The 56,254-nt window shown below is 69.3% G+C and carries 55 protein-coding genes, 1 tRNA gene and 1 pseudogene (1 of these 57 cut by a window edge); 27 read left to right on the top strand and 30 right to left on the bottom strand.

Annotated elements, in window-relative coordinates; all coding sequences use genetic code 11:
• The 7 genes from ABI385_RS15585 to glyA all read right to left on the bottom strand — a co-directional run.
• Window positions 1-349 carry the 5' portion of a F0F1 ATP synthase subunit B gene (locus tag ABI385_RS15585; protein WP_348104673.1) on the bottom strand. The gene continues 296 nt to the left of window position 1, outside the view, so 349 of the gene's 645 nt are visible here — the first part of the coding sequence; it begins with the start codon at window positions 347-349; the stop codon falls past the left edge of the window.
• A 41-nt stretch (window positions 350-390) separates the two neighbouring features.
• Window positions 391-603, bottom strand: coding sequence for an ATP synthase F0 subunit C (gene atpE, locus ABI385_RS15580; protein ID WP_070193816.1), 213 nt, complete (start codon window positions 601-603; stop codon window positions 391-393).
• 84 nt (window positions 604-687) lie between these two features.
• Window positions 688-1,470, bottom strand: coding sequence for a F0F1 ATP synthase subunit A (gene atpB / locus ABI385_RS15575; protein ID WP_348104672.1), 783 nt, complete (start codon window positions 1,468-1,470; stop codon window positions 688-690).
• A gap of 112 nt (window positions 1,471-1,582) precedes the next feature.
• The gene (locus ABI385_RS15570; RefSeq protein ID WP_348104671.1) at window positions 1,583-1,861 is read right to left on the bottom strand and encodes an AtpZ/AtpI family protein; all 279 of its coding nucleotides are present in this window, start codon (window positions 1,859-1,861) and stop codon (window positions 1,583-1,585) included.
• A gap of 27 nt (window positions 1,862-1,888) precedes the next feature.
• A complete protein-coding gene (locus ABI385_RS15565) occupies window positions 1,889-2,365 on the bottom strand; it encodes a hypothetical protein (protein WP_348104670.1) in 477 nt (158 codons plus the stop codon).
• Between the two features lie 125 nt (window positions 2,366-2,490).
• Complete coding sequence (locus tag ABI385_RS15560) at window positions 2,491-3,591, bottom strand: MraY family glycosyltransferase (RefSeq protein ID WP_348104669.1); 1,101 nt, start codon at window positions 3,589-3,591, stop codon at window positions 2,491-2,493.
• 12 nt (window positions 3,592-3,603) lie between these two features.
• The gene (gene glyA, locus ABI385_RS15555; RefSeq protein ID WP_348104698.1) at window positions 3,604-4,884 is read right to left on the bottom strand and encodes a serine hydroxymethyltransferase; all 1,281 of its coding nucleotides are present in this window, start codon (window positions 4,882-4,884) and stop codon (window positions 3,604-3,606) included.
• A gap of 104 nt (window positions 4,885-4,988) precedes the next feature.
• On the opposite strand from glyA, the gene ABI385_RS15550 reads away from it, so the two are divergent.
• Entirely contained in the window at window positions 4,989-5,954 is a 966-nt protein-coding gene (locus ABI385_RS15550; RefSeq protein ID WP_348104668.1) for a CHAP domain-containing protein, read from the top strand.
• Window positions 5,955-6,017: 63 nt separating this feature from the next.
• Here ABI385_RS15550 and ABI385_RS15545 read toward each other — a convergent pair whose 3' ends face one another.
• The 10 genes from ABI385_RS15545 to ABI385_RS15500 all read right to left on the bottom strand — a co-directional run bounded on the left by ABI385_RS15545 (window position 6,018) and on the right by ABI385_RS15500 (window position 17,487).
• On the bottom strand, window positions 6,018-6,767 hold the full coding sequence (locus tag ABI385_RS15545; protein WP_348104667.1) for an L-threonylcarbamoyladenylate synthase: 750 nt from the start codon (window positions 6,765-6,767) through the stop codon (window positions 6,018-6,020).
• Between the two features lie 160 nt (window positions 6,768-6,927).
• Window positions 6,928-7,776: a peptide chain release factor N(5)-glutamine methyltransferase gene (prmC, locus tag ABI385_RS15540; RefSeq protein WP_348104666.1), complete on the bottom strand. Its 849-nt coding sequence runs from the start codon at window positions 7,774-7,776 to the stop codon at window positions 6,928-6,930.
• Window positions 7,777-7,785: 9 nt separating this feature from the next.
• Window positions 7,786-8,871 carry a peptide chain release factor 1 gene (prfA, locus tag ABI385_RS15535; RefSeq protein WP_348104697.1) on the bottom strand — a complete coding sequence of 362 codons (1,086 nt, stop codon included), beginning with the start codon at window positions 8,869-8,871 and terminating at the stop codon, window positions 7,786-7,788.
• A 110-nt stretch (window positions 8,872-8,981) separates the two neighbouring features.
• Complete coding sequence (gene rpmE / locus ABI385_RS15530) at window positions 8,982-9,206, bottom strand: 50S ribosomal protein L31 (RefSeq protein WP_348104665.1); 225 nt, start codon at window positions 9,204-9,206, stop codon at window positions 8,982-8,984.
• 221 nt (window positions 9,207-9,427) lie between these two features.
• Complete coding sequence (gene rho / locus ABI385_RS15525) at window positions 9,428-11,545, bottom strand: transcription termination factor Rho (RefSeq protein WP_348104696.1); 2,118 nt, start codon at window positions 11,543-11,545, stop codon at window positions 9,428-9,430.
• A 356-nt stretch (window positions 11,546-11,901) separates the two neighbouring features.
• Complete coding sequence (gene thrB, locus ABI385_RS15520; RefSeq protein WP_348104664.1) at window positions 11,902-12,903, bottom strand: homoserine kinase; 1,002 nt, start codon at window positions 12,901-12,903, stop codon at window positions 11,902-11,904.
• A 20-nt stretch (window positions 12,904-12,923) separates the two neighbouring features.
• Complete coding sequence (thrC, locus tag ABI385_RS15515) at window positions 12,924-14,009, bottom strand: threonine synthase (protein WP_348104663.1); 1,086 nt, start codon at window positions 14,007-14,009, stop codon at window positions 12,924-12,926.
• A gap of 1 nt (window position 14,010) precedes the next feature.
• Window positions 14,011-15,426, bottom strand: a complete 1,416-nt coding sequence (locus ABI385_RS15510) for a homoserine dehydrogenase (protein WP_348104662.1) — start codon at window positions 15,424-15,426, stop codon at window positions 14,011-14,013.
• Window positions 15,427-15,526: 100 nt separating this feature from the next.
• Entirely contained in the window at window positions 15,527-16,948 is a 1,422-nt protein-coding gene (gene lysA, locus ABI385_RS15505) for a diaminopimelate decarboxylase (protein ID WP_348104661.1), read from the bottom strand.
• A 20-nt stretch (window positions 16,949-16,968) separates the two neighbouring features.
• Entirely contained in the window at window positions 16,969-17,487 is a 519-nt protein-coding gene (locus ABI385_RS15500) for a response regulator (RefSeq protein WP_348104660.1), read from the bottom strand.
• 110 nt (window positions 17,488-17,597) lie between these two features.
• On the opposite strand from ABI385_RS15500, the gene ABI385_RS15495 reads away from it, so the two are divergent.
• The 4 genes and pseudogenes from ABI385_RS15495 (at window position 17,598) to ABI385_RS15480 (ending at window position 19,781) form a co-directional block, all read left to right on the top strand.
• Window positions 17,598-17,672, top strand: a tRNA-Arg gene (locus tag ABI385_RS15495).
• 71 nt (window positions 17,673-17,743) lie between these two features.
• Window positions 17,744-18,123, top strand: a pseudogene (locus ABI385_RS15490) (IS630 family transposase); the annotation flags it as partial.
• A gap of 56 nt (window positions 18,124-18,179) precedes the next feature.
• Entirely contained in the window at window positions 18,180-18,566 is a 387-nt protein-coding gene (locus tag ABI385_RS15485) for a cupin domain-containing protein (protein ID WP_348104659.1), read from the top strand.
• 309 nt (window positions 18,567-18,875) lie between these two features.
• A complete protein-coding gene (locus tag ABI385_RS15480; RefSeq protein WP_348104658.1) occupies window positions 18,876-19,781 on the top strand; it encodes a haloalkane dehalogenase in 906 nt (301 codons plus the stop codon).
• A 347-nt stretch (window positions 19,782-20,128) separates the two neighbouring features.
• Here ABI385_RS15480 and ABI385_RS15475 read toward each other — a convergent pair whose 3' ends face one another.
• The 3 genes from ABI385_RS15475 to ABI385_RS15465 all read right to left on the bottom strand — a co-directional run bounded on the left by ABI385_RS15475 (window position 20,129) and on the right by ABI385_RS15465 (window position 21,785).
• Window positions 20,129-20,803, bottom strand: coding sequence for a DUF5995 family protein (locus tag ABI385_RS15475; protein ID WP_348104657.1), 675 nt, complete (start codon window positions 20,801-20,803; stop codon window positions 20,129-20,131).
• Between the two features lie 105 nt (window positions 20,804-20,908).
• Window positions 20,909-21,394: an SRPBCC domain-containing protein gene (locus tag ABI385_RS15470; protein WP_348104656.1), complete on the bottom strand. Its 486-nt coding sequence runs from the start codon at window positions 21,392-21,394 to the stop codon at window positions 20,909-20,911.
• 1 nt (window position 21,395) lies between these two features.
• Window positions 21,396-21,785 carry an ArsR/SmtB family transcription factor gene (locus ABI385_RS15465; RefSeq protein WP_407068292.1) on the bottom strand — a complete coding sequence of 130 codons (390 nt, stop codon included), beginning with the start codon at window positions 21,783-21,785 and terminating at the stop codon, window positions 21,396-21,398.
• A gap of 138 nt (window positions 21,786-21,923) precedes the next feature.
• Between ABI385_RS15465 and ABI385_RS15460 the strand changes: the two genes are divergently transcribed.
• The 4 genes from ABI385_RS15460 to ABI385_RS15445 all read left to right on the top strand — a co-directional run bounded on the left by ABI385_RS15460 (window position 21,924) and on the right by ABI385_RS15445 (window position 25,416).
• Complete coding sequence (locus ABI385_RS15460) at window positions 21,924-22,415, top strand: phosphatase PAP2 family protein (protein WP_348104654.1); 492 nt, start codon at window positions 21,924-21,926, stop codon at window positions 22,413-22,415.
• A gap of 323 nt (window positions 22,416-22,738) precedes the next feature.
• On the top strand, window positions 22,739-23,359 hold the full coding sequence (locus ABI385_RS15455; protein ID WP_348104653.1) for a polysaccharide deacetylase family protein: 621 nt from the start codon (window positions 22,739-22,741) through the stop codon (window positions 23,357-23,359).
• Complete coding sequence (locus ABI385_RS15450) at window positions 23,356-24,621, top strand: YncE family protein (protein WP_348104652.1); 1,266 nt, start codon at window positions 23,356-23,358, stop codon at window positions 24,619-24,621. The genes ABI385_RS15455 and ABI385_RS15450 overlap by 4 nt, the downstream gene beginning before the upstream one ends.
• A gap of 84 nt (window positions 24,622-24,705) precedes the next feature.
• Window positions 24,706-25,416, top strand: coding sequence for a phosphatase PAP2 family protein (locus ABI385_RS15445; protein WP_348104651.1), 711 nt, complete (start codon window positions 24,706-24,708; stop codon window positions 25,414-25,416).
• Between the two features lie 23 nt (window positions 25,417-25,439).
• On the opposite strand, the gene ABI385_RS15440 is transcribed toward ABI385_RS15445, so the two are convergent.
• On the bottom strand, window positions 25,440-26,207 hold the full coding sequence (locus tag ABI385_RS15440) for an ABC transporter permease (RefSeq protein ID WP_348104650.1): 768 nt from the start codon (window positions 26,205-26,207) through the stop codon (window positions 25,440-25,442).
• Between the two features lie 83 nt (window positions 26,208-26,290).
• Between ABI385_RS15440 and ABI385_RS15435 the strand changes: the two genes are divergently transcribed.
• Window positions 26,291-26,926, top strand: a complete 636-nt coding sequence (locus tag ABI385_RS15435) for a PadR family transcriptional regulator (protein WP_348104649.1) — start codon at window positions 26,291-26,293, stop codon at window positions 26,924-26,926.
• A 30-nt stretch (window positions 26,927-26,956) separates the two neighbouring features.
• A complete protein-coding gene (locus ABI385_RS15430; RefSeq protein WP_348104648.1) occupies window positions 26,957-27,751 on the top strand; it encodes an SDR family oxidoreductase in 795 nt (264 codons plus the stop codon).
• Between the two features lie 3 nt (window positions 27,752-27,754).
• Here ABI385_RS15430 and ABI385_RS15425 read toward each other — a convergent pair whose 3' ends face one another.
• Together ABI385_RS15425 and ABI385_RS15420 are read right to left on the bottom strand one after the other, a co-directional pair.
• Window positions 27,755-28,813: a hemolysin family protein gene (locus ABI385_RS15425; protein ID WP_348104647.1), complete on the bottom strand. Its 1,059-nt coding sequence runs from the start codon at window positions 28,811-28,813 to the stop codon at window positions 27,755-27,757.
• The gene (locus ABI385_RS15420; protein ID WP_348104646.1) at window positions 28,810-30,174 is read right to left on the bottom strand and encodes a hemolysin family protein; all 1,365 of its coding nucleotides are present in this window, start codon (window positions 30,172-30,174) and stop codon (window positions 28,810-28,812) included. Before ABI385_RS15420 ends, ABI385_RS15425 begins: the two co-directional genes overlap by 4 nt.
• A gap of 188 nt (window positions 30,175-30,362) precedes the next feature.
• Between ABI385_RS15420 and ABI385_RS15415 the strand changes: the two genes are divergently transcribed.
• The 9 genes from ABI385_RS15415 to crcB all read left to right on the top strand — a co-directional run bounded on the left by ABI385_RS15415 (window position 30,363) and on the right by crcB (window position 39,902).
• Window positions 30,363-31,379 (top strand): ABC transporter ATP-binding protein, encoded by a 1,017-nt coding sequence (locus ABI385_RS15415; protein WP_407068291.1) that lies wholly within the window; start codon window positions 30,363-30,365, stop codon window positions 31,377-31,379.
• Entirely contained in the window at window positions 31,376-32,164 is a 789-nt protein-coding gene (locus tag ABI385_RS15410; protein WP_348104644.1) for an ABC transporter permease, read from the top strand. Before ABI385_RS15415 ends, ABI385_RS15410 begins: the two co-directional genes overlap by 4 nt.
• A gap of 263 nt (window positions 32,165-32,427) precedes the next feature.
• Entirely contained in the window at window positions 32,428-36,267 is a 3,840-nt protein-coding gene (locus tag ABI385_RS15405; RefSeq protein ID WP_348104643.1) for a multifunctional oxoglutarate decarboxylase/oxoglutarate dehydrogenase thiamine pyrophosphate-binding subunit/dihydrolipoyllysine-residue succinyltransferase subunit, read from the top strand.
• A 23-nt stretch (window positions 36,268-36,290) separates the two neighbouring features.
• The gene (locus ABI385_RS15400) at window positions 36,291-36,464 is read left to right on the top strand and encodes a DUF6104 family protein (protein ID WP_348104642.1); all 174 of its coding nucleotides are present in this window, start codon (window positions 36,291-36,293) and stop codon (window positions 36,462-36,464) included.
• Window positions 36,465-36,550: 86 nt separating this feature from the next.
• Window positions 36,551-37,282, top strand: coding sequence for a GDSL-type esterase/lipase family protein (locus ABI385_RS15395; RefSeq protein WP_407068290.1), 732 nt, complete (start codon window positions 36,551-36,553; stop codon window positions 37,280-37,282).
• A 105-nt stretch (window positions 37,283-37,387) separates the two neighbouring features.
• On the top strand, window positions 37,388-38,443 hold the full coding sequence (locus ABI385_RS15390; protein ID WP_348104641.1) for a DUF4097 family beta strand repeat-containing protein: 1,056 nt from the start codon (window positions 37,388-37,390) through the stop codon (window positions 38,441-38,443).
• Window positions 38,443-39,033, top strand: a complete 591-nt coding sequence (locus tag ABI385_RS15385; protein ID WP_348104640.1) for a PadR family transcriptional regulator — start codon at window positions 38,443-38,445, stop codon at window positions 39,031-39,033. Before ABI385_RS15390 ends, ABI385_RS15385 begins: the two co-directional genes overlap by 1 nt.
• A 270-nt stretch (window positions 39,034-39,303) precedes the next feature.
• A complete protein-coding gene (locus ABI385_RS15380; protein ID WP_348104639.1) occupies window positions 39,304-39,549 on the top strand; it encodes a CrcB family protein in 246 nt (81 codons plus the stop codon).
• On the top strand, window positions 39,546-39,902 hold the full coding sequence (gene crcB, locus ABI385_RS15375; protein ID WP_348104638.1) for a fluoride efflux transporter CrcB: 357 nt from the start codon (window positions 39,546-39,548) through the stop codon (window positions 39,900-39,902). Before ABI385_RS15380 ends, crcB begins: the two co-directional genes overlap by 4 nt.
• Window positions 39,903-39,906: 4 nt before the next feature.
• On the opposite strand, the gene ABI385_RS15370 is transcribed toward crcB, so the two are convergent.
• Window positions 39,907-40,332 carry a hypothetical protein gene (locus tag ABI385_RS15370; protein ID WP_348104637.1) on the bottom strand — a complete coding sequence of 142 codons (426 nt, stop codon included), beginning with the start codon at window positions 40,330-40,332 and terminating at the stop codon, window positions 39,907-39,909.
• Between the two features lie 576 nt (window positions 40,333-40,908).
• Here ABI385_RS15370 and ABI385_RS15365 point away from each other — a divergent pair.
• Window positions 40,909-41,157 carry a WhiB family transcriptional regulator gene (locus ABI385_RS15365; protein WP_348104636.1) on the top strand — a complete coding sequence of 83 codons (249 nt, stop codon included), beginning with the start codon at window positions 40,909-40,911 and terminating at the stop codon, window positions 41,155-41,157.
• 50 nt (window positions 41,158-41,207) lie between these two features.
• On the opposite strand, the gene ABI385_RS15360 is transcribed toward ABI385_RS15365, so the two are convergent.
• Window positions 41,208-42,704, bottom strand: coding sequence for a histidine kinase N-terminal domain-containing protein (locus ABI385_RS15360; protein WP_348104635.1), 1,497 nt, complete (start codon window positions 42,702-42,704; stop codon window positions 41,208-41,210).
• Window positions 42,705-42,778: 74 nt separating this feature from the next.
• The gene (locus tag ABI385_RS15355) at window positions 42,779-47,716 is read right to left on the bottom strand and encodes an NAD-glutamate dehydrogenase (protein ID WP_348104634.1); all 4,938 of its coding nucleotides are present in this window, start codon (window positions 47,714-47,716) and stop codon (window positions 42,779-42,781) included.
• 133 nt (window positions 47,717-47,849) lie between these two features.
• Between ABI385_RS15355 and ABI385_RS15350 the strand changes: the two genes are divergently transcribed.
• The 4 genes from ABI385_RS15350 (at window position 47,850) to ABI385_RS15335 (ending at window position 49,989) form a co-directional block, all read left to right on the top strand.
• On the top strand, window positions 47,850-48,149 hold the full coding sequence (locus ABI385_RS15350) for a hypothetical protein (protein ID WP_348104633.1): 300 nt from the start codon (window positions 47,850-47,852) through the stop codon (window positions 48,147-48,149).
• Window positions 48,146-48,661 carry a hypothetical protein gene (locus ABI385_RS15345; protein WP_348104632.1) on the top strand — a complete coding sequence of 172 codons (516 nt, stop codon included), beginning with the start codon at window positions 48,146-48,148 and terminating at the stop codon, window positions 48,659-48,661. Before ABI385_RS15350 ends, ABI385_RS15345 begins: the two co-directional genes overlap by 4 nt.
• 49 nt (window positions 48,662-48,710) lie before the next feature.
• Window positions 48,711-49,202, top strand: coding sequence for a DUF2505 domain-containing protein (locus ABI385_RS15340; RefSeq protein ID WP_348104631.1), 492 nt, complete (start codon window positions 48,711-48,713; stop codon window positions 49,200-49,202).
• 151 nt (window positions 49,203-49,353) lie between these two features.
• Window positions 49,354-49,989: a methyltransferase domain-containing protein gene (locus tag ABI385_RS15335; RefSeq protein ID WP_348104630.1), complete on the top strand. Its 636-nt coding sequence runs from the start codon at window positions 49,354-49,356 to the stop codon at window positions 49,987-49,989.
• Between the two features lie 44 nt (window positions 49,990-50,033).
• On the opposite strand, the gene pruA is transcribed toward ABI385_RS15335, so the two are convergent.
• Entirely contained in the window at window positions 50,034-51,662 is a 1,629-nt protein-coding gene (pruA, locus tag ABI385_RS15330; RefSeq protein ID WP_348104629.1) for an L-glutamate gamma-semialdehyde dehydrogenase, read from the bottom strand.
• Between the two features lie 88 nt (window positions 51,663-51,750).
• On the opposite strand from pruA, the gene ABI385_RS15325 reads away from it, so the two are divergent.
• Together ABI385_RS15325 and ABI385_RS15320 are read left to right on the top strand one after the other, a co-directional pair.
• Entirely contained in the window at window positions 51,751-52,584 is an 834-nt protein-coding gene (locus ABI385_RS15325; protein WP_348104628.1) for an alpha/beta hydrolase, read from the top strand.
• Between the two features lie 137 nt (window positions 52,585-52,721).
• Window positions 52,722-53,153 (top strand): hypothetical protein, encoded by a 432-nt coding sequence (locus ABI385_RS15320; protein ID WP_348104627.1) that lies wholly within the window; start codon window positions 52,722-52,724, stop codon window positions 53,151-53,153.
• A 65-nt stretch (window positions 53,154-53,218) separates the two neighbouring features.
• Here ABI385_RS15320 and ABI385_RS15315 read toward each other — a convergent pair whose 3' ends face one another.
• The 3 genes from ABI385_RS15315 to ABI385_RS15305 all read right to left on the bottom strand — a co-directional run.
• On the bottom strand, window positions 53,219-53,638 hold the full coding sequence (locus tag ABI385_RS15315) for a DUF6912 family protein (RefSeq protein WP_348104626.1): 420 nt from the start codon (window positions 53,636-53,638) through the stop codon (window positions 53,219-53,221).
• 19 nt (window positions 53,639-53,657) lie between these two features.
• On the bottom strand, window positions 53,658-54,698 hold the full coding sequence (locus ABI385_RS15310) for a patatin-like phospholipase family protein (RefSeq protein ID WP_348104625.1): 1,041 nt from the start codon (window positions 54,696-54,698) through the stop codon (window positions 53,658-53,660).
• Between the two features lie 49 nt (window positions 54,699-54,747).
• On the bottom strand, window positions 54,748-56,254 hold a 1,507-nt coding region (locus ABI385_RS15305), incomplete at its 5' end, for a wax ester/triacylglycerol synthase family O-acyltransferase (RefSeq protein WP_348104624.1).

Genomic DNA, 56,254 nt, shown 5'->3' with positions numbered 1-56,254 from the left:
GCGCCTTCTCCCGCAGCTCCGCGATGATCTGGGCGCCCTGCTGCTTGGCGTCCTCGCGGATTCGCCCCGCCTCTTCACGGGCTTCGAGGAGCTGTGCGTTGTACTGCTTGAGCGCGGCCTGGGCCTGGGCCTGGGCCTCCTCGGCCTTGTTGATCCCACCCTCGATCGCCGCCGTGCGCTCGCTGTAGATCTGCTCGAGACGCGGCACGATCTTCTTCGCGACGAACACGTAGATGATCGCGAAGATCACCAGCCCGAAGAAGAACTCCATCGGGTGCGGGATGATCGGCGCAGCCGTCGCCCAGAATCCTCCGTCGCCCTCGGCGGTGGGGATCATCGGTGCGGACATGAGACTCTCCTCGCGAATAGGGGGAACGAACAGAGGGTGGGTCAGCCAGCCTTGAAGACGAAGGCGAGCGCGATACCGAAGATGGCAAGCGCCTCGGTGATGGCCATGCCGAGGAAGGCGATCGGCTGGAGCATCCCGCGAGCCTCGGGCTGACGGGCGACCCCGTTGATGTAGGCGGCGAAGATCAGGCCGACACCGATACCGGGTCCGATGGCGGAGAGGCCGTAACCGAGGATGGCGATGTTGCCGGTCATGTCATTTCCGTTTCTTGTGTGATGTCCCGGCGGCGGGTGCCGCTCGGGGCGTGCGTTCGTGACTGCTTCACGGTGTGGTGGAGCTCAGTGCTCGTCGGCAACGGCGCCGGCGATGTAGAGGGCGGCGAGCAGGGTAAAGACATAGGCCTGGAGAAACTCGACGAGCAGCTCGAAGAGGAACATGACGAACGCGAAGATCCACGTCACGCCCCCGGCGACGCTCAGGATCCCCCCAGAGGTCAGGAGGTACCAGCCTCCGGTGATGAACAGGACGAGCAGGAGGTGGCCAGCGAACATGTTGCCGAACAACCGCAGCGCGAGGGTGACCGGCCGGGTGAACAGGTCGGTGATGAGCTCCAAGAAGAAGATCACCGGGACGATCCAGCTGGGAAGGCCGGACGGAACCAGAGACTTCCAGTAGCCCACGAAACCGTGCTTCTTCATGCCCACCGCGTGGAAGGTGACCCAGACGACCAGGGTCAACGCGATGGGGAACCCGATCCGGCTCATCGTCGGGAACGAGAGCGGCGGCAGGACGCCGAAGACGTTGTTCACCAGGATCGTTATGAACAGGGCGAAGAGGAGCGGCACGAACCGGAGGAACTCTTTGCTGCCGATGAGGTCTCGGGCAATCCCGTTGCGTACAAGTCCATAGACGGACTCGGTCGCCAGCTGGCCCTTGCCCGGCACCAGAGCCTTCTCCTTGGTCGTGGCGTGCAAGAACCACATGAGCAGGCCCGCAGAAACGATCATCAGGAAAATCGGGCGGGTGATCGCGAATGCCCCATCGCCGATCAAGGGCTGCCAGAAGTCGCCGACGCCCGGGGCCTCGTAGTCCATGGGGACGACGGTGGCGGCGATGCTCACGTGAGGCTCCTCATGGTGCGCGGGACACAGCAGTGCTGGTGGGTCGGGCGCCGGTCCTGGTCGGGGCGGAACCTACGATCGTCGACCGTTGCCCCGCGAGGAACCGCCGAGTTCAGTGAGAACCGTACCTGAACCAGATCAGGTAGAGCGACAGGGCCAAGCCACCGATGATCCCCACCGGCAAGATGAACGACGTGCCCAGCCAGTGGTCCGCTGCCCAGCCGATACCGCCGTACAACAGCGGTCCGGCAAGCATGTAGCCGCCGACTTTCGTCCACATCTCCGAGTCGCGCCGCATGGCCTCGCGCTCGGTCTCGGCCTTCTGCTCGGCCGTGGGCTCGCGAACGGGCTCGGCGTTGGAGTCCCCATGCGGGGCGGGCGGCTTCGACATGGCAGAACCGATTCTCTCTCATCGTGCTCATGAGCGCTCTCGCTTCGTCTCCTCGTCGAGCGCCGCACCGGGAAGCGCCGCGGCACCCTGCGGGTCGTAGGTAAAGATCCTCAGGTGGCGGTAGGCGCGCATCTCGAAGAACAGCCACACGAGCGCGCAGACGGTGATGCTGACGCCGACCGCGTACCCGGAGACGAAGGTGGCGTCTCGCAGGGCGAACATCACCACCCCGAGAACCAGCACCTTGGCGGTGTACGTCGCGAGGACGACGATCATCACGGTGGTCGGGGGCAGCTCGGCGGTGCGTTTCATGGCGAGGAGCGTGAGGCTGAAGAAGCCGATGACTAGGGCGGCGCCCAGCGCGGCTGACCAGCCCGCCTCGGGGCTCGAGACCGATCCGACGACGACGCAGACGACCGCGGCGGCGAGCGTCGGGAGGAGAGACCCGCGCAACAGCTCGGCGAAGGCGTCGCTCTGCCGCGGGGTCGGGGCGTCAGTACTCATGACTGCTCAAGACTGCTCATGACTGCTCAGGACTGCTCATGTCGGCCTGCTCTGGTCGATGACGTGCTCGGGTCCGGCTCGGTCGGGGTCATTCTCAGGAGTTCTCCAGGTGCTTGTGAAAACTATCACAAGCGCCGGGCGCGGGTCCACCGAGGCAGGAACGCGGTGAGCACGACGGCGAGCGCGAGGCATACCCCGATGACGAGGGCGGCACGCCAGCCTTCCACGAACGCGAAGGACACGGTGCCGAGGGCCAGCAACGCGCCCCACATGTAGAGGATCAGCACCGCGGTGCGGTGGCCGTGGCCGATCTCGAGCATCCGGTGGTGCAGGTGCTTGCGGTCTGGTGCCCACGGCTTCTGTCCGGCGAGCGTGCGCCGGACGACGGCGAGCACGACGTCGAGGAACGGCAGCAGCAGGATCGCGAGTGGCACGGCGAGCGGCAGGAGCGCCGCGCTCACGGTGCCGGTCGTGAACTCCCCCGGGTCGACGTTGCCGGTGAGCGAGATGGTCGCCGCGGCCAGCAGCAACCCGAGCAGCAACGCACCCGAGTCGCCCATGAACAGCCGGGCCGGGTAAAAGTTGTGCGGCAGGAAGCCCGCGCAGCAGCCCAGCACGGCGGCACTGATGAACGTCGCGTTCGAGAAGACGTTGGGCGGGTTGAAGGTGCGCGACACCGAGTAGGAGTAGACGAAGAACGCGAGCGCGGCGATGCCGACCAGCCCCACCGCCAGGCCGTCGAGGCCGTCGATGAAGTTCACCGCGTTGACGGTGGCCAGGACCACGATCACCGTGACGGCGACCAGTACCGGGCCCGGCAGGACGGTGCTCGTGCCGAAGAACGGGATCGCGAGGAGCTGGACCCCCTTGTATGCCATCACTCCCGCGGCGAGCATCTGGCCGGCCAGCTTGGTGACCCAGTCGAGCTCGCGGATGTCGTCGATCGCCCCGACCAGGCAGATGATGCTCGCTCCCATGAGCACGCCACTGATCTGGCCACCGCTGTAGACGCCCCGCAGGAACGGCAGCTCGCGGGCCACCAGCGCGGCCGTGGCGAACCCGAGGAAGATCGCCACCCCACCGAGTCGCGGAGTGGGCGTGGTGTGCACGTCGCGCTCGCGCACCGACGTGAAGGCGTTGGTCGCGATCGCGACGGCCCGGACGAGCGGAGTCGTGAGGTAGGTGATCGCTCCCGCGATCACGACGATGAGGAGGTACTCCCGCACAGGTCGGCGGGCTCAGGGACGAGGGTATGCCGGGAACCGGGTCACGAGGTCGGTGACCTCGGAGCGCACCTGCTGGGAGACCGGGTGATCGGGGTCGGCGTCTCCCTTGGTCACCGCGGTGTTGATGAGCTCGGCGATCGTCACCATCTCCTCGACACCCATGCCCTGGGTGGTCGTGCAGGCCGTGCCCACCCGGATGCCGGAGGCGATGTTGGGCTTCTGCGGGTCGAACGGGATGGCGTTCTTGTTGAGCACGATCCCCGCCGCGTCGGCCCGAGCCTCCGCGTCGACACCGGTCACGCCCACGCCCTGCAGGTCGTGCAGCGACAGGTGGGTGTCGGTGCCGCCGGTCGTGGGGCGGATGCCGTACTCCCCGAGCGAGGTCGCGAGCTGCCGGGCGTTGACGATGACCTGCTTGGCGTATGCGGCGTACTCCGGGGTCGCGCACTCCTTGAAGTTGACCGCCTTGGCGGCGATCGTGTGCATCTGCGGACCACCTTGCATCATCGGAAAGACCGCTTTGTCGAGCTTGGCGGCGTGCTCCTGCCTGCAGACCAAGGCCCCCGAGCGCGGGCCACGGAGCACCTTGTGCGTCGTGAAGGTGACCACGTCGGCATACGGGACGGGGCTGGGGATGGCCTTGCCGGCCACGAGGCCGATGAAGTGCGCGGCGTCGACCCAGAAGACCGCACCGATCTCGTCGGCGAGGTTGCGGAAGAACTCGAAGTCGATGAGCCGCGGGATCGCACTCCCACCGGCGAGGATCACCTTGGGGCGGTGCTCGCGGGCGAGGGAGGCGACCTGGTCGTAGTCGATGTCCTCGGACGTCGGGTCGACGCCGTAGTGCACGGCGTTGAACCACTTGCCCGAGAACGAGACCTTGCTGCCGTGGGTGAGGTGACCCCCCATGGGCAGCGCCATCGCCAGGATTGTGTCGCCCGGCACCATGAACGCGCCGTAGACCGCCTGGTTCGCGCTCGCGCCGGAGTGCGGCTGAACGTTGGCGTGCTCGGCGTCGAAGAGGGCTGCGCACCGCTCGATCGCGATGTTCTCGGCCTTGTCGACCTCGGAGCAGCCGCCGTAGTAGCGGCGCCCGGGGTAGCCCTCGGCGTACTTGTTCGACAGCGTCGAGCCGAGCGCGGTCAGCACCTGCGGCGAGGACATGTTCTCGCTGGCGATCAGCTGCAGCCCACCGCGGATGCGGTCCAGCTCGGAGACGAGCACTCCGGCAATGTCGGGGTCGAACGCGTTCAGCGCCCCGAAGTCGGAGCCGTAGAAGGTGTCGTCTGGCAGGTCACGAGGGTGGGTCAAGGCAGTCTCCGGGGTCGTCGGGCAGCGACGACAACTGTAGGCCCACTCGGGTATCAGCCTCGGCGACACACCTCTCCTGTGTGGGTATGACCACCAAGAACCAGACCACTACAGCCCGTCCCGCGGCGCAGCCTCAGGACCTTCGCCCGACAAACAGCCTCGGGGAGGTCGAGCCCTCGATCCCGGACCCGCACGCCGGCCGTCGCGAGGGTGAGCCCGACCCGGGCAGCCTCGACCAGCAGCCGACGCGGAAGCGTCCGCCCCAGACGGGTGACCGGGGCCTACCCCCGTCGGCCGGCCAGGTTCTGAACCGGGCGACCCAGTTCCTCGGGTTCAAGGAAGGTTCGAACAACGACACCCCGTTCGGCGCGTGGTACGGGCTCAACCACCAGCCCTACTGCGACATGTTCGTCTCCTACGTCTTCCACCAGGAGGGTGGCGAGGAAATCGGCGGGCACTTCGCGTTCTGCCCCTCCCACGTGCAGTGGTTCAAGCAGCGCGGTCAGTGGGGCAGCTCGCCACAGCGCGGCGCGGTCGTCTTCTTCACCTGGGACGGGGGCCCGAGCGCCGACCACGTCGGGCTGGTCGAAAGCGTCGGTCAGGGCGGCTGGCCGCACACCGTGGAGGCCAACACCTCCTCGGGTGAAGGCGGGTCACAGGGCAACGGCGACGGTGTCTACCGGCGGGTGCGGAACCCGAGGTTCGTGCTCGGGTACGGCTACCCCGCCTACGGTGTCGGCGCTGCGGTCATATCGGCCGCTACCGTCTCGCTCGCCCGCGTGATGACCGCGGCGAAGCTCGACGGGCCGCGCCCGCAGGGCGTCGGCACGCCCGGTTCCGAAGTCGATGTGCGTGTCGTCGAGCAGGCTCTGGTCGGCGAGCACCTCCTCGACCCCTCCCTCGTCGACGGCGCCTTCGGGACGTCGACCGTTGCCGCGTATGCCGCCTGGCAGCGTCAGCTGGGCTTCACCGGTGCCGACGCCGACGGCATCCCGGGGCGCGACTCGCTCGTGCGGCTGGGTGCGGCGCACGGCTTCGCCGTGACCGACTGAGACCGACTGAGACCGACTGAGACCGGCCGTGACCGACTGGAACCGACCGACGACCGACTGCGGCTAGCGACGTCGGCGAGCGCCGGCGATCCGCGGGCCCGAACGTGGGCGCGGCGGTTCAGCAGTGGCGGACGGTGCCGGGGCGTCGGCAGCGGCGCGCCGCTCGCGCTCTTCGCGCTCTGCTGCGTCGATGGCCTCGTCGATCTCCCGGCGGCTGAGGGCGCCCTCGCGCAGGGTCACCGGGGTCGGTCCGGTGCAGTCGAGGATGGTCGAGGAGACCGACGAGGTCGCCGGTCCCCCGTCGAGGTAGACCGCGACTGACGCTCCGAGCATGGCCTGCGCCTCCGCCACGGTGGTGGCGGCCGGCGAACCGGTGATGTTGGCGCTGGTCACCGCCATCGGGCCCGCGTCACCGAGCAGGGCGAGAGCGATCTGGTGCGCTGGCATGCGGAGCGCGACGGTTCCGTTGGTCTCGCCGAGATCCCAGGTCAGGGACGGCTGACACTCCAGGACCAGGGTGAGCGCGCCCGGCCAGTAGGCGTCGATGAGGTGCCGGGCGTAGTCCGGTATGGCTCGCGCCAGACCGTCGACGGTACGCTGGTTGGGGACGAGGACGGGCGGGGGCATCTCGCGTCCTCGCCCTTTCGCGGCGAGCACCGAGGCCACGGCGGTGGCGTCGAACGCGTCGCAGCCGATGCCGTAGACGGTGTCCGTGGGAAGTACCACCACCCCGCCCGCGCGAACGGCGGCAGCCGCTGCCTCGATGCCGGCGGCGAGGCCCTCGGGGTTCGTGCAGTCGTACACCTCGCTCATGGGCCGAACCTTAACGCCCGCACCGGGTGCCAACCGCCCTGTCCCCGGGAACCCCCAGCGTCCTGTCGGCTCCCTTGGTGAGTCCGTCAAACCGGAGTTGGTCGAGATTGGGAGTGAAAAGGCTCTCCGGATGCCACCAACTCCCGTTCGACGGCCGTTCTCAGACGCGGACGGCCACCACGCACCGAGGTCGACCCACCAGGTCGACGTGGTCGGTGACCGCCCCCCACGGTCCCGCCATGGCGAGGGCCCTCGGCAGAGAAGCGCCTTGGGTCTCGGCGTGCTCCATGACGAGGACCCCGTCGGGTCGTAGTAGCTCGGCGGCCCGGGCAGCCATCTCCAGCGGCAGGGCCAGCCCGTCGGCACTTCCGCCGTAGAGGGCGAGCTTGGGGTCGTGGTCACGCACCTCGGGGTCGACCGGGACCTGGTCGAGCGGGATGTATGGCGGGTTGCAGGTGACCAGGTCAGCCTGCCCGACCAGCTCGGGAAACGACGTCCGCGCGTCTCCGAGGACGATGGCGACGTCCAGTCCGAGACGGTCCCGGTTCGCGACGGCCCACGCGTGCGCGAGATCGCTCAGCTCGACCGCGAACACCTGAGCGGGCGGGCACTCGTCCTTGACGGCGAGAGCCACGGCGCCGGACCCGGTCGCGAGGTCCACGACCAGCGGGCGCCCCACGTCCTGCACCGCCCGCAGCGCGAGCTCCACGAGCAACTCGGTCTCGGGCCTCGGCACGAAAACCCCCGGCCCCACGGACAGCTCGAGGTGTCGGAACCCGGCGCGCCCGGTCAGGTGCTGCAACGGAACGCGGGTCGCCCGTTCGGCGACGAGCTCGGCATACCCGTCGGGCGCCTCGATGCCGCCGAGGACCATCCGCCGGCGTACCTCACCGACCGGCTGACCGAGCAGGTGCGCCGCGAGGTGCAGGGCGTCGACCGGCGCCGACGCGATGCCGGCCTCGGCGAGGGTCATCGTGGCGCGGCGTACCGCGTCCCGCAGCTCGGTCACGAGCGCTGCTCAGGCTTCGGGGCGGGAGAGCGCCGCGAGTCGGGCCTGCTCGTCGGCCGAGACGCAGGACGCGATGACACCGTCGAGATCGCCGTCGAGAACCGTGTCGAGGTGGTATGCCTTGAACCCGGTCCGATGGTCGCTCAGGCGGTTCTCGGGGAAGTTGTAGGTGCGGATCCGCTCGCTACGGTCGACGGTCCGCACCTGGCTGCGTCGGGCGGCCGACGCCTCGGCCTCGGCCTGCTCCCGGGCCATCTGGTGCAGCCGGGAGCGCAGCACCCGCATCGCCGACTCCTTGTTCTGCAGCTGCGACTTCTCGTTCTGGCAGGAGACGACGAGCCCAGTGGGCAGGTGGGTGATCCGCACCGCGGAGTCGGTGGTGTTGACACTCTGCCCACCCGGACCCGAGGAGCGGTAGACGTCGACGCGGATGTCGTTCGCGTGGATCTCGACCTCGTCGGTCTCCTCGACCTCCGGCATGACCAGGACACCCGCCGCGGACGTGTGGATGCGTCCCTGGCTCTCGGTCACGGGGACGCGCTGGACCCGGTGCACACCGCCCTCGAACTTCAGCAGCGCCCAAGGGGCCTCGCCCGGCTGCGGTGTCCCCTTGGCCTTGATGGACAGTCGCGCCTCCTTGTAGCCCCCGAGGTCGGACTCGGTCGCGTCGATGACCTCAGCCCGCCAGCCGCGCTTCTCGGCGTACCGGGTGTACATCCGCAACAGGTCGCCGGCGAACAGGGCCGACTCCTCGCCGCCCTCCCCCGCCTTGACCTCGAGCAGGACGTCGCGGTCGTCGTCGGGGTCGCGCGGGACGAGCAGCCGCCGCAGGTGGTCGCGGGCCTGGTCGACGGCCGCCTCGAGGGCGGGGACCTCCGCGGCGAAGGACGCGTCCTCTGCGCCCAGCTCGCGCGCGGCCGCGAGGTCACCCTCGGCGGACTCGAGCCCCCGGTATGCAGCGACGGTAGGAGCGAGGGAGGCATACCTCTTGTTCAGGGTTCGCACCCGCGTCTGGTCGCCGAAGACGTCGGGGTCGGCGAGCTGCCGCTCGAGGTCGGCGTACTCGTCGAGGACGGGCCGTCCGGACTCCAGCACAGAGGAGGTGCCTTCGGTCACCTCACACTCCTTGCTGGTTGGGGGCAGACGCGAGACGCCGGTCCTCCCCGGCAGGCGAACCTGCCGGAGGGGACCGGCGACCGGGAGAGCTACTTGCCGGCTGCGGCGGTCTTCTTGCCGTAGCGGGCCTCGAACCGGGCAATGCGGCCACCGGTGTCGAGGATCTTCTGCTTGCCGGTGTAGAACGGGTGGCACTGCGAGCAGACATCGGCGCTGATCGCGCCGGTCGTCGCGGTGCTGCGCGTGGTGAACGTGTTGCCACAGGTGCAGGTGACCGTGGTGTCCACGTAGGTGGGGTGAAGGTCCTTCTTCAACGTGCTCTCCTTGGATCTCAGGCGGGCCGGGTCGGCGATGGTGTGCGACGTCTCAGAGGGCGCCAGCCGTGAACCGGTCCAACGAATCAGTGTGCCAGAGATGGGCACACATCCGCTAAACGCCGATGGGGGGCAGGCGCATTCCGGACTGTGCTGCGACGAAGCCCCTGGCGCCCGTAGGCGCCGTCGGCCGTGCGATCAGGCGCAGCCGGCCCGTGCGATCAGGCGCCGTCGTCCAGCCGCGTCGAGCTGCTGGACTGCACCTGGCGCAGGAACTCGATGTTGGTCCGGGTCCGCTTGATCCGGTCCACAAGCAGCTCGAGGGCCTTCTCCGGCTCGAGCCCGCTCAGCACGCGACGGAGCTTCCACACGATGTTGAGCTCCTCGGGGCCGAGCAGGATCTCTTCGCGGCGGGTCCCGGACGCGTTCACGTCGACGGCTGGGAAGACCCGCCGGTTCGCGAGGTCGCGGGAGAGCGTGAGCTCCATGTTGCCGGTGCCCTTGAACTCCTCGAAGATCACCTCGTCGGTCCGCGAACCGGTCTCGACGAGCGCGGTGGCGATGATCGTCAGCGACCCGCCGTTCTCGATATTGCGGGCGGCCCCGAAGAACTTCTTCGTCGGGAACAGAGCGGCGCTGTCGACGACCCCGGAGAGAACCCGACCGGACGCGGGGGCGGACAGGTTGTAGGCCCGGCCCAGCTTCGTCAGTGAGTCCAGCAGGACGACCACGTCGTGGCCGAGCTCGACGAGACGCTTGGCCCGTTCGATGGACAGCTCGGCGACGGTGGTGTGGTCCTCGGCCGGTCGGTCGAAGGTCGAGGCGATCACCTCACCCTTGACCGCCCGCTGCATCTCGGTGACCTCTTCGGGACGCTCGTCGACGAGAACGACCATCAGGTGGCACTCGGGGTTGTTCGTCGTGATCGCGTTGGCGATGGACTGGAGCACGACGGTCGAACCCGCTGTGGCCGGCGCCACGACCAGACCCCGCTGGCCCTTGCCGATCGGGGCGACCAGGTCGATGACCCGGGTGGTCAGCAGGCTCGTCTCGGTCTCGAGGCGTAGACGCTCCTGCGGGTAGAGCGGCGTGAGCTTGCCGAACTCCGGCCGGGGCTTGGCACCGTCGGCTGCTGCCCCGTTGATCGAGTCCAGGCGTACCAGTGCGTTGAACTTCTGCCGAGTACCGGGGCCGGCCGACGGCTGCTCACCGTCGCGGGGAGCCTTGACGGCGCCGGTGACGGCGTCGCCCTTTCGCAGCGCGTACTTCTTGACCAAGCCCAAGGGAACGTAGACGTCGTTGGGTCCGGGCAGATATCCCGACGTGCGCACGAACGCATAGTTGTCGAGGACATCGAGGATGCCCGCCACAGCGACGAGGACGTCGTCGTCGTTGATCTGCAGCTCCGGCTCGTAGTCGGTCCCGGTCGTCGGGCGCCCGCGCTTGCGGTCCCGGCTGCGCTGCCGGCTACGGCGTCGGCCCCCTGCCGCCTCGTCGTCGGCGTTCTGGCTGCCCTGGGCGTTCTGGCTGCCCTGGGCGTTCGAGCTGCCCTGCTGGCCGGTATGCGACGTGGTCTGGTTCGGTGCGGTCTGGTTCGGTGCGGTCTGGCTCGGTGCAGTCTGGTTCGGTGCGGTCTGGCTCGGGACGGTCTGGCTCGGGACGGTCTGCGTCGGTTGAGTGCGTGCCTGCTGGCCCGAGGCCGCGGTACCCTGCTGGCGCTCGCGCTGGTATCGGCTCTGCTGCGTGCCCTCGGTGCGGGCGGACGCGCCGTTGTTCTGACCGGCGCCCTCCGTCCGGGTCGGCTGCTGACCGGAGCGGACCGCACCGTCCGTCGTGGGGGCCGTCGACGTCGTGGACGTCGTAGAGGTGCGAGCGTCGGGGTAGTTCTGCGGCTGGGTGGTGGTCTGTGAGTCGCCACGGTCCGCATGGTCGGAGGTGCGGTCGTCCGTCGGCTGCCGCTCGACGGCGTCGTCTCGGTCTGCGGCGCCGTTCCGGTTCGCGGACCCATGGGGTCGCTCGGTCTCCACCGGTCCCACCGGGGCCACCGGTCCGGGCAGGGTGACCGACTCGGCGCGCTCGCGCCGGTCCTCGGAGCCCCGGGACGCAGCACGCGGCGTACGGGCGGCCGTCGCCTCTGTGCGTGCCGGGGCGGCCGTCGCCTCTGTGCTTGCCGGGGCTCCCGTCGCCTCTGTGCGTGCCGGGGCTCCCGTCGTTCTGGGAACCGGCGTGTCAGACCCTTGCCGGGCGGAGATCGCCGCGACCAGGTCGTCTTTTCGCATCTTGGTGGTCCCCGTCACGCCGAGGCGCGACGCGAGTCCTTTGAGCTCGGCGACGTTCATCGCGGCGAGTCCGCTGCGACCGCCGCGCGAGCGCGTGCTCGGCTCGGTCACGAGCTGTGTGGTGTCTGTCACGAAGGTCCTTCCCCTCGTCATCGGTTCGGCTGGGACATCGCCCCGGAACCGGTCAGGGCCGAGCGGATTCGCTCGCTGTGCGTTCCCCCGACACAGGGAAGCACCAGTGCAGGCGCGCTTCCCGGGGCGAGCATGTCGCCGCTGTTCGGGGGTGGTGCTCCGATGCGGAGTCGCAGAGTGCGGTCGTCCGTTCGGTGCGGTGACAATGTAACACCGTCAGCCGATCGGGACTTCACGAACCGCCGACGACGCCGGACTGTGACCGAGGACCCGTCAGCGCTCTCCTAGGCCCGAGTCACATTCACACCGGTGGTCGGGATCGCGAGCGGAAGCCGGCGCCACGCCCGGAACGCGGCGTCGCCTCCCGTTCCAACCGGCACCACGACTCGATCAGCGCGGTCCCGCGTGGTGAGCACCAGCACGCTGGGACCGGCGCCTGAGATGAGCGCGGCATGACCCTCCGCCCGCAGCGCGTCGACAAGCCTCATCGAGGCAGCGAAAGCCGGCCGACGGAACTCCTGGTGCAGCCAGTCACGGGTCGCCGGCAGCAGCAGGTCGGGACGGCGCGACATCGCCTCGACGAGCAGCGCGGAACGCCCCGCGTTGAGGGCGGCTGCCCGGTGGTCGACCTGAGGGGGCAGGACGGCCCGAGCGGTATGCGTCGCGAGCTGCGTCTGTGGGACCAGCGCTACGACACGCAGGTCGTCGTGGACCGGCACCGACACCGTGCCCGTGATGGTGCCGATCACTTCGGCCCTCTCGGCAAGCCCGGTCCCGCGTTCCTCGACGTCGCGTGTCCAGGAGAGGGTCATCCCTCCGCGCACACTTGCCGACGCGTTATCGGGATGCCCTTCGAGCTCGGTGACCAGGTCGGTTGCCACGTCGAGGTCGACCGGAACCCTCTCGGCGAGGGGCAGGTGCTCCCACGCCTCGAACGCGCAGATCGCCTGCGCGACAACGACTCCCGCCGTGATAGCCGCCGCGGATGAGCCGAGTCCGCGACCGTGCGGGATCGCGTTGCGCGCCACGAGGTGCAGGTCGGTCGGCAGCGCGACGCCCAGCCGAGCAGCCGCGTGCGCCATGGAGCGCACCACGAGGTGCGTCTCGTCGAGGGGCACCTCGTCGGCGCTCTCCCCCGAGACCTCGATGCGCAGCCCCGCGCCGTCCCCGACGACGACGTCGTAGTCGTCCCAGAGGCCAAGGGCGAGCCCGACCGAGTCGAACCCGGGACCGAGGTTCGCGCTGCTGGCCGGCACGCGGACGTGCAGTGCCAGCGGTTGAGGCATACCTCCCGACACCCGTCCGCTCACCCGTCGAGGCCGAGCGCGGTGGCCGCCGTCACGGCGTCCACCGGCACTCGCACGGGCACGACCTCACTGCCGTCGGCGTTCCGCAGCGCCCACTGGGGGTCCTTGAGCCCGTGGCCGGTGACGGTGCACACGATCCGGGACCCGGAGGGGACGAGACCGGCCTCGTGCGAGGCGAGCAGGCCGGCCACCGAGGCGGCGGAGCCGGGCTCGACGAAGACCCCCTCCCGGGACGAGACGAGCCGGTGCGCGGCCAAGATCTGGTCGTCGGTCACCGCGTGGATCAGCCCACCCGACTCGTCGCGGGCAGCCTCGGCCTGGCGCCAGGAGGCGGGATTGCCGATCCGGATCGCCGTAGCGATGGTCTCGGGCTCGTCGACCGGATGCCCCTTGACGATCGGGGCGGCCCCGGCTGCCTGGAACCCCCAGATCCGCGGCAGCTGGGTAGCGGGACCAGGCTGGTCCGAATCCTGTTGGTATTGCTGATAACCCAGCCAGTATGCCGTGATGTTGCCGGCGTTCCCGACCGGGAGGCAGTGGATGTCGGGAGCATCACCGAGCGCGTCGACGACCTCGAACGCGGCGGTTTTCTGGCCTTCGATGCGGGCCGGGTTGACCGAGTTCACCAGCTCGACCGGGTATGCCTCGGCAAGCTTGCGGGCCAGCGTGAGGCAGTCATCGAAGTTGCCGTCGACCTGCAGCAGGGTGGCGCCGTGGGCGATCGCCTGGCTCAGCTTGCCCATGGCGATCTTTCCTTCCGGCACGAGCACCCCGCAGGTCATCCCGGCCTTGGTGGCGTAGGCCGCCGCCGACGCGCTGGTGTTGCCCGTCGACGCGCAGATCACCGCCTTCGCGCCGCGGCCGGCGGCCAGCGAGATCGCCGTGGTCATCCCGCGGTCCTTGAAGGAGCAGGTCGGGTTCAGCCCCTCGAACTTCAGCCACACCTGCGCATCGACGAGCGCGGAGAGGTGCTCTGCGGGGATGAGCGGGGTGCCACCCTCTAGCAGGGTGACGATCGGCGAGCCGGCGAGCAACGGCAGGCGGTCGGCATACTCGCGGATCACCCCGCGCCACTGGTGCGCCACCTCAGCCGCCTTCGACGCGCATCACCGAGTCGACGGCGCGCACGATCGGCATCGCCGCGAGCGCCTCGACGGTGGCGGACAGCGCCGCGTCGGAAGCGGTGTGGGTGACGACCACGAGGCTGGCGCGACCCTCGGAACGGGCTTCCGCCGGGTCCAGTCCCGAGTCTGGACCCGAGTCCGCGTCCGGGACGGAACCGGAGCCCGACCGATCCGCGACGATGTGCTGACGCACCGTCTCGATCGACACGTCGTGCTCCGCGAAGGCGGACGCCACCTGCGCCAAGACTCCCGGTCGGTCGGCTACGTCGAGGCTGATGTGGTACCTCGTCAGGGCCCGGCCCATGTCGAGGACCGGCAGGTCGGCATACGTGCTCTCCCCCGGCCCGCGGCCGCCGCCGACCCGGTGCCGCGCTACGGCGACCACATCTCCGAGGACGGCCGACGCGGTCGGGTCGCCGCCGGCGCCGCGGCCGTAGAACATCAGCTGGCCGGCGGCGTCGGCCTCGACGAACACGGCGTTGAAGGCCTCACGGACTCCGGCGAGCGGGTGCGACCGGGGGATCATCGCCGGGTGCACGCGGACGGAGACTCCCTCGTCGGTGCGCTCACAGATCGCGAGAAACTTGACGACACAGTCCATCTCGCGCGCTGCCTGAATGTCGGAGGCGGTGACCTCGGTGATTCCCTCGCGGTGGACGTCGGCGATGGAGATGCGAGTGTGGAAGGCGAGTGAGGCGAGGATCGCCGCCTTGGCGGCCGCGTCGAAACCTTCGACGTCGGCGGTCGGGTCGGCCTCCGCATAGCCGAGCGACTGCGCCTGCTCGACGGCGTCGTGAAAGCCGGCGCCCGTGGTGTCCATCTTGTCGAGGACATAGTTGGTGGTGCCGTTGACGATGCCGAGAACCTTGCGGACGTCATCACCCGCGAGCGACTCGCGCAGCGGCCGCAGCAGCGGGATGGCCCCGGCGACGGCGGCCTCGTAGTAGAGGTCGACACCGTGCTCCTGGGCTGCGGCATACAGGGTGGGGCCGTCCTCGGCCAGCAGGGCCTTGTTGGCGGTGACGACGGAGGCGCCGTGCGCCATCGCCCGCAGGATGAGTGAGCGCGCCGGTTCGATCCCGCCGATCACCTCGACGACGACATCGGCCCGGGTGACCAGGTCCTGAGCATCGGTGGTGAACAGCTCAGGGTCGAGCCCGAGCGCGCTGCGGTCGCGCCCCGGACGACGGACCGCGATCCCCACCATCTCGAGTCGGCGTCCCACGCGGGCCGTGAAGTCGTCACCGTGCTCGGTCAGCAGCCGGGCGACGGCCGATCCGACGACACCGCAGCCGAGGAGGGCGACCCGGAGCACACCGGTCGTCGGGTCGGGGCCAGCCGCCCTTTGCGGGGAGGCCGCCGCCCGCACCTTCGTCATCGGCTGCACCACGCCGTGCATCCTGCCCTGTGCCCACCTGTTGATACCGGCGTATTCCGCGATCCGGACCGCCAGGTGGCAGAGCCCGGCGGTGCCGGGGTCACGTGACGTCCAGGGCGAGGAGGTCGTCGACGGTCTCCCGCCGCACGATGACCCGCGCTTCGCCGTCGTGCACGGCGACCACCGGCGGGCGAGGCGTGTGGTTGTACTGGCTGGACATGGATCGGCAGTATGCGCCGGTGCCGGGTACGGCGACGAGGTCTCCCGGAGCCACGTCGGCGGGAAGGAACTCGTCCATCACGACGATGTCGCCGGCCTCGCAATGTCGCCCGACGACCCGGGACAGCCGCGGCGGGGCGTCGCTCGCCCGGTTCGCCAATGTGCACGAGAAGTTGGCCTCGTAGAGGGCGGTGCGGACGTTGTCGCTCATCCCCCCGTCTACCGAGACGTAGGCCCGCGAGGCGCCGCCGTCGAGGTCGACCGTCTTCACCGTGCCCACCTCGTAGAGCGTGAACGTGCTCGGACCGGCGATGGCTCGGCCCGGCTCGATCGAGATGTGCGGCACCGACAGGCCGTTGGCCCGGCACTCCCGGTCGACGATCTCGGCCATGCCGGACGCCAGACCCTTAGGGGACAGCGGGTCGTGCTCGGTCGTGTAGGCGATGCCGAACCCGCCCCCGAGGTCGAGCTCCGGCAGCTCGACCCCGTGCTCGGCGGCCACCTGGGCGTGCAGTCCCAGCACCCGACGAGCGGACACCTCGAACCCCGAGGTGTCGAAGATCTGGGACCCGATGTGGCTGTGCAGGCCGATGAGCTCGAGCTGTGGGGCGTGGGCGAGGATCCTGCGGACCGCCTCGGCGGCCGCGCCTCCACTGAGCGAGAACCCGAACTTCTGGTCCTCGTGGGCTGTCGCGATGAACTCGTGCGTGTGCGCCTCGACCCCGACGGTGACGCGCACCATCACCCGCGCTGTCGTCCCGAGCCGCCGCGCCACGTCGGCGAGCCGGTCGATCTCCTCGAAGCTGTCGACGATGACGCGGCCGACGCCGTAACCCACCGCCGCCTCGAGCTCGGTGACCGACTTGTTGTTGCCGTGGAAGCCGATCCGGTCACCAGGCATACCGGCTCGAACCGCCACCGCGAGCTCGCCACCGGTGCAGACGTCGAGCCGCAGCCCGTCTTCGCAGACCCAGCGCGCGACCTCGGTGCAGAGGAACGCCTTGCCCGCGTAGTAGACGTCGGCGCCTCCGCCGACGTCCGCGAACACCTCGGCGTAGGTGTCGCGGAACTCTGCCGCCCTCGTCCGGAAGTCGGCCTCGTCGAGCACGTATGCCGGAGTGCCGAACTCTCGCGCCAGCTCGGCGACGCTGAGCCCGGCGACGGTCACTGCGCCGTCGGCGCCACGGCTCACCGAGGAGGACCACAGCGAGGGCACGAGGGCGTTGACGTCGCGAGGAACGGCGAGCCACGAGGGGTTGCCGTATCCCTCGGCGTGAAGGGCGCCGGCCTCGTGTGCGCGCATGGCCTCAGCCTAAGGCGGGGTCAGGGGTGGCCCGGGGGACGGCCCCGAGGCCGGGAGGGGGGCCGGACCGGTGGCCGGTCGCGCGGACGCCCGTTTCGGGCGAGGTCCTGCACGAGGTCGACGAGGTCGTCCGGGTCGAAGGGCTTGGGGAGGAAGACGTCGACGCCGACGGCGGCGGACCGCTCTTCCTCGCGTTGCTGCAGCGCAGCCGTGACCATGATCACCGGCAGATCGGTGAGTGCGGGATCTGCACGGATCGCGGCGATAGCGCCCCATCCGTCCAAGGGTCGCATCTGGGCATCCAGGACGATCACCGACGGAGGTCGGTCGGGGTTGCGGCGCAGCAGGGCGAGCGCGGCCGCCCCGTCCGTGGCCTCGATCACCTCGAAACCCGCGAGCTCGAGGTTGATCCGGATCAGCAGCCTGATCGAGGCGGTGTCGTCGCACACCAGCACCCACTCGGCGCCCGAACCCGCGGGTACCGGCGGGTTGGAGCTTGGTCCGGTGCCGGGTCGTGGGGGCTGACCCGCCGGTTCCATGAATGCCACCCTAGGCTGCTAACCTCGCCGGGCACGACGGTACGAACGGACAGCACGGATCAACAAGTGCGGCCATGCGTCGCCCGGCTCGACCGGTCTCGTGCCGGCTGGCCCCCGTAGCTCAGGGGATAGAGCGCCGCCCTCCGGAGGCGGAAGCGCAGGTTCGAATCCTGCCGGGGGCACCAAGGGACAGGCGTCTGACCTGCGCAAACGTCGACGGGGCCCGGTGGCGTGCAATATGCGTGCAATAAGGCTCCGCGACGGCACCACGACACTGTTCGCCGCCCTGAACGCCATCGACGGCACGATGATCGGTTCGTCCATGGACAAGCACCGCCACGAGGAGTTCCTGAAGTTCCTCCGCACCATCGACCGCGAAGCGCCCAAAGGCCTTACGGTTCATATGAACCTAGACAACTACGCCACCCACAAACACAAGGACCTAGTGGCCTGGCCGGCACAGCCCTACGCCGAGGCGCATTCCACTCCGTGCCCGATTTGATCGTTTCGATCGAGGAGTACATGAAGGCCCACAACAACGAGCCCAAACCTCTCGTGTGGACCGCCACCGCAGAACCCATCCTGACCAAAGTCCGCCGCGGCCGAGTCGCCCTCGCCCAAACAGTCAGTCACTGACGAGACACAGCACGAGATCCGTTCTCCCGACTGGGTCGTGGGGCTAACGTGGCCTGGTGGAGCATCGCGAGCCTGTACGCGTCGTCCGTGATGCCGAACTACTCGCGGCCGACCCGACATCGGGGATGCTGCGTCGGCGTGCCTTCGAGGCCTCGGGCCTATGGGCGGGCCAGGTGGTGACCGAGCCCGGCGCCTTCTCGGGGTGGCACCACCACGACTCCAACATCTCCATGCTCTACGTCGTTCGCGGGGTGCTCCGCCTCGAATGCGAGGGCGTCGAGGGTTGGGTCGACGCCGTCGCTGGCGACTACGTCCGAGTGCCGACGTTCACCGTGCACCGAGAGTCGAACCCGGGGCGTGAACCGTCGTTGGCCGTGATCGCACGGTCCGGTGTCGGCATCCCGACGGTCAACGTGTCGCACGCCCCACCCCCACACGTGTGATGCGTCACTTCCTCGCTCTGGACCACGGCCGGGTGACCGGATCCGTAAAGGGTTAACGCGAACCGCGGACCTGTCTATATGGCTGCACAGCTCTATATGGCTGCCCAGCCGCGGCCCCGGCGTAGGGCGTCCGGGGACGGTTCAGTCGAGAGGATCGCCCTTGGACCACGGGAGTCCTTTGAGTGAAGTCAGCCGGGCCCTCGTTGCGCCGGAGCCAGGTCATTGATCGGACGACGAGGGGCCGGCGGTCCGGCCAACTGCGGCGCATCGAGATCTTCCTCCACAGTGATGACGGCCAGAATGACCGGCATGGAGGTCTATCGAACCCCGGACGCCGCCTTCGAGCAACTGCCTGACTTCCCCTGGGAGCCGGCATACGCCCAGGTCGGCGACCCCGACGGTGGCACCCTACGGGTGGCCTATGTCGAGGCGGGACCGGCCGGCGGACCCGTGGCGCTACTGCTGCACGGTGAGCCCTCGTGGTCGTTCCTCTACCGGCACGTGGTCCGGGTGCTCACCGAAAGTGGGATTCGGTGCGTAGTGCCCGACCTGGTCGGCTTCGGCCGCTCCGACAAACCGGTCCATCAGGTCGACTACTCCTACGCCCGGCTGGTCGAGTGGACCCGGGAACTGGTGTTCGACCACCTCGACCTGCGCGAGGTCACCCTGGTCGGCCAGGACTGGGGCGGACTGATCGGGCTGCGCCTGGTCGCCGAGCACCCGGATCGCTTCAGCCGGGTGGTAGCGACCAACACCGGGCTGCCGACCGGCGACTTCGACATGCCCGCGGTCTGGTGGAAGTTCCGTCGCGCGGTCGAGAAGACGGAGGTGCTCGACATCGGTCGCCTGGTCGCCGCTGGCTGCGTGCGCCCGATGGCCGACGAGGTCCGCGCGGCCTACGACGCGCCCTTCCCCGAGGAGCGCGCCAAGGCCGGTGCCCGAGCCATGCCCGGGCTGGTACCCACCCGCCCTGACGATCCCGCCAGCGAGGCGAACCGCGCCGCATGGCAGGTGCTTTCGGCCTGCGAGCTGCCCTGCCTGCTGCCGTTCAGCGACGGCGACCCCATCACCGGCGCGATGGCACCAATCCTGCGAAAGCTCATCCCCGGCACCCGAGGCCTCCGCCATCCAACCATCCACAACGCCGGCCACTTCCTGCAAGAGGACGCCGGACAGGAGCTGGGCCGGGTCGTCGCAGACTTCATCCGGAGCTGACCCGCAGCACTGATAGCCGCGAAGGACACGACACAGCACGCGTACGGGCGCAGGCAAGCTGTGTCATTGCGCCGCGAGCTGGCCGGCGGCGCTTGCGGATCACTCGGACTACGAACACCGCTGGCTCCTTGACCCGAGAACGGGCGGGGTGGCGTCAGGCGGGCGACAGGGCGTCGACCCGGTGCTCGTCACCCGATTGGCCCGAGCCACCCTGTTCGGCGTCACCAACAGCCTGTGAACACCCCGATCGTCCTTGGTGCTTCCGGTGGATCGGCCGCCCGACCAATCGGTGCGCCCTGGCTGCTGAGTTGCTGTTCGACGCAGGCAACCTGGCCTTGACGCGGTCCTCAGGTGGGGATGAGTAGGGCCCGGGATGTCATGGCGACGGTGTGACTCAAACCGTCGAGGAAGCGGTCACCTAGGGGGCCCGTTCGGCGCAAAGCCCAGATCGTCTCTGCCGTGACCCAGGAGAGGTCACGGGCCCTGTCGATATCCCAGCCACTGAGCAGATGGACGAGCGCACCGACTCGGTCGTCTACCTCCCGTTCCAGCGCGTCAAGAAAAGACCGCCGGATCGAAGACTCGACCTGGGCGAGGACATTGTTGACCGTCTCGTAGTCATCGTGGATGTCATCAGGCTCAAGGCCACGAGCTCGACAAATGCCGACCACGGCGATCGGGAGGTCGTGCTCGATGTGAGTGTTCATCCCGGCGACGGCGTACTGAACAGGCAAGCGCCCGGCGCCACGTGTCTGAAACAGCGGCTGCCACGCCGGGGTGACGGCCTGTCGTGCCGCGTCCGCGTCGTACGCCGCCAACCACAGGTTGGCGAAGCCGACATCGAGCTCGGCCATCATCTCCGAGTCCCGGAACATCGTCGGATCGGCAATGACAGCGGCGATGCGCTCGGTGACAGTGAGATACATCCGGTTGAACACCGCAACCCCGTCGTCGGGCGAGAGCTCGGCATCGATCTCCCGTAGCCGGACAATCACGCCGTCGACTGTCGTAGGGACGCTCACCTGTCGAGTATGGCGTGTCGCCATCGTCCCGCTGGCAACTGGACTCCTCGGCAGCTCGAGGCGGAACCGCATACGGCTGAAGGGTGTCAGGCGGGTGCACCTGCGTCAGGCCCTGAGCAACGCGTCGATCTGGTTGATCGACATGGTCGCGCCGTCGAGGACACCCATGTCGAGCACCTTCTGCAGAGCCTCGGCGGAGTCGTAGGTGCTCACGGTGACGACGGTCGTCGTCCCGGAGTCCTCGCTGAACCGGTAGTCGTTGTGCGACACGGGCATGGTGTCGACGGGGTGGAGGTCGGCGTCGGCGAAGCCGTCGTCGAAGGCGAGGTGCGAGGGCGCCTCGACGGTCGTGAACTCCCACCAGCCGCCGAACTTCTCGCCCTCGGGGCTGGTCATGAAGTAGGTCGCCCGCCCACCGGGACGCAGGTCATGGTCGACGAAGGTCGCGGGGTAGGTCGGCGGCCCGAACCACCTCTCGAGCTGGCGCGGGTTGGTGTAGACCTCCCAGACCCGGTTGGCGGTCGCGGCGAACTCCGCCGTGAACGTGATGGTGAGGGTGTCGAGGTCGTGGAGGACGTCGCGGACGGGCATGTCAGGCTCCTGTTTCGGTGGTCGGTTTCGTTGTCGCTGATTCGGGTTCGGATGCCGTGTGGGCGAGGAGGTCGTCGATCCGGGCGACGCGGCCGCGCCAGACGGCTTCCAGCTCGGTGAGCATCGCGCCCACCGACCGCAGCGCCTCGACGTCACCACTGGCGAGCTGCTCGCGCCCATGGCGGCGCTTGGTCAGCAGCCCGGCGCGCTCGAGGACCGCCACGTGCTTCTGCACGGCGGCAAAACTCATGTCGTATGCCGCCGCGAGCGCGCTCACCGAGTGCTCCCCCGCCAGGACCCGCCGCACGATGTCACGCCGCGTCCGGTCGGCGAGGGCGTGGAACAGGGCGTCGGCCCGGTCCTCGTCGCGTTCGGTCACATGGCCCACCATACAACTAATCAGTTGTATGTTGCAACGTCTGATTACGCGCTCTTGGTCCCGGCCGCGGGGCGTCATGGACAGGGCCACCCTCGGGTCGCGACGCGGGTTGCGCGCCGTGCGCGAAGCCGGGTTCATCGTGGTCGCGAGATGGGCGATCTCGTCCCGGCTGGGGGGACGGGTACGCGCTGGGTCAGGTTCGCTGCGCCGACTGTGGCGGCGGTCGTCTGGTTCCTGCTGCCGCGGCCTCACAAAAGGGGCCTGGCCGTCCGAGCGGTGCTCGCGCTCGCGCTGACCGCCGGCCTTCTGCACGACGACCCTCGCCCCTTCGCCGTCGACCCCCTGAGCCCAGCACTTTTCCGGCACGCCGCCGACAATGGGTTTCCGTCAGACCACACCGCATATGCTGCGGCGGTGTCCCAGCTCGTCCTCACGGTGCGCCGACGTATCGGCCTCGTCCTGTTCGCCTGCAGCGTGATCGGGGGATCTGCCCGGGTTGCCGCGACCGTTCACCAGCAAGACATCGTGGCTGGGCTCCTCGTTGCCGTGGCGGCCGTGGCGCTCACCGCGCTTGTCTGCTCGTTCGTCGACCGACGCCGGTCAGCCGCCCGCGACCACGGCCCCGCCGTACCCGTCGCCTAGTGTCGACCAGCTCCAAGAGCCCTGGCCGCCCGGAAGACCGCGACACCGACGATCTCCACGGTGAAGTTCAGGGGCCGTCCAGCGGCACCTGGGAACCTGTCGACGTGTACGGCGCATCTCGTCACCCCGCCCGACGGGTGGTTCTCCTCGCGGCCCTCGCAGGAGCCGCAGCCTCGTCCTGCACCGCGACCGGCCCGGAGCACTCGGCGTCATCCGCGTCGACATCCCCCACGACCACGGACGTCGCCGGAAAATCGACAGCCCCGCCGTCACCACCCCCAGCCGCGACATCAACCGCCGGCGGGTCCGGTTCGGCCGTTCACGTGCTGAGCGTCAGCGGGCCCGACATCGTCACCGGCCCCACCGTCGTCTCGGCGGTGGCATTGACGTTCCATGGCGCCGGCGACCCGAACCTCACGGCGCAAGCACTGTCGATCACCGCCGCTTCGGGAGCCAAGGTGACGGTGTTCGCGGTCGGCCAGTGGCTTGCCGCGAACCCGTCCCTAGGTCGCGACATCGTCGCCGCCGGCCATGACCTCGGCAACCACACCTGGAGCCACCAGCCCATGACCTCGTTGACGCTGGTTCAGGCAACCGATGAGATACGCCGCGGCGCCGACGCCGTGACCAAGGCGGTGGGGTCTGCAGGACTGCTGTTCCGACCGTCCGGAACGCCGCACAGCACGCCGAGCATCACCGCGGCCGCGCGAACGGTCGGGTACCAGCGGTGCGTGTCCTATGACGTTGATCCCGTCGACTACGCCGACCCCGGCGCCGAGCTGGTGCGCACCAGAACTCTGTCTGCCGTCCGGTCCGGCTCGATCGTCAGCCTTCACCTCGGTCATCAAGGAACCATCACCGCACTCCCGGGCATTCTGGCGGGCTTGCGCGCCCGTGGACTCGCCGCGGTGACCATGACCCAGCTCCTGGCGACGACATCATGAGACAGCGACGCCACCTCCCCGCGGCCGCGGTGGCCTTCGCCGTGACGCTGATGCTGAGTGGATGCGCCGACGCCGACGGTGCCTCCAGTGTCGCTGCCGGCACAGCGACGGCAGGAGCTCAGCCGCAGGCGCTACCGGCGGCACCATCAGGCGACAGCACGATCGGGGTGGGCGGGTCTGGCCAGCCCCCGGCGCTCCCGTACGCTCACGATGGTCGAAACGCGTTGCAGGGCGCAGCAGTTCACGCAAAGCCGCTGGTCTACGTGCCGAACCAGCTAGCTGGGACCGTCCAGGTGATCGACCCGAGCTCATACACGGTGGTCGCGACCTACCCGGTCGCGCGATCGCCCGAGCACGTCGTGCCGAGCCACGACCTGAGCACCTTGTGGGTCAACAGCGATGCGGGGAACACGCTGACCGCGATCGACCCAGGCACCGGACGGGTCAGGGGCAGTGTGCCGGTCGACGATCCGTACAACCTCTACTTCTCCCCCGATGGCAGCGAAGCCCTCGTCATGGCGGAACGTCTCAAACGCATCGACGTCCGCGACCCGACGACGATGGCGCTCAGACGTTCCGTGCCGGTGCCGTGCCGCGGCATCAACCACGCCGACTTCAGCGCCGACCTGACGACCATGCTGGTCAGCTGCGAGTTCACCGGCCAGCTCCTGGTGCTCGACGCCAACGCCACGACGGTGCAGAAGGTCATCGACCTCAACCCCATCACCACGCCCGGCGCGACACCCCCATCGATGGCGCGGAAAATGGGTGGCCCGATGGCGTGGCTGGAACCAGGAGCCTCGTCGATGCCCCAGGACGTGCGCCTGGCCCCGGACGGGGCCCACTTCATCGTCGCCGACATGATGCGCAACGGGGTGTGGGTCATCGACGCCCACACCCTCGAGGTCGCCAGGTTCGTCCCCACCGGCAAAGGCGCGCACGGGATCTACCCGTCACGGGATGCCGACAGGGTCTACGTCAGCAACCGTGACGAAGGCAGCATCAGCGTGTTCGACGCGGCGACCCTGCAGCCTGTCCAGAAGTGGGCGCTTCCGGGCGGCGGATCGCCCGACATGGGCGGTGTCACCGCCGACGGCAGCCAGCTGTGGCTGTCGGGGCGGTACAACGCGCGCGTCTATGTCATCGACACCAGCACCGGGGCACTGCTGCACTCGATCCCCGTCAACCCCGGGCCCCACGGACTGCTGGTCTGGCCGCAACCGGGCCGGTTCTCCTTGGGACACACCGGCAACATGCGTTGACGCCGCAATCGCGCGAAGGAGTCGACCCGGGAATCAACGTCAGGTTCTCAGTACCCCCTCAGGCCTGTGACCGATCATGGGGGTGTGCTGGGTTCCGGAGTCGCGCTGCCGGGACGCCCCCGGGACGTCACACTGGTCATCGCAGCAGCCGGCGTCAGTCTTTTCGCCCTGGCCCTCCTGCTCGTCGAGCTGTCGTGGGCACCCCTGTTGACGGCCGACCGCAGCGTGGTCGCAAGCGTTCACCGTTTCGCGCTCGATCACCCACCCTTCCCGTCCGCGATGACGGCGGTGAGCAACCTTGGCTCCGGGCTGTCCTGGGAGATCGTGACTGTCGCCGTCGTCGTGCTGCTGCTGCTTCGTCGTCGATGGACGAGCGCGCTCTTCCTCGTCGTGACCGTGGCCTCGTCGTCGCTGTTGAACAGTGCCGTCAAAGTGTGGGTGGGCCGTGAACGACCGGTCGTGGCCCACCCGTTTGTCCTCGAGCCAGGAGCAAGCTTCCCCAGCGGTCACTCCCAGGCGGCAGCGGCCGGCTTCGGTGCGCTCCTGGTCCTCACGCTGTCTTTGCTGCGGCTCTGGCTCCGGAGGGTCGCCTGGGCGCTAGCCGTCACCGCCGTCCTCGCAATCGGGTTCTCCCGCGTCGCCCTGGGGGTTCACTACCCGTCCGACGTCCTCGCGGGTTTCGCGCTGGGTGCGGCCTGGGTGAGTCTGCTCACGATGGCATTCGTGCGTTGGGTACCCAGCTGGCATCCAGCTACAGCCCAGTCTGGGGCCGCCTCGTCTACGGGGCGGCTCTGACCGCGTATGCCTCCGGTGCGGCCTCAGCGGATGACGCCGCGGGCGACCAGCTCGACGGTGGAGACCACGCTGAGAGCCTGCACGAGAAGCAGGCCCACCAGTACGAGCAGCTGCACCGCGGCGGCCTGCAACGGGGTGGCGCCTCCGAGAAGCATGCCGACGAACGCACCCGGGAGCGTCACGAGTCCGACGGACCTGGTCTGGTCCAACCCCGGAACGAGGGCCAGACCGGCGTCATCACGGGCCACGAGGATCCGGGCGTCCCGGGTGAGGAACCCGATCGACAAGGCAGCCTCCATCTCGCCGTGTCTCTGCCGCAACGCATCCAGCGTGCGGCGCCCGGACAGGGTGGTCGCCGTCATGGCGCCACCGATGAGAATGCCGATCACCGGCACGACCGCGATCTCCCTCAGCGGGATCAGACCGCTGACGAGCAGCAAACAGGCCACCGGAACGGCACCGATGCAGACCGGCGCTGCCGCCCACCACCAGTGACCCTGGGGCACCAGCCGGCGGCCCGAGGTGAGCGACGCGACCGTCAGCATGACCAGCACGAAGGCGGCCGTCAACCACCAGGACCGCAGGACGACGGCGATGAGGGCGCCGACGACCAGGAGCTGCACGGTGGCCCGGGTCGCCGCCAGCAGGTCGGCGCGGGCGAACTGCAAACCGCCCAGATGGTTGACCAGGGCCGCCAACCCTGTGAGGAGGACCACCAGCAGACCGAGACGGACATACCCGGAGGTGCCGTCGATGGCCAGCAGTGCGTCGTCGGGGGCGAGGATGCGCATCCGGCCACCCTCTCAGCCGCCCGGCAGGCTACTCGGTATAGGTTCGCGGTCGACTGCACGCATACCGGGTATGGGAGACGTCGATGTCCATCAGGCTAGGGCTGCTTGCGCTGCTCGCCGAACGTCCGAAGTACGGCGCCCAGCTGCGCACGGAGTTCGAGTCGCGCACTGGTGGGGCGTGGCCGCTCAATGTCGGGCAGGTCTATACGACGCTTGGCCGGCTGGAGCGCGACGGGCTCGTGCGCAACCTCGGCGGTGACGACGACAGCCACATCGCGTATGAGCTCACCGACGAGGGCCGTGCCGTGACGGCCGCCTGGTGGGCGTCTCCCGTCGGCCGGGTGGAGACGCCCCGCAACGAGCTCGTGATCAAGCTCGCGCTAGCGGTGACGTCCCCGGGGGTCGACGTCACCGCGGTCGTGCAGACTCAGCGGACCGCCACGATGCGCCACCTGCGGGACCTCACGCGCCTCAAGGCGACGCCCGGGTCGCATCCTCGAGGGGTGCGACTACCGCCAACCTCGCCGGAGCGTGACCTGGCCTGGTCGCTCGTCCTGGAGAACCTGCTGTTCGGCGCGGAGGCCGAGGCCCGCTGGCTCGACCACGTCGAGGCGACACTTGTGAGAACGGGCGCGGCGTCCGCAGCGCCGCCAGACACTCACACCGACCACAGCGAGAGACCGGCGCCCCCGGCACGTGGCGCGGGCCGGACGACCTGACCCCGAGGCGGCACCCGCGACAATAGGCCCGTGCCCCCTCCGCCTGTTCGCTCGACTGCGCAGCCATCGACGACGCCCAGCCGAGTGGCCGTCGTCACCGGGGCAGCCGCCGGCATCGGCGCGGCCACGGCGCGACTGCTCGCGGCTCGGGGCCGGCCGGTGGCCGTTGTGGACCTGGACCCAGCGGGCGAGGTCGTGGCGCAGCAGATCCGGGCCGACGGAGGTGCGGCTGCGGCATACCGGGGCGACGTCTCCGACGAGACGTTCTGGGACGCGCTGCCCCAGCGGGTGCACGACGACCTGGGCCAGGTCGGGGTGTTCGTCAGCAACGCCTACACCACCGAGATCCGCCCGCTCGCCTCGATGTCGCTCGCGTCCTGGGAACGCCAGCTGGCGGTCAACGTCGGCGGGGCGTTCCTGGGGACGCGCGCCCTGCTGCCCGACCTGCTCACCGGCGACGGACGTGCCGACGGCAGCATCGTGTTCGTGTCCTCGGTGCACGCCAGGGTCGGGATGCCGGGCAAGCCGGGGTATGCCGCCGGCAAGGGCGCGCTCATCGCTCTGACGCACCAGCTGGCCGTCGAGTACGGCCCGCAGGTGCGGGTCAACGTCGTGCTGCCCGGACCGATCCTGACCCCCGCCTGGGCCGGCGTGACCCCCGAGGACCGAGCGGTCGGCGCCGCCGCCACGGCTGCCGGGCGCCTCGGCTCGCCCGAGGAGGTGGCCGCCGTCATCGCCTTCCTGGCCTCGGCGGACGCGTCCTACGTCACCGGTGCCGAGATCCCCGTCGACGGCGGCTGGCTGGTCGTGAAGGCCTCGCCCTGAACCTCAGCCTCGGCGCTGGGTCGCGTCGGACACCTCGCCGACGAGCTCCTCGAGGACGTCCTCGAGGAACACGACCCCACTGACCGCACCGTCGGCGTCGACCACCCGCGCCAGGTGGGCGCCGGTGCGCTGCATCGTGCGGAGCACGTCGTCGACGTCGTCGTCCGGGCTGACCGTCGCGAGCCGGCGCACCCGCTTGAGGGGGACCGGCTGCGTGAGCCGTGCGTCGTCGGCATACAGGATGTCCTTGAGGTGGAGGTACCCGGCGATCTCCCCGTCGGCGTCCCGCACCGGGAACCGGGAGAACCCCCGCCGCGCGACGAGCCGTTCGATGTCGAGGGGGGTCGCCCCGAAGGACACGGTGACCAGGTCCTCGGCCGGCACGGCGACCTGCGAGGCCACCTTGTCGCTGAAGTCCAGGGCGCTGCGGACCAGCCCTTCGCGCTCCTGCTCGAGCAGCCCCTGCTCGTGGCTCTCCGCGACGATGTGCGCGACCTCCTCGGCGGTGAATGCGCTGGTGATCTCGTCCTTGGGCTCGATCCGGAAGATCAACCGGACCAGGCCCTTGGCGATGAACTCCATGACCCGCACGAGGTAGCGCAGGCTCCGGGCGATGACCAGCAGCGGCGGCACCAGCAGGAGCGCAGCGCGGTCGGGTCCGGCGATGGCCAGGTTCTTGGGGATCATCTCGCCGATCACGACGTGGCAGTAGACGACGACGAGCAACGCGAGGACCAGCGAGATCGGACCCAGCCACCCCTCCCCGACCCACTGGTCGAGGTGCAGCGCATGGAAGGCGTCATCGAGCATCTCGTGCAGCGCCGCCTCCGCGAGCGCGCCCAGGCCGACGGAGCACACCGTGATCCCGAGCTGGGCCGTGGCGAGCATCGACCCCATGTGCTCCAGCGCGTCGAGAGCGAGACGGGCTCGGGCGCTGCCGGCCTCGGCCATCGGTTCGAGGGTCGAGCGCCGCCCCGCCATCGCCGCGAACTCCGCGCCGACGAAGAACGCGTTGCCGAGCAGCAGGAGCACCGAGATCCACAGGGCGAGGGCGTGGCTCACGATGGATTCCCGGCCGTGTCGCCTGTCCTGTCGTCGTCCGTCCCGGTCGCGCCCCCTGAACCGCCCTCGGGTTGGGGCACCATCCTGACCCGGTCGACCCGGCGGCCGTCCATCCGCGCCACGCGCAGCAGCCAGCCGGGCACCGCCACCTCGTCGTCGACCTCCGGGACCCGGCCAAGGGCGGCCATGAGGAACCCGCCGACGGTCTCGTACGCCGGTCCGTCGGGGACCAGCGCACCGAGCTGGTCACGCACCTGGTCGGGACGCCACAGGCCGGGGACGACCCAGGAACCGTCACGCAGCCGTTGGCCGTCGCTCTGGGAGCGGTCGTGCTCGTCGCTCACCTCGCCGACGATCTCCTCGATGACGTCTTCGAGCGTGACCACACCCGAGGTCCCGCCGTACTCGTCGACGACGACCGCCATCTGTAGCCCGGCGGCGCGCAGCTGCAGCAGCAGCGGGTCTAGCCGGATCGTCTCGGGGACCAGGACCGCAGGCGTCATCAGCGCACTCACCGGCACATCCGAGCGGCGCTCCTGCGGCACGGCGATCGCCTTCTTGACGTGGACGAACCCGTCGACATAGTCCCAGTCGTCGCCGATCACCGGGAAGCGGGAATGCCCGGTCTTTCTCGCCAACCGCACGACGTCGGCCGCGCTTGCCGTCCGGTGGAGGCCGGAGCAGCGCAGCCGGGGGGTCATGACGTCGGCTGCGGTCTGACCGCCAAAGCTCAGCGACCGGGTGAGCATCTGCGCCGTGTCCGCTTCGAGGGTGCCTTGCTGTGCGGAGCGCCGGACCAGGCTGGCGAGCTCCTGCGGGGTGCGTGCGCTGGACAGCTCTTCCTGCGGGGTGACCCCGAGCGCCCGCAGGAACGCGTTGGCGGACCCGTTGAGGATCGCGATGAGCGGCCGGATGAGGACCGCGAAGGCGCGAACCGGACCCGCGACGACCTTGGCCGCGGCGAGCGGAGCGCTGATGCCGAGAAACTGTGGGAGCAGCTCGCCGAAGACCATCGAGAACAGTGTCACCAGGATCAGCGCGAGCGCCGTCGCGACCGACGTCGCCGTCCCGTCGGACAGTCCGACGGACCTGAGCGGGCCGTGCAGGAGCGACCCGATGGAGGGCTCGGCGAGATAGCCGACGACCAAGGTGGTCAAGGTGATGCCGACCTGGGCCGCTGACAGCTGGGTGGACAGCTGCCGTAGCGAGCGCAGCACCGTCGCAGCGCGGGTATCCCCGCCCTCGGCGGCCCGCTGCACGCTGGGCCGGTCGAGTGCGACGAGCGAGAACTCGGCAGTGACGAACAACGCGGTCCCCGCCGTGAGCGCCACGGCGGCGAGCGCCAGCAGCCAGGCGGTCATAGTCCTTTCATCCTAGGAGGCCCTATGCCTCGGGGTATCCGCCCGCTCCCCCTGGGGTATGACCCTGACCTGACCCTGAACCTGCTCGTGTTCCGCCCTGGGATGGATCCGTGGCACGCCGGACGCTGGTTGGATCGAGGCATGACACCACCGGCGACATTCATCCGCATGCGACAGAAGGGTGCGTTATGAGCGTGGCGACGCAGTCCCGACGGCCCGCCGCCGACACCGGCGCCCGGATCGAGGTGCGCGGCCTGACGAAGCGGTTCGGCGACTTCACCGCGGTCCACGAGCTCGACTTCGTCGTCGAACCCGGCCGCATCACCGGCTTCCTCGGTCCCAACGGGGCCGGCAAGACGACCACGCTGCGCATGCTGCTCGGCCTCATCCGACCCACGTCCGGGTCGGCGACCATCGGCGGCAGGAGCTACCACGACATCACGAACCCGCTTCGGGAGGTCGGTTCGGCGCTGGAGTCGACGAACTTCCATCCTGGTCGGTCGGGCCGCGACCACCTTCGCGTCCTTGCCGCGGCCTCCGGAATCTCGGACGCCCGGGTCGACGAGATGCTCGAGCTGGTCGGCATACCGGCCGCCGCTCGCAAGCGGGCCGGCGGCTACTCGATGGGTATGCGGCAGCGGCTCGGCCTCGCGGCTGCGCTGCTGGGGGACCCGAAGGCGGTCATCCTCGACGAGCCCTCTAACGGGCTCGACCCCGAAGGCATCCGGTGGCTGCGCGGGTTCCTGCGACACCTGTCGAGCGAGGGCAAGACGGTGCTCATCTCCAGCCACCTGCTCCAGGAGGTCGCCCAGACGGTCGACGACGTCGTCATCATCGCCAACGGGCTCAGTGTGGCCCAGGGGTCGATCGACGACCTGCGAGGGGAGCCGACCGTGCTGGTCCGCTCACCCGGACGCGACGAGCTGGGGAGTGCCCTACTCGCGGCCGGGCTCACGTCCGAGCGCGACGGGTCCGACGGCCTGACCGTGCGGACCGAGGACATGGCGCGGATCGGCGACGTCGCACTGCACTCGGGCGTCCCGATCCACGAGCTGCGAAGCGTCTCCACCGACCTCGAGTCGCTCTACTTCCAGCTGACCTCGACCCCGGAGAACCGCAACCGCAACCTCGCCGACCCGCAGGACGGTGCGGCGGGTAGTGGTTCGGCACTCCAAGGGGAGCCCGTCGAAAGGAGCGCCCGATGACCCGCGCGATCAAGGCCGAGCTGCTCAAGTTCTTCACGACCCGGATGTGGTGGGGCATGGCCATCGGCGTCTTCATCCTCGGAGCAGGGTTCGCGGCGCTGACGGCCTTCTTGGGCGCCAACGGCCCGCCCACCCCCGGCCAGCAGGCCCCGACGTTGGCCGACCCCGCTCTTGTCAGGTCGGTCTACACGGCCGGCCTCAGCGTCGGCTATCTGCTGACGCTCGCCATCGGCGTGATGACCATCGGGGCGGAGTACCGGCACAAGACGGTGACCTCGACGTTCCTCACCGAGCCCAAGCGGGTCAAGGTGATGGGCGCCAAGATCATCTCGCTGCTGGGCATCGGCGCCCTGTACGGCGCCATCTCGCTCCTCGGGTCAGTGAGCGTCGGAGCCACCATCATCGCCATCAAGGGCTACTCGCCCTTCCCCGACTCCTCGATCTGGCGGACCCTCGCGCTCAGCCTCCTCGTGTTGGGCCTATGGGCGCTCATCGGGCTGGGTGCCGGCATCCTCATCCCCAACCAGGTGGCAGCCCTGCTGATCACCATCGGGGCGGCATTCATTGTCGAGCCCATCGTCGCGGTGATCTTCTCGTTCCAGTCGTGGGGAGAAGGCATCGCACCGTACTTCCCCAGCCGGGCCAGCTCGGCCATCACGGCAGGGGTGACGCAAGGGGACAGCAAGGACCTGGTGTGGTGGGCCGGCGCCCTGGTGCTCGCGGCGTACGCGGCCATCATGTCCGGGATCGGGTCGTGGCTGACGGTGCGGCGCGACATCAGCTGACCGCTCTCGGGTGTGGGAGTGCCGCGCTCTGAAACCCGGGCGCGGCACTCCCGAAGTCGTTCTCGCCGACGTTCCGGTGCCCCGGTGGGTGTGCGCGGGTCGGGTCACGGGCGGTAGAGCGCGGGTCTAGACTGAATGCCTGTGTTGCGTGGGGAGCGCACAGGCAGATCGCTTCTCGATGTCCCTGAAAAGTGTCGGAATGTTTGCGTGTCACCTTCCCGTTGCAACGTCGCTGAAGACGTGACGAAAGAGGCGAATCCGCCGTGCCCGACCAGAGCCGGACGACCCGGACTGACAACCCCCTGACCGCACTCGGACCCAACGAGTGGCTGGTCGACGAGCTCTACCAGCAGTACCTCCAGGACAAGAACTCGGTGGACCACACCTGGCGCGAGTTCTTCGCCGACTACACGCCCGACGGCGCTAACGGCATCTCCAACGGTGCGAACGGCTCGAATGGTGCGACGGGCGCCGCCGACACTGCTGTACCGGCCAAGGCTCCCGCGGCACCGAAGGCGGCACCGAAGGCGGCACCGAAGGCAACACCGTCGCCCGCACCGGCCCCGGCGGTGACCACGACCGCGCCACTCCCTGCGCCCGCGACGACGCCCGCGACAACGGTCGAGGCCGCCCAGGCCAAGAGCCCCACGCCCCGGGACGGGCCCGTCGTCAAGGGCGTCGAGGTCGACACCTCACCTCACACGACCCCGTTGCGCGGTCCCGCCGCCCGGGTCGTCACCAACATGGAGAGCTCGCTCTCCGTCCCGACCGCCACCAGTGTGCGAGCCGTCCCGGCCAAGCTGCTCATCGACAACCGCGTGGTCATCAACAACCACCTGGCCCGCTCACGAGGCGGCAAGATCTCCTTCACCCACCTCATCGGGTTCGCCCTCGTCAAGGCGCTGCGGGCGATGCCCGAGATGAACAACGGCTTCGGCCACGAGAACGGCAAGCCCGTCCTGGTCACGCCGCAGCACGTCAACATGGGGCTGGCGATCGACCTCGCCAAGCCCGACGGCACCCGCACGCTGCTCGTTCCGAGCATCAAGGGCGCCGAGCGGATGGACTTCGTCCATTTCTGGACCGCCTACGAGGACGTGGTGCGCAAGGCGCGCAGCAACAAGCTGACCGTCGAGGACTTCCAGGGCACGACCATCTCGCTCACCAACCCCGGCACCATCGGCACGGTTCACTCCGTGCCGCGGCTGATGGAAGGCCAGGGCGCCATCATCGGCGTCGGCGCCCTCGAGTACCCCGCCGAGTGGCAGGGCGCCAGCAGCGAGACCCTCAACCGCAACGCGGTCACCAAGATCCTCACGCTGACCAGCACCTACGACCACCGAATCATCCAGGGCGCGGTCAGCGGCGACTTCCTGCGCGTCGTCCACCAGCTGCTGCTCGGCGAGAACGGCTTCTACGACGAGATCTTCGAGTCGCTGCGGATCCCCTACGAGCCCATCCGCTGGATGCAGGACATCTCGGCCACCCATGACGACGACATCAACAAGGTGGCCCGGGTCCAGGAGCTGATCCACGCATACCGGGTCCGGGGCCACCTCATGGCCGACACCGACCCGCTGGAGTACCGCCAGCGCCGGCACCCCGACCTCGATGTCACGACCCACGGCCTCAGCCTGTGGGACCTGGACCGGTCGTTCGCGACCGGCGGGTTCGGCGGCGAGCCGTTCCTCAAGCTGCGCCGCATCCTCGGCATCCTGCGTGACTCCTACTGCCGCACCGTCGGCATCGAGTACATGCACATCCAGGACCCCGAGCAGCGGGCCTGGATCCAGTCCAAGGTCGAGGTGTCCTACGCCCGCCCCGGCAGCGACGAGCAGATGCGAATCCTGAGGCGCCTCAACGCAGCCGAGGCGTTCGAGACGTTCCTGCAGACCAAGTTCGTCGGGCAGAAGCGGTTCTCCCTCGAGGGCGGCGAGTCCGTGATCGCGCTGCTCGACCGCGTGCTCTGCCGCGCCGCGAGCGAGGGCATGGACGAGGTGTGCATCGGTATGCCTCACCGCGGGCGGCTCAACGTGCTCGCCAACATCGCCGGCAAGTCCTACGGCCAGATCTTCCGCGAGTTCGAAGGGCAGCAGGACCCGAAGTCGGTCCAGGGCTCCGGGGACGTGAAGTACCACCTCGGCACCGAGGGCACGTTCAGCTCTGAAGACGGCTCCAAGACCAACGTCTACCTGGCGGCCAACCCCTCGCACCTCGAGGCGGTCGACCCCGTGCTCGAAGGCATTGTGCGCGCCAAGCAGGACCGCCTCGACCTCGCGGGCGAGGCGTTCACGGTGCTGCCCGTCCTGCTTCACGGGGACGCCGCGTTCGCCGGTCAGGGCGTGGTCGCCGAGACGCTCAACCTGTCGCAGCTGCGCGGCTACCGCACCGGCGGCACGATCCACGTGGTCATCAACAACCAGGTCGGGTTCACCACGTCGCCGTCTGCGTCGCGGTCCTCGGTCTACTCCACCGACGTAGCGCGGATGATCCAGGCGCCGATCTTCCACGTGAACGGCGACGACCCCGAGGCCTGCGTCCGGGTGGCCGAGCTGGCCTACGACTTCCGGCAGGCGTTCAACAAGGACGTCGTCATCGACCTGATCTGCTACCGGCGGCGCGGTCACAACGAGGGTGACGACCCCTCGATGACCCAGCCGCTGATGTACAACCTGATCGAGGCCAAGCGCTCGGTCCGCAAGCTCTACACCGAGGCGCTGATCGGTCGTGGCGACATCTCTCCGGAGGACGCCGAAGCGGCGCTGCGCGACTACCAGCAGCAGCTGGAGCGGGTCTTCCTCGAGACCAAGGAAGCCATCAAGACGCCGGCCAAGCCCGAGCGCGACCCCAGCTCCGACGTCGCCGGTCATAGCGGCCTGGAGAAGCCGGCCTCCCAGGCGGCCGACGACGCTGCTGCTCCGAGGTGGAAGAACAACACCGCCGTCTCCCTCGAGGCCCTGCAAGCTGTCGGCGACGCGTTCACCAACGTCCCCGACGGCTTCACGGTGCACCCCAAGCTGCGCCAGCTACTCGAGCGCCGCATGCAGATGACGCGTGACGGCGGCGTCGACTGGTCGATGGGCGAGCTGCTCGCGTTCGGGACGATCCTGGGCGAGGGCACCTCGATCCGGCTCGCCGGACAGGACAGCCGCCGCGGCACGTTCGTGCAGCGGCACGCCGTCCTGATCGACAAGAACAACGCGTCCGAGTGGACGCCGCTGCTCTACCTCGGTGAGGGACAGGGCCGGTTCTGGGTCGTCGACTCGTTGCTCAGCGAGTTCGCGGCAATGGGTTTCGAGTACGGCTACTCCGTCGAGAACCCCGATGCGCTGGTGCTGTGGGAGGCCCAGTTCGGCGACTTCGCCAACGGCGCCCAGTCGATCGTCGACGAGTTCATCTCCACCTCCGAGCAGAAGTGGGGCCAACGCTCGTCGGTCGTGCTTCTGCTTCCCCACGGCTACGAGGGCCAGGGTCCGGACCATTCGTCCGCGCGCATCGAGCGCTACCTGCAGATGTGCGCCGAGGACAACATGACCGTCGCCTACCCCTCCACCCCCGCGTCCTACTTCCACCTGCTGCGCAAGCAGGCGTACGCCCGTCCGCGCCGGCCGCTGATCGTCTTCACGCCGAAGTCGATGCTGCGCCTGAAGGCCGCGGCGTCCAGCGTCGAGGACTTCACCAACGGCGGCTTCCGGGCGGTGCTGCCGGACTCCGGTGTCGACCTCGACAAGACCGCCGTGAGCCGGGTGCTGCTGGCGTCGGGCAAGGTGGTCTGGGACCTCGAGGCGGAGCGTACCAAGCGCGTCGACGCCACGACAGCGATCCTGCGCGTCGAGCAGCTCGCCCCGCTCCCGGCGACCGAGGTGGTCGCGGCGCTCGCCGAGTACCCCGGCGCAGAGGTCGTCTGGGTTCAGGACGAGCCCCGCAACCAGGGCGCCTGGCCGTTCATGGCGCTCAACCTGCCCGAGGCGATGGCCGAGCAGGGCGAGACCCGCCCGCTGCGCGTCGTCTCCCGGGCTGCGTCGGCGTCACCGGCGACGGGGTCGCACAAGCAGCACGACCTCGAACAGGCCGCCCTGGTCGCGGCTGCGTTCGACCGCTGAGCGCGTCCTCGCCGAGGCAGCCCGTGTATTTCACCGACCGCGGCATCGAGGAGCTGGCGTCCCGTCGTGGTGAGGAGGACGTCAGCTTCGACTGGTTGGCCGAGCAGCTGCGGACCTTCGTGGACCTCAACCCCGAGTTCGAAGTGCCGGTCGAGAGGCTGGCGACCTGGCTCGCCCGGCTCGATGACGACGACTGACGACGACTGACGACAACTGACGACGACTGACCCCGGCCGCGAGCCGGTCGCAGAAGAACCGCGCGGGTGATGCCACGATGGGCACCGTGACCGGCCAGCCTTCTCCCACGCCACCGCGGGACGCCCACAGCGACTCACCCGACCACCCCGACCACCCCGACCACCCCGACCATGCAGCAGCACCGAAGTTCACCCCGAGTGCCGAGTTCAGCATCGTCGAGGGACGTCGGGATGTCGGACTGTGCTTTGTCGGCGCCTCGATGACCGCGGGCTACGGCGACCCCAAGGGGCTCGGCTGGGTCGGCCGAGTCGTCAGTCGCACCCAGCACCCGGACCTCGACCTGACGGCATACAACCTGGGCGTGCGCGGCGACACCTCCGGTGACGTCATGGCGCGGTGGCGCGGCGAGACCGCTGCGCGCTGGGCGAACCGCGGTGAGCGCCGGCTCATCATCTCGGTCGGCGCGGCAGACACCCTCTCGGGCGTCAGCCTGGCTCGCTCTCGCCTCAACCTCGCCAACATCCTCGACGAGGCGACCACCAGCGGGATCGCGGCGTTCGTCGTCGGCCTCGCCCCCACCCTCGACCCCGAGGTCAACGCCCGCATCGAGACGCTGTCCGACGCGCAGGCCGACGTCTGCTCGCGCCGCGGGGTGGCCTACGTCGACTGCTACCGGCCGCTCGTCGCCCACGACCAGTGGCTCTCCGATCTCAACGCCTCCCCCGACCGGGTGCACCCAGGTCAGGCCGGATACGGGCTGATCGCCTGGCTGGTGCTGCACCACGGCTGGTACGACTGGATGCGCATCACGTCCTGACCGCGTCCTTGCGCCCTCCGCCAACGCGATATAACGTGTCTTTTCAGAACGCGATATAACGCGTATGCCGGGAGGTCCGGCGCGCGGCGCGGGCCAGGAGCGGACATGACGGCACAGGAGTGGCAGATCGACGGACCCAAAGTCCTCGATGTGGGCGACGAGCACGAGCGCGTCACCAAGCTCGAGGTGGGTGTGGTCGGTGGTCGCGTCGACGTCGTCACCCACGACGACTCCCCCACCGCTCGGGTCGAGGTCACCTCCGTGGAGGGCCTGCCTGTCCGGGTGAAGTGGGACGGCGGCACGCTGCGGGTGATCCACGGCAAGGACGACGACAAGAACATCATGGACATGCTCAAGCGGACCTTCGAGACGTTCGGCAAGAACCGCGTCGTGCTCAGCATCTCCGTCCCCGTCGAGGCTCGTGCCACCGTGAGCTCGGTGAGCGCCGCCGCAGTGGTATCCGGGCTGCACAACAGGGTGAAGGTGAACAGCGTCTCCGGCACGATCACTGTGAGCGACGTGCGCGGTGGCATCGATCTCAACACGGTCAGCGGCGGCGTCGAGGGTGACGCCTTGACCGGCCCGACGAGCATCAACACCGTCTCGGGTCCGGTGACCCTGCAGGCCAGCGACCTGCCCGAGGTCAAGGTGAACACGGTGAGCGGGGACATCGCTCTCGACCTGGTCTCGGGCAGGTCGCGGATCAAGTCGAACTCGGTCTCCGGAGACGTCACCGTGCGGGCCCCTTTCTCGGGGTTCGACGTCGAGGGCAACACCGCCAGCGGGCAGGTCGTCGTCGACGGCCGTCAGCTCACCCGAGCCGCCGGTAGTCACGGGAAGCACGACCGTGGAGGCCGGCTGCGCGAAGGGGACGGCGCCCTCGAGATCAAGGCGAACGCCGTCTCGGGCAGCGTCGTCGTGCTGCGTTCCCACCCGGTGGACACCCAGGCATACCCCCAGGACCGCCCGGTTACGCAGCCGGTTACGCAGCCGGACACGCAGCCGGTCACGCCCCCGACCGAGCAGATCCCGAGGGATGACACCAGCGTGCTGCCTCAGGACGTACCGCCCGGGGAACATCCGTCGGACGGTACCGACAGCAGCGACAGCTCGGACGGTACCGACAGCGACAGCACCGACTCTGGCTGGACGGCCCGCTGATGAGCCCCGTGTTCGCCCACGGGCAGCTGCGCCTCTACGTCCTGACCCTGCTCGACGACGGCCCACGGCACGGTTACGAGGTGATCCAGGACCTCGAGAGCCGGTTCAACGGCCTGTACTCGCCGAGCGCCGGCACCGTTTACCCGCGGCTGGCCAAGCTCGAGGAGGAGGGTCTCGTCGAGCGCAGCGACGAGGGCCGCAAAGCGACCTACCGGATCACCGACGCCGGACGCGCCGAGGTGCGCGCCCGACAAGGAGATGTCCACAACCTGCGCGCGGACCTGGACCAGTCGGTCCGCCAGCTCGCCGAGGACGTCCGGTCCCGGGTCCAGCATCAGGCCCGGGACCTGCGGGCAGAGCTGAAGAACGCGGCTCGCGAGGCCCGTGCCACGGCCACGCCCGTCGGCGGCCGAGACTCGTGGGATGACGGCGGGGCGTACGCCGACGTGGAACGCGCTGTCAACACGTTCCGCAACGACGTGCGTCGCGCCTGGCGCCGCGGCGGGCTGACGACGGAGCAGACCCGGGAGGTCGTCGACATCCTCAGCGACGCCGCCACCCGGATCCGCGCAGTGATCGCGGATCGCTGACCCGCTCGCTCCTCCTCGCGCGAGGCTTCCGACGTGCTGGCGGCCAGCCCGTCCGGCGCACTGCCAGCACGTCGGACGCGGTGGGTGGCGCCCGACCCCGGGTCGTACGCTCGCACCCACGTCAGACCCGTCAGACCCGTCCGGCCCGTCAGACCCGTCCGGCCCGTCCGACCCGTCAGACCCGTCAGACCGTCGGACCCTGACTTCGACCTGCCGGTCGACCCCGACAATCCGGCCGATGCCGGCCCGCCGACGCTCACGCTGGTCCTGGTGATCGCCGCGGGCGGGATCCTTGGCGCCCTCGCCCGTTTTGGCCTGGCGGTACACCTGCCCACGGCTGGCGGCGGGTTTCCCTGGGCGACCCTGTCGACCAACGTGACGGGCAGCCTGCTGCTCGGGCTGCTCATGGCCCGCGGCCACCCGGTGAGCGCCGCGGCATACCTCCTCGGGACGGTCGCGCTGTGCCTGCTGGCCAGCGCCGCCGGGCTGCGTCTCGGACGGCTGGGCCGGGCATGACGGACGCCCTGCTCGTGGCGGCCGGAGCCGCCGTCGGTGCGCCGATGCGTTGGCTGACCGACCGGGTGGTGAGTGCTCGGTTCCCCAGCCGGTTCCCCTGGGGGACGGTGTGCGTCAACCTGACGGGTTGCTTCGTGCTCGGGTTCGTGGTGGCCGCCGCCGCTGCGCCGTTGGTGCTCCTGCTCGGAACCGGTTTCTGTGGGGCGTTCACGACGTTCAGCACCTTCTCGTTCGAGACGGTCCGGTTGCTCGAGGGGAGCCCACGCCGGTATGCCGCCTTGAACCTCGCGGTCAGTGTGCTCGCGGGAAGTGCCCTGGCGGCACTCGGCTGGGTTCTCGGGTCGATGCTCTGACGTGCTATGCGTCCCGGACGGAGGCGGCCGCCCCGACGCCGGTCACGAGACTCATGAGCACCACCACCAGGACGGCGCTCGCTACCAAGGTGTCCCCAGAGGAGTACAAGGTGTAGACAACGGGCACCAGGACGAGGTTCCACACGATCGTGGGGGTACTCGCGCGACGCGACCCGGCCAGCCAAAAGCGAGCGAGGACCATCAGGAGCACGGCCACGACGACGATGAGTGCAACCGACAGCACCACGGTGGCCACATCGCCCTGACCCCGAGCGAGCTCCACGAGGTAGAAGGCGGCGAAACCCAGCAGGACGACTGCGTCGAGCAGGCAGAGGACGCCTCCGAGCCGCGACCACACGGTCCCCACCAGCGGGTGGCCGGAATCTCCAGGGTCCCGGCGGTCGTTCCCAGCTGGGCCGTCTGCGGTCACGTCTGCGAGCCTAGCGAGGCACGCGAGGCCGGATATATGGCCCGTGCCGAGAATTTCGACGTCGAAATGGTTGCCCTCGGCGCCCTCAGCCGTCAGACTGGAGGACGGCGGTGGAACACCTGAGGCTCCACGCGCGTTGCCGGAGAAGTCAGACCGGCGACCTGCAGCGGGATCCCCCCAAGGACCTCGTCCCGAGCAGTCGGCAGCAGGTCGGCACGACCCCCACGACCCGGCCGCCGTGCGCCGACCGACGAGAAACCCAGATGGTGCGCCACACGAAACCAGATGAGGATGCAGCGTCGCCCCCTCACCACCGCCCGACCGGGCATGCTCCGGCAGGGGCGGTCCGTCCGCCCGGCCGCCGCCGAGCAAACCGATGACTGTGATGACGAAGGCCACATGACTACCCGCAGCACCACCCGTACCGAAACCCGCACCGTCCGCCCCCACCACCCCTCCTCTGTCTCCCCGGTGTCATCCGCGAGAGCTACGACCCCCGGACGACCGACGAGCAGCACCCAGAGCCCGGTCAGCACACCGAGCCCGAGACAGAGCACGACAAGGAGCACGATCTTCATGGACTGGCGCGACCGCGCTGCCTGCCTCGACGAAGACCCGGAGCTATTCTTCCCCATCGGGAACACGGGTCCGGCGATCCTCCAGATCGAAGAGGCGAAGGCCGTGTGCCGCCGTTGTGACGTCATCGACACCTGCTTGAAGTGGGCGCTCGAGTCCGGTCAGGACGCCGGCGTCTGGGGCGGTATGTCCGAGGACGAGCGTCGCGCCCTCAAGCGTCGCAACGCCCGCGCCCGCCGCGCCGGCTGACAACAAGAGAACCCGAGACCGGACGATCCTCGAACGGGGGCAGGACCCGGTCAGGGCGTGATCGGCCGCAGCAGGGCCGTGAAGACCACCGTCGTGCCGTGCGGACGGGCGTCCACCCAGGTGATGGTCCCGCGCAGGTCGCTGACCAGCGACTGGACGATCTGCGTGCCGAGGCCCGAACCCGGACGCCGGCCCCCTTGTATCCCCACCCCGTTGTCGGTGATGGTGACGGTCAACCGGTCCTGCCCGGATGCCAGTGTCTCCCGTGCCACGTCGACGCCGACGCGTCCGGCGGGCGCAGCGGCATCGGCCGCGACGGGGAACCCGTGCTCGATCGCGTTCTGCACCAGCTCGCTGAGGATCATGGCGAGCGAGGTCGCGTCCTCGGCCTTCAACCGGCCGAACGACTGACCGGTGCGCTGCCGCTCGACCCGCTGGTTGTAGGCCGTGACCTCGGTGATCGCCCGAAAGCCCTGATCGGCGACCGCGTCGAAGTCGACCGTCTCGTCGATCCCCTGGCTGAGGGTCTCGTGGACCAGGGCGATCGTCCCCACCCGTCGCTCGGCCTCGCGCAATGCCGCACTCGCCTGTTCGTCGTTGGTCCGGCGGGCCTGGAGTCGCAGCAGCGCCGCGACCGACTGCAGGTTGTTCTTGACCCGGTGGTGGATCTCACGGATCGTCGCGTCCTTGGTGAGCAGCTCCTGCTCGCGCCGTCTCAGCTCGCTGACGTCCCGCAGCAGCAGCAGCGCCCCGAACCGCTGCCCCGCCTCGGTGAGCGGGATGGCCCGCATCGACACGACGGCGCCCCGGTTGCTCACCTCCGTCCGCCACGGCTGTCGACCGGTGAGCACGAGGGGCAGACCCTCGTCGACCGGGGAGGTATCCCGCAGCACGTCGGTGACGATCTGGGCCAGCGAGGCCCCCATCACCTCGCCCGGCCACCCGAGACGGTGGATCGCCGAGACGGCGTTGGGGCTGGCATAGGTGACGATGCCGTCGTAGTCCAGGCGCACGACGCCGTCGCCCGCACGAGGTGCGCCCCGCCGCATACCGGTGGGAGCCGACGAGTTCGGGAACTCCCCGGCTGCGATCATCCGCGACAGCGCGTCGGCCGTGGCGAGATAGGTCAGCTCGAGGCGGCTCGGGGTACGCATCATCGACAGGTTGGTATGCCGGGTGATCACCGCGAGCGAGCGGCCGCGCCGCACGACCGGGATGGACTCCTCCCGCACCGGCAGGTCGTCGCCCCACTCGGTGTCGCGCTCGCGGACGATGCGGCGCTCCGCGAAGGCCTGCTCGAGCACCTCGGCTCTGGCCCGCGTCGCGCTGACGCCGACCTGGTCCTCGAAGAAGACCATCTGGCCCGTTGTCGGGCGAATGTGCGCGACGGCCTGCCACTGCACCGGAGAACGTCGTGACCACAGGACGAGGTCGGCGAACGAGATGTCGGACAACAGCTGCCAGTCGCCCACGAGCAGGTGCAGCCACTCGACGTCGGCCGCTTCGAGCTCGGAGTGCTCGTGGAGGAGCTCGGCGAGCGTGGGCACGTGAGCGAGAGTAGCCCGCCCGCGTCCGGCGTGCCGCTCGCCCCCGCCCACACCGTTTCGACCCAGCCGGAGGGTCAGCCGCCCTGGCCGCCGCCACGCAGGACGCCCCGCAACGAGCGCAACGCCACCGACAGTGCGGCGATGCCGGCGTGGTCGAGACGTTCGATCCCCTGCAGCGCGTTATTCGCGCGGGCCAGTGCGTCGCGGTTGGCGTCGGCCCAGTGCTCGAACCGCTTTGCCGGCGTCTCCCGGGTGGAACCCGGCCCTGCCGCGAGCAGGACCGAACGCGTCAGCGACTCGAGCACGGCGTACAGGTCGTCGCGCATCGCCCCCCGGGCGAGGGAGTCCCAACGGTCGTCGCGCGGCAGCTGGCTGACCCTGGTCAGCATTTCGTCGATCCCGAACCGCTCCGACGTGAGGTAGTAGACGCCCGCGACGTCACTGACCTCGACCTTGAGCTCCTCCGCCAAGGTGACGACGTCGAGCAGCGAGAACAGGTCGAGCAGTGCGGCGGCCCGCTGAGCGAACGCCGTTGGTGCGCCGAGCTTCTCGAGCTCCTTGGTGCGTCTGTCGAGCCGCTTGCGCTCGGCTCCCTGGAGCAGCTCGTGGATGGCGGGAGTAAACTCGGCTACCGGCGCACGGAACCGCTCGACCTCGACGGCCACGTCGATGTTGGTGGGCCGCGCCGTGAGGAACCACCGCACCACCCGGTCCATCAGCCGGCGGAACTCGAGGTAGAGGTGCGTCTGGACCGCGGTCGACACCACGTTGTCGAGTGCCTCGACGCCGGCGACGTAGGACGGCAAGTCGAAGATCTCCCGGCACACCACGAAGGCGCGGGCGATCTGCTCAGGCCCGGCTCCCGTCTCCTCCGCCGCCCGGAACGCGAACGTGATGCCGCCGCGGTTGACCATCGAGTTGACGACGGCGTTGGTGATGATCTCCCGACGCAGTGGGTGTGAGGCGAGCTCGTCGGCATACTGCGCTCGGATCGGTCCCGGGAAGTAGTCCGTCAGCGTCTGCTGGAACCACGGGTCGTCGGGAAGCCCGGACGGCAGGAGGTCTTCCTTGAGCGCGAGCTTGGCGTAGGCCATCAGGACGCTGAACTCGGGGGACCGCAGCCCGAGCTTGGCCGCCTTGCGATCGGCGATCTGCGAGTCGCTCGGGAGGAACTCCAGGGCGCGGTCGAGGTCGCCTCGCTCTTCCAACCAGCGGATCAGCCGCTGGTGGACGGAGAGCATCGAGAACTCCTGGGCCCGGGCGTTTCCGAGCAGGACGTTCTGCTCGTAGTTGTCGCGCAGCACCTGCTCGGCGACCTCGTCGGTCATGGAGTGCAACAACGCGTTGCGCTCGTCCAAGGTCATCTCGCCGTCACGGGTCAGCGCCGTGAGCAGGATCTTGATGTTGACCTCGTGGTCGCTGGTGTCGACGCCGGCGGAGTTGTCGATCGCGTCGGTGTTGATGCGAACGCCGGCCAGGGAGGCCTCGATCCGCCCGAGCTGCGAGCACCCGAGGTTGCCCCCCTCGCCGACCACCGTGACGCGCAGGGCGTTCCCGTCGACACGAATGGCGTCGTTGGCGCGGTCACCGATCTCCGCATTCGACTCGGTGCTCGCCTTCACGTAGGTGCCGATGCCGCCGTTCCAGAGCAAGTCGACCGGGCTCAGCAGGATCGCGTGGATCAGCTCGGCCGGGGTCAGGCTGGTGGTACCTCTCACCAGGCCCAGCGCCTCAGCCATCTGCGCTGTCACCGGCACGGCCTTGAGCGTCCGGGGAAAGATCCCGCCGCCCGTGCTGAGCAGCGAGGTGTCATAGTCCGCCCAGGACGAGCGGGGCAGGTCGAACAGCCGCCGCCGCTCGGCGTAGGACGTCGCGGCGTCTGGAGTGGGGTCGACGAACACATGCCGGTGGTCGAACGCCGCGACGAGCCGGATCTGCTCCGACAGCAACATCCCGTTGCCGAAAACGTCGCCGGACATGTCTCCCACGCCCACCACCGTGAACGGCTCGCTCTGCGTGTCGACGCCCATCTCGCGGAAGTGTCGCTTGACCGACTCCCACGCGCCGCGGGCCGTGATCCCCATGGCCTTGTGGTCGTAACCCGCCGAGCCACCGGAGGCGAACGCGTCGTCGAGCCAGAAGCCGTAGTCCTGCGCCCTGGCGTTCGCGATGTCGGAGAACGTCGCGGTTCCCTTGTCCGCAGCCACGACGAGATAGGGGTCGTCCCCGTCGTGCCGGACCACCTCCGGTGGCGGGACCGCCGCGCCCTGCACGAGGTTGTCAGTCACGTCGAGCAGACCAGAGATGAACAGCTGGTATGCCGCGACACCCTCGGCCATCCATGCGTCGCGGTCGAGGGTCGGGTCGGGCAGCTGCTTGGCGAAGAACCCACCCTTGGAACCGGTCGGCACGATGACGGCGTTCTTGACCATCTGCGCCTTGACGAGCCCGAGTACCTCTGTCCGGAAGTCCTCGCGACGGTCGCTCCAGCGCAGACCGCCACGGGCGACCTTGCCGAACCGCAGGTGCACGCCCTCGACCCTCGGGCCGAAGACCCAGATCTCGAACATCGGTCTCGGTGCCGGGAGCTCGGGAATCTTGAGCGGGTCCAGCTTGAGGCTGATGTAGGACTTCGGGCCACCGGACTCGTCAGGCTGGTAGAAGTTCGTGCGCAACCCGGCGGTGATGACCCCGAGCATGGCCCGGACGATACGGTCCTGGTCGAGGCTCGTCACCGAGTCCAGCGCCGTGTGCACGGCGTCGACGATCTCCTGCTCGGCCGCCGCTCGCTCGGATCCCCCGCTACCCGGCTCACCGGCATACCGGCTGGGGTCGAAACGGGTCTCGAAGAGGTCGACGAGCGACCTCGCGATGTCGGGGTTGGCGACCAGCGCCGACTCGATGTAGTCCTGCGAGAAGGTGGACCGCGTCTGGCGCAGGTACTTGGCCACCATCCGAAGCACGACGACCTGCCGCCAGGTCAGGCCCGCCTGAAGGACCAGGGCATTGAACCCGTCGGACTCGGCGACACCGGTCCAGACAGCGCGAACAGCGTTCTGGAACAACAGCTTCCTTGCGTCGCGATCATCCCCCGCCCCCCAGTCCTGCGAGGTTCGGGTCCGAAGCCCGAAGTCGTAGATGAACACGCGGACACCGTCGCTGCGCACGACCTCGTAGGGTCGCTCGTCGACGACTTCGACACCGAGGTGCGTGAACAGCGGCAGGATCTGGGTCAGGGTCAGGGGCCGCCGCCGGTAGAGCGTCAGCCGCCGCTCGTTGCCAGGCTCCTGGGAGCCCTGGTGCAAGCCGAGCTGGACCGCACCTTCGCTGTCCAGCATCTCGATCCGGCGGATATCGGTGACCGCGAGACCCGGAGTGACGTCCTCCTTGTATGCCTCGGGGAAAGCGCGCCCGTAGAGGCCGACCAGTCGCGCACCGGCTTCCTCGCCGAGCTGGTCGCGCATCGCCTCGCTGAGGTCCTCGTCCCACGTCCGCGTCGCATCGGCGATCTGCCGCTCGAGAGTGGGCACGTCGACATCGGGAACCGTCACCCCACGGGGCACGCGGACGACGAAATGCACTCGGGCGAGGGCAGACTCGCTGACCCGGGTGGTGTAGTCGACGCTCTCGGCATGGAAGGCCTCGCGCAGGATGGCCTCCATCTTGAGGCGCACCGCGGTCGTGTAGCGGTCCCGTGGCAGGTAGACCAGGCACGACATGAACCGTCCGTAGACGTCCTTGCGCAGGAACATCCGCGTCTTGTGCCGCTCCTGCAGGTGGAGCACGGACGTGGCGATCTCGAGCAGGTCGTCCGGGTCGGTCTGGAGCAGCTCGTCCCGTGGGTAGTTCTCCATCACCTCGACAAGGTCTTTGCCCGAGTGGCTGTCGGGGCTGAACCCCGCCTCGTCCAGCAGTCGTCGCACCCGGTCATCGAGGATCGGGATGTTGAGGATCGACTCGGCGTAGGCACTGGAGGCGAACAGGCCGAGGAACCGGCGCTCGCCGGTCACCTCGCCCTGCGCGTCGAAGGACTTGACCCCGACATAGTCGAGGTAGGTCGGGCGATGCACCGTGGCGCGCGAGTTGGCCTTGGTGATGATGAGCAGCTCCTTGTCGCGGGCCTTGGCCTGCGCAGAGGGGGTCAGCCGCGCGAACGACCGTGAGCTGGGCTGGTCGTAGCGCAGGATCCCGAGACCGGTTCCCGGGACCGCGTCGAGGGCGGTGGCCCGCGAGTCGGTCGTGTGGGGGCCGCTGGGAACGCGGAGGACATACTCGCGGTAGCCGAGGAAGGTGAAGTGGTTCGCGGCGAGCCAGTCGAGGAACCTCATTGTCGAGACGACTTCTTCGTGGTCGATCGACGCAGGCGGGTCGTCGCGCAGCTCGGCCGCGACGGCGCGGCAGTTCGAGCGCATCTTGTCCCAGTCCTCGACGGCGTCGCGGACGTTGCCGAGGACCTCGCGCAGCCGGACCGAGAGCGCGTCGCGCTCGTCGGCTCCGCTCACCAGGTCGATCTCGAGGTGCATCCAGGACTCGATGCCCACCCCGAACGAGCCGTCGGGGACGGTGTCGCCGGGGAGGACCTCCTGCAGCGTGCCGACGGCGTCGCGGCTCACCACGAGCTGCGGGTGGACGACGAGGTAGATGCCGAACCCCTCGGACGTGAGCTCCGCGCTCACCGAGTCGACGAGGAACGGCATGTCGTCGGTGACGACCTGCACGATGGTGTGCCCGCTCCTCCAGCCGTCGACGTCGGCGACGGGGTTGTGCACCGCGACGTTGGCGGTGCCGACCGCGCGGTCCCGCGCGAGCCGCTTCTCCGCGAGCGCTGCACCCAGAAGGTCGACGGGCTCGCGCGCGAGTAGGTCCTCGGTGGCCACGTGCCGGTAGAACAGCTCGAGGAACGCCACGACCTCGCCGTGGTCCGAGTCGAGCGCGTCGCGCGCGTTGTCCGCCGCGGCTCTGAGCTGGGTGGTCCGGGACTGCTCGAGCGACGCCGACACGTGACTTGTCATCCTTTGCTCGTGAACACGGCACGCAACGTCGAGTGCCTCTTCGACCATATCCCTCCCTCGATCTCGAGCCAGACTGCGCCGTGGCGGTGGACAACTACCGGCCTGTCGGGACCGGGTTGCCTACCCTGGAGCGGTGACGACGTCGGCGGCGGGGGTGGCCGGTCTGGTTCGCGTGGTCGACGGGGTGCGCCGGTCGGCAGCGGCGGTGGCCGAGGACGTCCTCGGCCACCTCCCCGACACCGGTGACCACGTCACCGGGCGTTCGGTAGACGACTTCGTCGAGCAGGCGGCCGACGCGCTCCGGGCGCTCGAGACACTGGCCCTCGAGACACTCCGGGTCGCCGGCGCGGCGCCGGCCCCCGACGCCGCCGGCAACTCCCCCACCCCACCCTCCAGCGCGTCCTCCACGGCGCATACGAGGAGGGTTAGGTGATCGACGCCGTCGTCGGCGACCCGGCCTCCTGCTCGGAGCTCGGTGGCTCGCTGCGCTCGCATGCGGCGCAGCTGCTGCCCCAGCGCCAAGAGCTCGCCGAGCGGTTGCAAGGATCCGCGGGAGGGCGACTCGAGCCTGCACTCACCGGGCCGGCGCAGGCATACCTCGCGCTGCTCGACACGACGATCGACCGGCTGGACGAGGCGGGGGCCTGCCTGCAGCGATATGCCCAGGACCTGGCCGAGGTGGTCGAGGCCGTCCGCCGCCTCGAGGACGCGGCACGGGCGGCCGGTCTCGAGCTCGACGGGCTGCGCGTCGTCGAGCCGTGGGGGGTCCTCAGCACCGAGCTCGCCGAGCGTCGGCATCGCGTGCTACCCGAGCTGCAGCAGTGGGCGGACCGGCTGGCCAGCCAGCTCGGGCGGGCCAGGGGGGTCCTGCAGCACGCGATGCGGGACGGCACGGCGGCCCTGGCCCTGGCGGCGGACACGGGACGCGCCGGCCTCGGTCGGTGAGGGGTTCCCTGTGACGTCCGGTGGTAACCCATTCGCTACGGTGAGCAACATGCGGATCCAGAAGTCCTACGAGTACGCCGCCAGCCCGGAGGCCGTCTTCGCGATGCTGGCGGACCCGGAGTTCCAGGCCGCCAAGTGCGAGGCGATGCATCCCCTGTCGCACACCGAGTCCGTCACCCCTAAGGGTGAGCAGACCGAGATCGTCACACGCCGGGTCGTGTCCACCGACGGGTTCCCAGACTTTGCGAAGTCGATGATCGGGCCCAAGCTTGCGATCACCGAGACGGTCATCTGGAGCCGCGCGTCGATGGATGGTTCGCGTACCGGGACGATAGTGATCGGCATCGGCGACGCCCCGGTCGGTATGCAGGGCACCATCTCGATGATGGCCGGCGGCGTGGGCACTCAGATGGAGATCAACGGCGACCTCAAGGCCCGCATCCCGCTGCTCGGCGGCACAATCGAGAAGACGGCCGAGCCCTGGGTCGTTGCCGCCGTCGACAAGGAGCAGGAGATCGGCCGGACCTGGCTGACCCGCTGACCTTCTTCGGCCGATATCCGATGAACCGGCCGATATAGGTGCCGGAACGCCGACTTTCGGCCGTAACGGGAATGACCACCATGGCGCACCGGCACCAACATCAGTCGGCATCGGCTCAGCGGGGCACATCCGACAGTGTTCTGATGGGTGGGTGAGCCAACCCACCGCATACCCCGAGTGGTTCTTCGACCGTGACGACCCCACCCCGGACGGCGACTTCTACGACGTGCCACGGCTGGTCACGCACATCGACGCGGGCGCCATCGCCGCGGTGGGCGGACTCTACACCGAGCTCGGGGTGGACGCACCCCAGCAGCGGGTCCTCGACCTGATGTCGTCCTGGGTCTCACACCTGCGCCGACCTCCCGGTGAGCTCGTGGTCGTCGGGATGAACGCGGCCGAGCTGGACGCCAACCCGCTGGCCACGGACCGGGTGGTGCGCGACCTCAACGTCGACCCGAGACTGCCTTTCCCCGACGCCTCCTTCGACGCGGCGCTGTGCTGCGTGTCGGTGGACTACCTGGTCCGCCCGATCGAGGTGTTGGCCGAGACCGCGCGGGTGCTGCGACCCGGGGGGACCGTGGTCATCACCTTCTCCAACCGCTGTTTCCCCACCAAGGCGATCCACGGCTGGCTGGCCACCGACGACCCGGCACACACGGCCATCGTTGCGGACTACCTGCGTCGAGCGGGAGGCTTCGACGAACCACAGACCAGCCGCCGGACCCCGGACCCGGCGTACTACCGGGGCGACCCCCTCTACGCCGTCGTCGCCCGACGCTCCTGACCTGCCCGCCGCCCATCGTGGACTGCGCCAACCCGCCGCTGCAGCTACGCCATGTGCGGGTATGCGTGGTGGGTCGCGGGCACGAACGTCTCTTTGATGGACCGGGCGCTGGTCCACCGCAACAGGTTCTGGGCTGCGCCGGCCTTGTCGTTGGTGCCCGAGGCGCGGCCCCCTCCGAACGGCTGCTGCCCCACCACTGCACCGGTCGGCTTGTCGTTGACGTAGAAGTTGCCGGCAGCGAAACGAAGCCGCTCCGTCGCGTCCGCGATCGCCACGCGGTCCTGCGCAATGATCGACCCGGTCAGCCCGTAGGGCGCAAAGGACTCCATCTGGTCGAGGGTCGCGTGGTACCTCGCGTCGGGATAGACGTACACCGACAGGATCGGGCCGAAGTACTCGGTCCGGAAAGACTCGTCCGTCGGGTCGCTCGACTCCAGTACGGTCGGCCGGACGAACCAGCCCTCGCTGTCGTCATACGTCCCCCCGGCGATGACCTTGACCTTGGCCGCGGACTTGGCCCGGTCGATCGCCGCAGCGTTCTTCGCGAACGAGCGGTCGTCGATCACCGCACCCATGAAGTTGGAGAAGTCGGTCACGTCACCCTGGGGTAGCCCGTTGGTGATGTCGACGAGGTCACCCTTGATCTGCTTCCACACCGACGCCGGGACATAAGCGCGCGAAGCCGCCGAGCACTTCTGCCCCTGGTACTCGAAAGACCCACGTATCAACGCGGTTCGCAGTACATCGGGGTCGGCCGACGGGTGGGCCACCACGAAGTCCTTGCCACCGGTCTCACCGACCATCCGCGGATAGGTGCGGTAGCGGGGCAGGTTGGCGCCGACTTCGGCCCACAGCCGCTGGAACGTCGGCGTCGACCCGGTGAAGTGGATGCCGGCGAGGTCCGCGTCGGCGAGCGCCACCTTCGACACGTTGAGCCCGTCGCCGGTCACCATGTTGATGACGCCGGGAGGCATACCGGCTGCCTCCAACAGCTCCATGGTGACCTGAGCCGCGAGCTGCTGGGTGGGCGACGGCTTCCAGACCACCGTGTTGCCCATCAGCGCCGGTGCGGTCGGCAGGTTGCCCGCGATCGCCGTGAAGTTGAACGGGGTGATCGCGTAGACGAACCCCTCCAACGGCCGGTGGTCCGTGCGGTTCCACACCCCCTTCGCGTTAAGCGGGGGTTGCTCGGCGAGGATGTCGCGAGCGAAGCTCACGTTGATCCGCCAGAAGTCGATGAGCTCGCACGCCGCGTCGATCTCGGCCTGGTAGCACGTCTTGCTCTGGCCGAGCATCGTCGCGGCGTTGAGCCTGGCCCGCCACGGACCGGAAAGTAGCTCCGCAGCCTTGAGCAGGATCGCCGCGCGGTCGTCGAACGACAGGGCCCGCCACCCCGGCGCCGCCGCTTTGGCCGCCTCAACGGCAGCACTCGCATCGGCCAGCGTCGCGTTCTTCAACGTCCCGAGGATCTTGCGTCGAGCGTGGGGTTGGCGCACGTCGAACTTCCGGCCCCCACCCATGACACGGCGTCCCGCAATCGTGTGCGGCAGGTCGTGCCGCACGCTCCCCAGCTGAGCCAGAGCCACCTCGAGCCCGGCTCGCTCCGCGCTGCCTGGTGCGTAGTCGAGGACGGTCTCGTTCCGTGGTGTCGGTACTGAGGTGACAGCGTCCATCGGGTCTCCTTCGGGTGACAGCAGGTCGGGCGCACCGAGTAGGCCAGGCGGTGCCCAGCCGCCTGGCTGCGGCCCTATGGTTTCACGTATGCCGTCCGACCACCCCAGCGAGGACCTCACCCTGCACCGGTTCGGGCGCTCCGGCCAGTCTGCGCCGACACTGTTGCTCATGCACGGTTTGGCCGACTCGGGTCGGTGCTGGCCGGACGCGGTCCGGAGGTGGAAGAAGGCCTACCGGGTGCTGGCCTGGGACGCTCGTGGCCACGGCGAGTCCGAGCGGTTCACCAAGGGCGAGCTGGCCGCCGGCGTCGGCGAGACAATGTATGCGGATGCGGTGGATCTGCTGGAAACCCTTGCCGCCGAAGGGATCTCGCGCCCAATCCTGGTCGGCCACTCGATGGGCGGCGGTACTGCCGCCGCCGTCGGCTGGCACCGGCCCGATCTGGTTACGGCCCTCGTCCTGGAGGACCCGGCGCTCGGTGCGCGCGACGACTATGCGAAGGGTTCAGTCCCCAAGGAGCAGGCCAAGGAGCGAGTGGCCGGGGACCAAGACATCCGGCACAAACCCAAACGGGCGCTCAAACGGCAAAAGCGCGAAGCCCCCAGCTGGCCGAGCTCCGAGTACGCCCCTTGGCTGGACGCCAAGCTCGAGACCGACACCCGGATGTTGGCCGAACCGGTCATCACCGTGGCGACCCCCAGGTTGAAGGTCGCGTCGAAGATCTCCGTGCCCACGCTCGTTGTCACCGGGGCCCGGGCGGAGGTGGTGCGCGGCGAGTACTTCACGGCGCTGCGGGATTTGGAGAACCCCTGCTTGTCCTTCGAGGTCGTCAAGAAGGCCGGCCACTGCGTCAGACGCGACCGGGCCGACGGCTTTCACGCCGTCGTCGACCCGTGGCTCGAGGCCCAGTTCCGCTTGTGAGCACGACGGTGACCTGGCTGGGATCCTGACCCCCGGGGGAGCCGGGACCCGGAGGGGCCTTCGACGTCAGGCGTAGTCTTGGGTAATGATCGAACGGCAGTCAGACTGACGCTGCTTCGATCGGTGGAAGAAGCGACATGAGCAGCAAAGCGCCCCAGGACTCGCCGAGCGAGGGCTCGCCAGACCAGGACCCCCGCAGCCAGGACTCGACGTCCACCTGGCAGACCCGACGGGCAGAGGCCCTGTGCCAGCTCGCCGTCCAGGCTCTCCCCGTCGGCTCTCGCGCGAGGTACGCCGCAACGTGGCGAGCTGGCCTGGCCGCCGACCCGGCTCACGCGATGCACTATGCGGCCAACGTGCTGGGTCTCGTACATGGGCTGCGGGCCGCCGTACCACTGCTGTGCAGACTCCGGCTGCATCGCTACGTCACCGTGCACGATACTTCGCAGAATCTCCGGATCACGAGCCGGTTCTGCACCCGCTGCGGGCACTTCAAGGACCCCTGGCGCGGTCCGCAGCCGAACGACTCCATCGCGTGGGCGGGCTCGGCCTCACTCGGCCAGCGGTAGGGCCGGCTGTCGCGCCGGGGCGACGCGCGTCGGGGTGACGCCCCGCGCACCGACCCGAGCCGTGCTCAGGCGAGCAGGTCCACCACGGTGTCGATCTCCGTGGCGTCGTACCACAGGAGCTCGCCAGGCTCGGACCCGTGGGCGCGCGGAGACTCCTCGACATGCAAGGAGGCCAGCAGCCGCAACGGCACCGAGTCCGCAACCCGGACCGCGCTCGACCTCGCCGGGACGTCCGCTTCGGAGACGATCGCGACGATATCCGCATCGACGTCGGCCGCCGCGACGACGCGTTGCTCGCCGGGCGCGGCGGCTACGGCTTGGGCAAAGGCGAGGTACTCCAGCTGCTCCTCGTCGGCACCCGGGTTGTCCCGGCGCAGACCCTCGGTCACCGCGAAGGCCAGCAGCGGCGTACCCGTCAACCCGGCTCCCGCGCGTAGGGACATCAGCGTCCGTCGCGTGACCGGGACGTAGATCCGTTGTTGCACGAGAAGCTCCTATCCCCGGTCAGGACTGAGCGACGGCATCGGCATCCACCGTGGCCGACGGTTCGAGTGGTCCGCTGTCGTCGAGTCCCAGGTGGGAGGTGTCGGGTGCGACCGGGGCAGGAGCAGGGTCGGCGAGAGCGACCCGGGAGGTGCGCAGCGAGGTCTCGATGACGTTGGGGCGCCGCCCGACGTCCATGAGGTTGCCGCCGATCACCTCGAGGTCCTCACGTCCGGGACCGATGATCGTCACCTCGGTCCCTTCGGCGTGCACCACGGCGAGCTCGGCGAGCGCCTTCTTGGTCACGCGGGCCCGCCACTGCCGTTCGAGGCGCGTCACCACGTCCCGCGGAGCATCCAGGTCGAACGACACCTGCGGCGCGAGCACATACACCTCGTCCAGCCCGAGGCCGGTCATCAGGTCGATGTTGGTGGACGACCAGGTGCCACCGTCGATGTAGCGGTGCTCCCCGATCCGCACCGGCTGGTACCAGCCGGGGATCGCGCACGACGCCATCACCGCGTCGGCCGTCGACGCGGCCGGTGCGCCCTCTCGCCCGAACGCCACCCGCTGTCCTGAGTCGTAGTCCAGCGCCACCGCGGTCAGGCCGTCGCGACCCACCCACCCGTCGCCGACGACGTGCCTGATCATTGCCCCGACGCTATCCAGGCGGCCACGCCCTTCTGGCATCAAGGCGGCGAGGACAGCCGTGGGCGGCAGCTGCCGCAGCTCACGAATACCCTTGCGCAGCAACACCGGTGATCCGAAACCTGCTTTCGGGGCGGGCGGCCGGTCACCGCCGGTGCTTTCCTCGTACTCCCACTCGTAGCCAGCGAGCGGGCCGACGTCGACGCGACCGGTCAGCTGGTGGGTACGCAGCTCGCCGACACCGACACCGGCAGTGAGCAGCGCAGCCAGCACCGACCCAGCAGACGTCCCGACGAACTCGTCGCAGCTGCGGACATCCACGCCCAGGTGCTCCTCGAGCGCACTGAGCGCCCCGACCATCCAGGCCGCCCCGAGCACGCCCCCTCCGCCGAGGACGAGTCCCCTGCGCGTCATCGCGTCACCACTTCTGCTCTGTCGGACCCGTGTCGTCTGTCGTCGGCTCTCAACGGCTTCCGTCCCCGCCGTCAGTCAGCTCCGCCAACGCGTCGACCAGGCACTGCCCCAGCACCTCGAGGTCCGGCATCGCGTCGCGGTCGCCGTTGAGCCCGAAGTAGACCCCACCGTCGTAGGAGGTCAGCCCGATCGAGAGCGCCTGGGACTTGGCGAGCGGGATGACCGGGTAGGTCGACAGCATCGGCGCCGACCCGGCATACAGCGTCGTCTGTGGCCCAGGGACGTTGGTGATGATGACGTTGAAAAGCCGCCGAGACATGGCGTTGCCGAGGCGCGCACCGAGCGAGTGCAGGGTCGGCGGGGCGAACCCGGCCAGCCCGACGAGCCGCTCGGCACTGACCGCCTGACCGCCCTCCATCTGCTGGCGCATCGAGAAGGCGATCTGGTGCAGCCGCATCGACGCACCGGGCTCCCCCACCGGCAGGTCGACGAAGCACGCGGTCAGCCGGTGCTCGGACGACTGGCTCGGCTCGAGCCCGTCAGAGTCGATTTTGGGGTCGATTTTGGGGTCGATGCTGGGGTCGATGCTCACCGGCACCATCGCCCGCACGACGGCAGCGCTGGTGACGGGTTCGCCGCGAGTCAACAGCCAGGCCCGGAAGGCGCCGGCCACCGTCGCGAGCACGACGTCGTTGATGCTCACGTCGTCGGCGTAGGCACCCCGGGTCAGCCGCGCGCGCACCTTGCGATAGTCGTCGAGGTCGGTGCCGACCATGACAAACCGGCGTGCAGAGCCGATCTCGACGTTGAGCGGCGAGGTCGGGGCTGGTCGGGCGGCACCGCGCGCGACCGTCGAGACCAGGGAGCCGACGCCCTTGAGGATCCGTCCCGCTACGTCCTGAGCCTCGTCGAGACCTTCGCGCACCGAGTCGACGACCTGCCCGGGCATGAACACCGCGTCGGTCAGCGCGTTGGCGACGAGCTGCACATCACTGGGCTCCGGTCTCGCGACCCAGGTGTCGATCACCTCGGGTTCGTCGCCCGCAGTCTCCTTGACGATCAGCTGGGCGATGTCCAGGGCCACCGCGCCGTCGACCAGCGCGTGATGGGTCTTGGTCACCAGGGCGAACCGGTCGTGCTCGAGACCCTCGACGAGGTAGACCTCCCACAAGGGCCGGCGACGGTCGAGCTGACGCTGCTGGATGCGTGCAACGAAGTCCTCGAGCTGCTCGTCGGTGCCCGGCCGCGGCAGCGCCGACTGGCGTACGTGGTAGGAGATGTCGAAGGTCTCGTCGTCGACCCAGACGGGGTTGGCCAACCGCCCGGGCACCTCACGGACCCTCTGCCGATAGCGCGGCAGGTGGGCGATCCGTCGTGAGATGAGGGTCACCAGATCCTCGTAGCCGAACCCCGTCTCCTCACCCCGCCGGCTCCCGGCCGGCTCGTCGAAGACCATCACCGACCCGACGTGCATCATTGTCGTCGGCTCCTCGAGGTAGAGGAGCGACGCGTCGAGGGAACTCAGCCGATCCGACACCCGCATATCGTCGCAGACC

Source organism: Lapillicoccus sp. (genome assembly GCF_039935575.1).
Classification (GTDB): domain Bacteria; phylum Actinomycetota; class Actinomycetes; order Actinomycetales; family Dermatophilaceae; genus Lapillicoccus.
Note: the sequence above shows the minus strand (reverse complement) of the source record. Positions and strands in the feature narration are given on the sequence as shown.

Excerpts from the sequence above, each read along its gene's own strand:
- ABI385_RS15545 (WP_348104667.1), bottom strand. The coding sequence starts at position 6,767 with ATGAGCGAGGTGTACGACTGCACGAACCCCGAGGGCCTCGCCGCCGGC.
- ABI385_RS15570 (WP_348104671.1), bottom strand. The coding sequence starts at position 1,861 with ATGTCGAAGCCGCCCGCCCCGCATGGGGACTCCAACGCCGAGCCCGTT.
- ABI385_RS15510 (WP_348104662.1), bottom strand. The coding sequence starts at position 15,426 with ATGACGAAGGTGCGGGCGGCGGCCTCCCCGCAAAGGGCGGCTGGCCCC.
- lysA (WP_348104661.1), bottom strand. The coding sequence starts at position 16,948 with ATGCGCGCACACGAGGCCGGCGCCCTTCACGCCGAGGGATACGGCAAC.
- pruA (WP_348104629.1), bottom strand. The coding sequence starts at position 51,662 with ATGGACGCTGTCACCTCAGTACCGACACCACGGAACGAGACCGTCCTC.
- ABI385_RS15435 (WP_348104649.1), top strand. The coding sequence starts at position 26,291 with ATGTCCATCAGGCTAGGGCTGCTTGCGCTGCTCGCCGAACGTCCGAAG.
- ABI385_RS15355 (WP_348104634.1), bottom strand. The coding sequence starts at position 47,716 with ATGACAAGTCACGTGTCGGCGTCGCTCGAGCAGTCCCGGACCACCCAG.
- ABI385_RS15415 (WP_407068291.1), top strand. The coding sequence starts at position 30,363 with ATGAGCGTGGCGACGCAGTCCCGACGGCCCGCCGCCGACACCGGCGCC.
- rho (WP_348104696.1), bottom strand. The coding sequence starts at position 11,545 with ATGAACGTCGCCGAGCTCAAAGGACTCGCGTCGCGCCTCGGCGTGACG.
- ABI385_RS15500 (WP_348104660.1), bottom strand. The coding sequence starts at position 17,487 with ATGGAACCGGCGGGTCAGCCCCCACGACCCGGCACCGGACCAAGCTCC.
- ABI385_RS15320 (WP_348104627.1), top strand. The coding sequence starts at position 52,722 with ATGAGCAGCAAAGCGCCCCAGGACTCGCCGAGCGAGGGCTCGCCAGAC.
- thrB (WP_348104664.1), bottom strand. The coding sequence starts at position 12,903 with ATGCCTCAACCGCTGGCACTGCACGTCCGCGTGCCGGCCAGCAGCGCG.
- crcB (WP_348104638.1), top strand. The coding sequence starts at position 39,546 with ATGACGGACGCCCTGCTCGTGGCGGCCGGAGCCGCCGTCGGTGCGCCG.
- ABI385_RS15390 (WP_348104641.1), top strand. The coding sequence starts at position 37,388 with ATGACGGCACAGGAGTGGCAGATCGACGGACCCAAAGTCCTCGATGTG.
- ABI385_RS15325 (WP_348104628.1), top strand. The coding sequence starts at position 51,751 with ATGCCGTCCGACCACCCCAGCGAGGACCTCACCCTGCACCGGTTCGGG.
- ABI385_RS15440 (WP_348104650.1), bottom strand. The coding sequence starts at position 26,207 with ATGCGCATCCTCGCCCCCGACGACGCACTGCTGGCCATCGACGGCACC.
- ABI385_RS15465 (WP_407068292.1), bottom strand. The coding sequence starts at position 21,785 with ATGGTGGGCCATGTGACCGAACGCGACGAGGACCGGGCCGACGCCCTG.
- ABI385_RS15460 (WP_348104654.1), top strand. The coding sequence starts at position 21,924 with ATGGGCGATCTCGTCCCGGCTGGGGGGACGGGTACGCGCTGGGTCAGG.
- ABI385_RS15340 (WP_348104631.1), top strand. The coding sequence starts at position 48,711 with ATGCGGATCCAGAAGTCCTACGAGTACGCCGCCAGCCCGGAGGCCGTC.
- ABI385_RS15385 (WP_348104640.1), top strand. The coding sequence starts at position 38,443 with ATGAGCCCCGTGTTCGCCCACGGGCAGCTGCGCCTCTACGTCCTGACC.
- ABI385_RS15450 (WP_348104652.1), top strand. The coding sequence starts at position 23,356 with ATGAGACAGCGACGCCACCTCCCCGCGGCCGCGGTGGCCTTCGCCGTG.
- ABI385_RS15565 (WP_348104670.1), bottom strand. The coding sequence starts at position 2,365 with ATGAGTACTGACGCCCCGACCCCGCGGCAGAGCGACGCCTTCGCCGAG.
- ABI385_RS15420 (WP_348104646.1), bottom strand. The coding sequence starts at position 30,174 with ATGACCGCCTGGCTGCTGGCGCTCGCCGCCGTGGCGCTCACGGCGGGG.
- ABI385_RS15365 (WP_348104636.1), top strand. The coding sequence starts at position 40,909 with ATGGACTGGCGCGACCGCGCTGCCTGCCTCGACGAAGACCCGGAGCTA.
- ABI385_RS15480 (WP_348104658.1), top strand. The coding sequence starts at position 18,876 with ATGGAGGTCTATCGAACCCCGGACGCCGCCTTCGAGCAACTGCCTGAC.
- ABI385_RS15470 (WP_348104656.1), bottom strand. The coding sequence starts at position 21,394 with ATGCCCGTCCGCGACGTCCTCCACGACCTCGACACCCTCACCATCACG.
- atpE (WP_070193816.1), bottom strand. The coding sequence starts at position 603 with ATGACCGGCAACATCGCCATCCTCGGTTACGGCCTCTCCGCCATCGGA.
- ABI385_RS15410 (WP_348104644.1), top strand. The coding sequence starts at position 31,376 with ATGACCCGCGCGATCAAGGCCGAGCTGCTCAAGTTCTTCACGACCCGG.
- ABI385_RS15550 (WP_348104668.1), top strand. The coding sequence starts at position 4,989 with ATGACCACCAAGAACCAGACCACTACAGCCCGTCCCGCGGCGCAGCCT.
- ABI385_RS15310 (WP_348104625.1), bottom strand. The coding sequence starts at position 54,698 with ATGACGCGCAGGGGACTCGTCCTCGGCGGAGGGGGCGTGCTCGGGGCG.